Consider the following 57,671-nt stretch of genomic DNA (forward strand, 5'->3'; position numbering starts at 1 on the left):
GAACGAAGCAATCTATTATATCCAAAAACTTACCCTTCAAGATTTTCCCTTACAAGGGCTTCCAGTTCCTCTATGCTTTCATATTCGGTAAGGGATATTGTTTTTCCGGTGCTTTTTAGTTCTTCAATTATCTGTTGAATTAATAGTAAAGGCTCTGTTTCGGCGCCAAACATATTGCTGTCAAACTCGGTTCCCGCCAGTAGTTCGTCATTATGCATGCCTACGCACCAGTTTTCAATAAATTCAGCCAGTGGCATTTCGGCAACCTCAAAGCCGCCCCAGCCGTCTTTAGCGCAGGCGGCTGCAAACGCTTTTTCAGACCAGAAGCAAATCATTTCTATAGGCCCGCCTTCCTCATCTTCATATTGATTTGAAAGTGATGTAGCAAATCCTTCCTCGTTTTCAAGGCCATATACAATGCCGGTTTCACAAATCTTCTTAATAAATTTTTTGTGCTTAAGCTGAATGTCAGCAGTATCTTTCAACATATATTTTATTTTAATTGTTGTGCCTGTCTATTATCTTCCCGTCTTTCCTGAAAAATACCTCTCCAGCAATTGCTGCGCCGCTGCAAAAGGGGAGAGCAGGTTTTGTTGTACCAGCAGCTTATTTTCTTCAAGCAGCAATTTGATTTCAGGGCGGTTATAAAAGCCCGTTTTCAGTTGTTCGTTTATGGTTTCGGTAAGCCAGTAGGTATTTTGCTCCCGGCGGTGGGCTTCAAAATAGCCGTTGTTTTTTGTGAGGGTAAAGTATTCGGTAAGGGTATTACAAACTTCGGCTATACCTTCGTTTTGCAGCGCGCTGCAGGTACTCACCTTAGGCTGCCAGCCCGATGCCTTTGCCGGGAACAGGTGCAGCGCACGGTTATACTCGGTTTTGGCCAGGGCGGCACGCTTCAGGTTGTCGCCGTCGGCCTTGTTTATTACAATCAGGTCGGCCATTTCCATAATGCCACGTTTTATGCCCTGTAGTTCGTCGCCCCCGCCCGCAATTTGCAGCAGCAGGAAAAAGTCGACCATGCTGTGCACTGCGGTTTCACTCTGGCCCACGCCTACGGTTTCTATAATTATGGTATCAAAGCCGGCGGCTTCGCACAGTATGATTGCCTCACGGGTTTTGCGCGCCACACCGCCCAGCGTATCGCCGGAAGCCGAGGGGCGTATGTAGGCATTGGCATCCTTAACCAGCTCCTCCATACGGGTTTTGTCGCCCAGTATGCTGCCGTGCGACAGCGTACTGCTGGGGTCTACCGCCAGTACGGCTACCTTTTTACCCAACGCGGTGAGGTGTTTCCCAAAGGCCTCTATAAACGTGCTTTTGCCGACGCCCGGCACACCGGTTATGCCTATGCGCACTGATTTATTTGCGTGCGGCAGGCAGCCGTTTATAACTTCATTTGCCTTTTGCTGGTGCTGGGTATTGGTGCTTTCTACCAGTGTAATGGCGCGGCTCAGCGCGGTTTTATTTCCCGAAAGTATGCCCGATAACAGTTCGCCTGCAGTGGGCTGTGTGCGGCGCAGCCGTGCCCGGGCACCTGCCTGAGGGCTGATATTACCAGTCGGGCTATCGGCGCTCACGTCGTTTAAGTTGTTGTTATGGGGCAGTTGCAGTTCTTCCACAGTTTATTATTAATAGTGTAAAAATACAGGTTTGTTTGCGAATTACATATGGAAAGCCGTATCTTATTGTTGTAACCAAAAATTGTAAAAAAAATATAAAAGAAAATAATCTATTAAAATATTTTTTTCTTAAACTTGTGGTAAAATTAATAGTATGGAACATTTTATAACATTTTTAGAACCTGATCTTGGCACCGTAGAAATCACGCAGCCACACGGCTTTAATGCGCTCGACCTGATAAACGGGCGCACAACCTACCTTGAGATACGAAACGACGGGGGAGCCGGCTTTGGTAAACTTGTGGCGTCGTTAGCACGTAGTGGGACTATGGCAGATGCTTATTATATTTTCAGGGAGCCCTGCGGAAACTCAGTACTGTTAAACATTTGCTTCTCCCGTGCACACACCGACTGGCATACCTACTTTGGCATGTATGTAAACGACTACAGCCCTGCTGTGTTTGTAAAAGCGCACAACCTGAACTGCAAAGAACAGCAGTGGGTTACTTCATAAAGTTACCCCGTGCGATAGTTAGTCCATACCCTTTAAAACGCTTTTGAAAAAAAATATACAGATTGTGCAACTAAAATGTTTTAGTTTAAAAAATGAACCGATTGTATAATTATTGAAGCAATATTCTTACATTTTTAATTTTGTAAGTTGATTTTTTAAGCCGGCATAAATTAAGCATTTAAAATACTGCAATATATTTACGGTATTCAAATTTTGAATAACTATTCAAGGAAATAATTGTTAAATTGACGAGATTGATTGTGCGATATAATTAAATAACATTTTAATTTATATTTTTACGTCAAATCAACAAAAACTTTTATTTATGAAAAGAAAATTACATTGGCTTGCAGTCATGGCAAGCCTTATTCTACTTGGATTTACCCACAACCTTTCAGCCCAGATAACCTACACTGCCAATTTTAATAATGGCATGAACAACTGGAGCAACGATTATTTTCAGCAAACAGAGGCTTTTGCCTGTAACGGCGCGGGTTCGCTGATATTTAACATTTATGATTTTGAACCCGTTGCTGAAACAATTTCTCCTCCCATAGGCACCTCTAACGGAGGGCTTATTACGCTTACTTACAAATATATGCTGCTCAATTTTGCTGATGATTCAGCACTCGAAAATAGCCCGTCCTGGGGGGAGATAGGCATATTTTATGCTACATCGCCCGATGGTCCCTTTACACTTTTACAGAGCATTACACCTGCTAACCATATAGAAGCGGAAACCTGCGCCACAAAAACAGCCACGTTTTATACACTGGCAGGCACTACCGTTTACCTTGCAGTTGCAGCAGTGTTAGGCAATGAGGATGCAGACTTTAATTTTATATTTGATCAGGTATCCGTTACCCAGGCTGCTCCCGTAGCCTGTTCGGGCGCGCCGGATGCCGCTACAACACTGGCCAGTACCACTGCTTTATGCAACGGTGCCGATGCGGTATTGTCGTTATCGACCGGATATTTTGGTACGGGTTACACCGTTCAGTGGCAGCAGTCGGCAGATAACGTTACCTATGCTAACGTGCCGGCCGGAGGTACAGCCTATACCTATACTACAGACCAAACGGCATCTACATGGTACCGCGCGGCAATAACCTGTACAAACAGCAGCCAGACTACAAACAGTACCCCGGTTCATATAATAAATACCGGCTTGGAGTGCCCCTGCGATGTCGAATTTTTTGAAGAAAATGGTGTAGAGGCTATTACTTATGTAGAATTTGCAGGGATACAAAACACCAGCAGCCCTTTCAGTTTTGTGCCAGTAGAAAACTTTACCGGTGTTACTCCGGGTGAAGTTACCGTTGGCGAAACTTACGATATTACACTGAAAGGAAATACTGTAGGAGAGTGGGAAAACTACTTTACAGTATATTTTGACTGGAATCACAACGGCGATTTTTCTGATGATGGTGAATCATTTGACATAGGATCTATAGAAAATTCAACCGGTACAGACGACCAGGAGGCAACCGGTTCTATTACCATACCTGAAACTGCTTTAGCAGGGCTTACGGCAATGCGTGTATTTAAATTATTTGATGAGTTTCCTTCCGATCCCTGCTCGTCTGACGATAGTTTTGGGCAGGTAGAAGATTACCTTGTAAATGTTACCGTACCCCAGGTGCCTGAACTTACTTATGTAAACCTACAGTGGCCTGCAACACTTACCCTTAACGTAGGCGAAACGGGTACCATATATGCACAGGCGTATGGCGAGGGCATTACCGAAGCCGCAGGTGCAGCGGAAGATGTTACAGCATGGATAGGCGTTAGCACGGCAAATACTAACCCTAATACTTGGACTGAAACAGTATGGGTTCCTGCCACATTTAATGTACAGAGTGGCAATAACGACGAGTTTATGGCTACAGTAGGGCAGGGCCTTACACCGGGCACTTACTACTATGCAAGCCGTTTTCAACTTGATGGAGGCGATTTCCTTTATGGAGGCTATTCTGCTACGGGTGGCGGCTTTTGGAGTGCAGGCAGCAATGTAAGCGGTATACTTACCGTAAATTGCGACATAGATGCGCCTACAGGCGTTGGCCCGCTTGCCCTGTGCTTTGAGACTACAGGCGACGAACTTCCTACAGAGGGTGGCCTGGTATGGTATTTTGGCCCAATGGGCGATAATGCCATCCCGGCGGATGTTGTGCTTACCGACGGTACTTACTATGTTTCTCATGTAGACGGCGATTGCGAAAGCACCCGTACAGCTGTGGTTATTGATGTACTGGCTCCTGTGGTGGCCGACGCTCCTGAAGATGTGGATGTTTGCGACCTTTATATACTGCCTGCCCTTACAAACGGTAATTATTATACCGGCACTATGGGTACAGGTGTTTCGCTTATGGCGGGAGACCAGATATTGTTCACCAGGACAATATATGTATATGCTGAGGCAGAAGGCAATGCTGACTGTTTTGAAGAAAACTCATTTGTAGTAACTTTAAATACACTTGATGACATAACTGGTGAGCATAACCAGTCGTTTGAAGTGGGCGAAGGTGAAGACATCCCTACGCTAAATGACCTTGATATTGAAGTTGATGAAGATGCAACAGTAACCTGGTATGCGGATAGCGCGCTTACACAGCAGCTTGACCCGTTTAGCGAAGTGGAAGATGGTGTTACCTACTATGCCGTGGCTACCCTGGGTGCCTGTGAGACCGCGCCATTTGCTGTAACCACAGGGGTACTAGGCACTTCAGGCTTTAATAAAACAGCCTTTACCTATTATCCTAACCCGGTAACCGATGTGCTTAACCTGCAGTATAACAATAATATTGCTTCGGTAACGGTTATAAACCTGCTGGGCCAAACCGTATTAAGTAAAAATAATATCAATACGCCTGAAACACAGCTCAACCTAAGCGCGTTAACTGCGGGTACTTACCTTGTTAAAGTAACCGACAGTAACGATGCTACATCAACGGTTAAAGTTGTGAAGCAGTAATAGAAGGTTCTTAGTTGTTGAGGCGCTGAGTTGCTTAGCGTATTAGCTACAACATTTTATATTAAAGAGGTCGGTTTAAGCCGGCCTCTTTTTTTTTGCTGTAACCCAAAGTTTCCCAAAGAAACCCAAAGATTCTCAAAGATCGAAAAGTAGTAGAGGCGGCACTACGGATAAGTGCACAAGCTCTTTATGTATATTGTTTCCGTACAGCTCAGTGCTCTAACGCCGAAGGTGTTACATTCTTCTTCTCTGGGAATCTCTGTGTAATAGCTCACTAGCTGATTGGTAGCTATACCCAGTACGGGCTGAATATCTATAAAAATTTTTAATAGGGAGATTGGGATAGTTCCGCGGAGGAGTGGCTCACAACTATAGGATGAGTTCCCATATTAACCCCTCACCACCTTCTTTTTACTCGTTTTAAGCGAAGTAGCAAAGCCAATAAACGGGAATACTATGGACGCCATCATCAATAGCTGCGCCAGGTTGCGCTCGTGCGTAGTACATAATACATATAGTGTAAGAAACGCAAGCCCCTCTATATAATAGCTGGCCTGCCTTGCTTCACGGGGTGCGAGCCTCAATTTTTTCCAGTAAATAGTAATTGCCATAGCCGTTAACGACAGCCCGGTTACCAGCCCGGCAGGGAAGTACATACCCTCGCGAAAGAGCAGTATGCCCTTCCAGAGCACAAGGGCAATGATAACACTATGCAGTAATATTTCGGTTTTTCGTAAAATTCTCTTCATGGTCTTTTCGCTTTAATCTCCAAATTTATCCCATCAACTTTAAAAGTATGCCCATTTAATGTTAAGTTTCGGGTATAAAAAATCCCCGCCTTGCGGCAGGGACTTCTCAAATAATATAAAGCAAGATGAAATTTACATAATAAAGCGCACTACCTCGCGGTTGCGGGTAAGCATTTCTACTTTAACGCGGTCGTTAGGCCCCCTGCGCGAAAGTATCTCGGTAACGGTGTTAATGTCGGTGGCCTTTGTATTGTTTATAGTAAGGATAATACCGTCTTTAAGCTCATCATAATACGGCATAAATTGGCCGTCGCTAATATCTTTTATACGGATGCCGTAGTTTATCTTAAGCGCTTTTTTCTCGGCGGCACTCAGGTCTTCCAGCTCCAGTCCCTCATAGTTAAAGCTGTTTATTTCGTTTTTAGTAAGCTTTACGTTAAGTGTAACAGTATCCCCGCCGCGGTCTACTTCAACCTTTACCACGTCATTCGGCCTTTTGGTAATAATAGCGGCATTAAGGTCGCTAAAGCCGTTTACAACGGTATTGTCTATTTTCCTGATGATATCACCTTTTTTAATACCCGCTTTGTCAGCGCCGCTTTTTGCCACTACGCTGTTTACATAAAAGCCTTGTGTTTGGGTTACGCCCAGTTCTTTAGCGCTAACGCTGTTCAGCTCGCCTCCCTGTATACCAAGTACGCCGCGCTGCACGTTGCCATATTCCATAAGGTCTTCCACAATTTTGCGGGTAATGTTGCTGGGCACCGCAAACGAGTAGCCCACATAAGAACCCGTTTGGCTCGATATCATGGTGTTAATGCCTATCAGCTCGCCACGGGTGTTAACCAGCGCACCACCACTGTTGCCGGGATTTACGGCAGCATCCGTTTGAATGAACGACTGTATGCCGTCTTTACTCAGGTTCCTGGCTTTCGCCGAAACAATACCCGCCGTTACAGTGCTGGTAAGGTTATAGGGGTTACCCACGGCAAGTACCCACTCGCCTACTTTCATATCGTCGCTGTTGCCAAAGGTGGCATACGGCAGTTTTTCGCCTGCTTCTACTTTTAGTAGGGCAATGTCCATCTTACTGTCGGTGCCTACCAGTTTGGCTTTATAAGTTTTGTTGTTGTTCAGGGTAACTTCCAGTTCGCTGGCATCCTGAACCACGTGGTTATTGGTAACAATATAGCCGTCTTCGGTAATAATCACGCCGCTGCCGGTGCCTACCTGGGCCTGCTGCTGGCCACCGTTGTAGCCAAACATAAAGTCCATCATATTTGCGGGGCCGGTACGGTAAATGGTGTTTTTTACGTGAACAACAGTATGCACGGCCTTATCTGCGGCAGCGGTAAAGTCTACGCTCTCGGCACCCGGCGCACCATAATTCACATTTTTAGAAAAGGTATTTTGCGGAGCGGCAATTGATAAGGCAGAGCTTGCAGTGTCGTTATCAAATACCAGTTTATAAGCTCCAAGGGTAGTGGCACCACTAAGCAGGGACACCAGGAACAGGCTTGAAATTTTTTTCATAAACATTAAAGTATTTAATTTAATTACGGTTAAAACTATAGTTAAAGTGCTGCGAATGCAAATCACTACGTGTCGTTTATATTTGTACTTTTGCCTTACTAATTGTGCAGTATTACTATGATTAACACCTTTTACAAGTACCAGGGCACCGGAAACGATTTTGTAATGATTGACAACCGCGATGAAACCTTTCCCAAAAATGATACCAAACTCGTTGCGCAGCTGTGCGACCGAAGGTTTGGCATCGGGGCAGACGGCCTCATCCTGTTAGAGAACGCAAATGGTACCGATTTTCGTATGGTATATTTTAATTCTGACGGAAACCCCAGTACCATGTGCGGTAATGGCGGGCGCTGTATAGTGGCTTTTGCCAATATGCTGGGGCTGATAGAAAACGAAACCGAGTTTGAAGCCGTAGACGGCCGCCACCACGCCACAATTGCCGGAGATGGCACGGTATCGCTGCACATGAAAGATGTGAATACGGTTACCGTATATGAAAATTATGTGTTTCTTGATACCGGGTCGCCCCACCATGTAGAGCTGGTAGATGACCTTGAAACACTGGATGTAAAACATATAGGCGCCAGCATACGCAACAGCGGGCTGTATGGCAATGCCGGCGCCAACGTAAACTTTGTGTACCAGATTGACACTGACACTTTTTCAGTACGCACCTACGAACGCGGCGTAGAGGATGAAACCTACAGCTGCGGCACGGGTGTTACCGCGGTAGCCATTGCCATGAAAGTGCAGGGTAAGACCGATGCCGATAATGTAACGCTGCTTACCCCCGGCGGCGAACTTAGCGTATCGTTTACCCAGACGGGTAAGCAGTTTAAGGATGTATACCTTACCGGCCCCGCCCATTTTGTATTTAAAGGTGAAGCCGAATGGTAACCTTAACAGGAAATAAAATTTACCTGCGCGCGCTGGAACCCGAAGACCTTGAGTTTATTTATAAAATAGAAAATAACGAGGCGCTGTGGGAGGTAAGCTATACGCAAACCCCTTACAGCCGTTTCCTGATTCGGCAATACCTGGAAAACGCCCACCAGGACATTTATGAGGCAAAGCAGCTGCGTCTTGCCATTTGCCTTAACGGAAGTGCAGACGCGATAGGGCTAATCGACCTGTTTGACTTTGACCCCGCAAATGCTAGGGCAGGGGTAGGCATTATTATAGCCGATGATGAAAGCAGAGGCAAAGGCCTGGGCAGAGAGGCTTTGGAGCTCGTAATACGGTATGCCTTTAATACATTGCACCTGCACCAATTATACGCAAATATTGATGTAGGCAATGTTGCAAGTACCACCCTTTTTACTAATTTTGGTTTCAAAATTGTGGGCATAAAAAAAGCATGGAACAGGCGCCCCGATGGCATATTTTCTGATGAAGCCCTGTACCAGCTTATACATAACATTTAAAATCTCTTACTCTTGAACTTAAGAAAGATCATAGGCATTTTTTCGCTGGTATTTATAATCGGCGGTACCATAATCGGTTATACGTTTTACCAGAAAATATATTCGCCAAATACCAAATTTGAGCAGGATGAAGTAGCGGTTTACCTGCCGTCTAATTCAGATTTTGCCAAGGCAAAAGAGCTGCTGGCGCCTTATATAGCCGATATTGATAAATTTGAATGGGTAGCCGATAAAAAAGAATACCCTAACAATGTAAAGGCCGGTAAAATTATACTTACTAAAGGCATGAGCAACAACGATATCATTACCGCGCTGCGCAACCCGGTTCCCGTAGATGTATCATTCAATAACCAGGAAACGCTACAGCGGCTTGCAGGCAGGCTTGCACAACAAATAGAGCCGGACAGCCTGGCAATACTAAAGGCATTTACAGATAAAGCTTTTCTTGACGAGAACGGCTTTACCGAAGACAATGTGCTGGCTGTTTTTATACCCAATACCTATGAGTTTTACTGGAACACCACCGCAACCAAGGTACGCGATAAGATGGTTAAAGAATACCGTAAATTCTGGACGGCTAATCGTATATCTAAAGCCGAAGCGCTTAACCTTAGCCCACTTGAGGTATCGGCGCTGGCAAGTATAGTGCATAAAGAGACTGTAAAAAAAGACGAGCGCCCGCGCGTGGCGGGCGTATACCTTAACCGGCTTGCAAAAGGCATGAAGCTGGAGGCCGACCCCACTGTTATCTATGCTGTTAAAAAAGCTTCAGGAGATTTTGACCAGGTAATTAAACGCGTGCTGTATAAAGACCTTGAAACCGATTCGCCTTACAATACTTATAAATATGAAGGGCTGCCGCCGGGGCCTATCGCCATGCCCGACATCACGGCTATTGATGCTGTTTTAAGCCCGGAAAAGCACAACTATATTTATTTTTGCGCCAGCGTAACTAATTTTGGTTACCATGAATTTGCGGTTACTCCTGCCCAGCATGAGGTAAACCGCCAGAAGTATGTGGCCTGGGTAAACAAGATGGGTATTAAGCGATAATTCTTAAATATATCTTAAAATTATTGCCCTGAAAAATCTCAATTAGCAAGAATACATGCCTTAAGACGGCTTTTGTTGATAAAAATTTAATGCAGTCGCAAACCCCTGAATTTACAGGTGTTTGCGGCTTTTTTCTTATCGTTTTGTTGTCTTAAAGTAAAGTTAAAGTAAGGTTTTCTTGTAACTGGTTGTAAATCAAGTGTTGTTTTTAATTATATTTGCTGCTGTGAAATTCATAAGGGTGACAGGCTTATGAGAAATAAAAACAAATGATAAAACAAGGAGCATACTTTGCGGGCCTCGCCCTTTTCATCATAACCTTTAGTACAGGGTTTAAAACGAAAGAAGAAAAACAATTTGGCAGGATAGAAGGTTTTCATATTTCAGAAAACGAAATCAGTAACTATTCCGTCCCCACCATTGATGAAACCGCGAAGATTTCCTTTAATTTTCCCTTCACCGGAAAATCATATATTGGCTTTAAACAGGCCATCGGCGTCAAAGAAAGCCAGTGCCTTTATAAGCTGGTAAACCGCTACGGCTACATGGGCAAATACCAGTTTGGCAAATCAGCCCTGCGCTCAGTAGGCATTTTCAACCACAAAGAATTTTTGAACAGCCCTGTTTTGCAGGAAAAAGCCTTTAAGGCGTTGCTTGCAAAAAATAAATGGGAACTGCGCCATGAAATAGTTCGTTATGTGGGTAAAACCATTTCTGGTGTTAAAATTACCGAGTCAGGCATATTGGCCGCCGCGCATCTTTCCGGAGCCGGCAGTGTAAAGAAGTTTCTACATTCAAACGGTACTAATGGCTATAACGATGGTTTTGGTACCAGCCTTAAAAGTTATATACGCAAATTTGGGGGTTATGATACCTCCGCTATAGTGGCTAATCCTGCCCCGAGGGTAAAGGTGTAGCAGCATGGCGTTGCAGGCCAAGTTGATTTAACTTTTGTTCTACTTCATCAAGTTTAATTTCCTGATTTTTGAGTGTCGTTTTAGCGGCATTAAGTACCACCCTGTTGTTTGTGTTTTTTATTCGGCTATAGTTTTTATCAGACAGGTGTTTTATATGGTTTTTTTGCAGCTGCCTTAAAAAATCAGCATAGGTATACTCTTCCGTAAAGGGTTCGTTTTCAATGTGATTTTCCATTATGTAGCTGCTCATCTTATCCTGTAGGTTGTTAGAGCGCGCTCTTAGTTGCTTGTAGCGTTCAAGCATGGCCAGCTTACCTGATTTGTAAGCGGCATTGCTATTTGCAATTTTGCTTATAATATAATAAAGCAGGGCTATTACCACTACGGCGATAGCAATAAACTCCGGTAAAAATGGCATAGTAAGGTGAATTATTGGGGCTAATTTATGAAATTTATCTCCATATATTTTATAGTTCGGCAAGCATAGTGAAGATTAAACAATTTGTTAAAATTAGGGCCTGTATTTTAACAATTTTTGAATTTTACGTTTAATTTTTTTATATTTAAATTGTAGTGCAGATGTAAAAAATCAATCCTTTATTTGTACATAAATGTAAATGCTACCTAATGACAGATTTATCAAGGCTTTTTAATCTTCATGAAGGAGAAGATGATAAGGAAAAAATCATACAGGACGTATCTAAAAATATTACGTTTAAAGGTGCTAACCTCTGGATACTCGCCTGTGCTATAATTGTGGCATCAGTGGGGCTCAATGTAAACAGCACTGCCGTAATTATCGGCGCCATGCTTATATCGCCGTTAATGGGGCCTATAGTAGGGGCGGGTTTCGCACTGGGTTTGTATGATTTCGCACTCCTTAAAAAGTCATTGCGCAATTTGCTTATTGCCACTGCTGTCAGCCTCAGCGTATCTACGGTTTATTTTATGATAACCCCCTTTAAAGATGTGCAGAGCGAACTTCTTGCACGCACATCGCCAAACATTTATGATATTATTATAGCATTTTTTGGTGGTATAGTAGGTGCTATTGCTGTAACCCGCTCCGAAAAAGGCAACCCCATTCCCGGGGTAGCCATTGCAACAGCTTTAATGCCGCCGCTTTGTACCGCAGGGTATGGACTGGCTAATGGGCAATGGGCCTATTTTGCAGGCGCTTTTTATCTTTACTGTATTAACTGTGTGTTTATAGGCATCGCTACTTTTGCCATTGTAAAATACCTTAAATACCCGGCGAAAAAGCTTATTGACGGCAGGCGGCAAAAACAGGTGCGCGTTATTATAACCCTGCTTACCTTAGCCATGCTTGTGCCCGCAGGCTATCTGGCTTACTCACTTTACGGTGAACAGCAATTTAAAAAAAATACCGAAATCTTTCTTGAAAGCCAGTTTGCCGATAAGGGATATACGGTGGTATATAAAAAAACGGAATATAAACGGGGCAAAAAAAAGATTGAGCTGGCTACACTAAGCAAAAGGTTTAGCAAGGAAGAAATAGCAAACCTTAATAAAGAACTCGAGTTAAATGAATATCTTAAAGGCACCCGGCTAATCATTCGCCAGGATAGTACCGACAGGTTTAATGCCCTTAAAGGAGACATCCTTAAGCAGATACACAGCAGTGAAAACGAAGTAAATAAAAAAGACGTAAAGATATTGCAGCTTGAAAAAGAGCTGGCTAAAAACAATTTCGATAATAAACAGCTGTTAAGCGAGGCCCGTGCCTTTTTTCCTGATATTACCGGGCTTGCTGTTTCTAACAGTACGCTTGCCACACCAAAAGACAGTATAGTACATATAACCGGGGTTATTTTTACCAGTAAAAAAAACCTTAAAAAAGATGACTATACCAAGCTAAGGGCATGGCTTAACCAGCGGCTTTCAGTAAAAGACGTAGCGCTTTTTAGGGCCGAAGATGAATAGATGTAAGGAAAGCATTAGTAACACTTAAACAGATTCAATATCGGTATCACTTTCACTATCATCGTCATCCTTTATAGCCTTGTTTTTCTTGTTATATGCGCTAAGAAACCCATAGCCGGCCAGCCCTGAAAATACCGAGGCGATAAGCACTGCAAACTTTGCCTCAGCCTGAAGGTACGGGCGGTTTATAGAAAGGAGTGCTATAAATATTGACATTGTGAAACCGATACCGGCCAGCAGCCCAAGGCCGGCTACATGCATCCAGTCTACATTTTTTGGCAGTTTGGCAATCTTAAGCTTTACGGCCAGCCAGGACATGGTAAAAATTCCTATAGGCTTCCCTAAAAACAGCCCCAGTACTATACCCATCCCCAGCGGTTGCAATAACCCCTGAGACATACCACCCTCAAAAGTAATGTTTGTATTTGCAATAGCAAATATCGGCATGATGATAAAGTTAACCGGGTTACCTAGAAAATGCTCCAGTTTTTCAAGGGGCGATACAGTGTCATCAGGCGTGGTGGGCAGGGTAAGGGCAGTAAGCACGCCGGCTATGGTGGCGTGTATGCCGCTGTGGTGTATAAAGTACCACATCAAAATACCCGGTAAGATATAAAACCAGACATTCATAATACGCAGCCTGTTAAATATTATCAGTATAACAAGCACAATGCCGGCATATATAAGATAGTTGTAATGCAAATCTCCGGAGTAAAATATAGCTATAACCAATATGGCCATAAGGTCATCTACTATGGCAAGCGCGGCCAGGAATATCTTGAGGCGCGAGGGTACTTTTTTACCCAGTAACGAAAGTATACCCAATGCAAAGGCAATATCGGTAGCCATGGGGATACCCCACCCACCCGAGGTATATGTCTCGTTATGATTAAAGTAGCTGTAAATGCATGCCGGAACTATTACCCCGCCTACAGCCGCCAGCACAGGCAGTATGGCGTGGCTGAACGATGAAAGTTCGCCCTCAATAATTTCACGTTTTATCTCAAGGCCCACCAGCAGGAAAAAAATTGCCATAAGCCCATCGTTTATCCAAAGCTGTAGCGGATAGCGCAGCTGCACAGCGCTGTTTTCAAACCCTAACTGTGTAGCAAGCAGGTTTTCAAAATTGTCAGCAAGGTTGGTATTCGCTATCGTAAGGGATATAATTACGCAAATAAGCAGCAGTATGCCCCCGGCGGATGAGGAGGCGAAAAAGTTTTTAAATATAGTGAGGTTGATGTGTTTTGCCATAAACGCTAAGATACAATGTTAGGTATAAAAATCCCAATGAAATCGCTACAAACGGTCGGTGGGCAGCCTGTAAGTAGGGTCGGTGGCAATATTTACTTCTATTACACCGGCGGCATTTTTCAGCAGTTTGCGGCAGTCTTCACTAAGGTGTTTCAGGTACAGGGTTTTCCCGGCGTCGTGGTACTTCCTGGTAAGCATTCCTACCGCTTCAATGGCCGACATGTCTGCTATACGGCTGTTTTTAAAGTCTATAACTACAGTTTCAGGGTCTGCCGCTATATCAAAAATACGGTTAAAAGCGGTAACTGACCCAAAGAACAACGGCCCCTGAAGCATGTAGTTTGTAACACCATCATTACCGGTAATTTTTTCCGCACGGATTTGCCTGGCGCTTTCCCATGCAAAAACCAGCGCACTTATTATAACCCCTATTAGCACTGCGAGGGCCAGGTTGTGCAGCAGTATGGTTATTAGCGCCACCACTATCCCGGTAAAAATATCGCTCTTCGGCATCTTGTTGATAATACGGAAGCTGGCCCATTCAAAAGTGCCTATGGCTACCATCATCATCACGCCGGTAAGTGCCGCCATGGGCAGTTTGCCTATAACCGGCGCCCCAAATAGTATTATGCACAATATGGTAAGCGCGCCAATAATACCCGACAGCCGTGCCCGCGCGCCCGCGTTGAGGTTTACCATGGTTTGGGCTATCATAGGGCAGCCGCCCATACCGCCAAAAAAGCCGTTAGCTATATTAGCTGTGCCCTGCGCCATACATTCGCGGTTGCTATTGCCGCGTGTACCCGTTATTTCATCTACAAGGTTTAGGGTAAGCAGCCCCTCGGTAAGGCCCACCGCTGCCATAATTAAGGCATAGGGCAATATAATTTTAAGGGTATCAAAATTAAGCGGTAGTTGCGGAATGTGCACCGGCGGGAAGCCTCCCTGTACCGAAGCGATATCCTGCACGGTTTTGGTTTCAATGCCAAATATAAGCACCACGGCAAATACCACTATGATGGCAACCAGCGATGCGGGTACTGCCTTTGTAATTTTAGGAAATCCGATAACCACCGCTATGGTTAGCATTACAAGGCCGAGCATTATATACAAAGGCGGCCCCGTAAGCCAGGCGCTATGGCCATTAATAGTGGTTTTAAACTGTTCCAGCTGCGACATAAATATAACTACCGCAAGCCCGTTTACAAAACCATACATTACAGGCTGTGGCACTAATCGAATAAATTTCCCCAGCCTGAATACGCCTGTCAATATCTGGAACACACCTGCCAGCGCTACAGCGGCAAACACATATTCAATGCCGTTAGACTTCATCAGGGCAATGAGGGTGATAACGGTAGCGCCCGCACCCCCTGATACCATGCCCGGCCTGCCGCCAAGTACGGCAGTAGCAAGCCCCATAATAAAAGCTGAATACAACCCCACCAGCGGCGGGAACCCGGCCAATATGGCAAACGAAAGCGACTCCGGTATCATGGTCATGGCTACAGTAAGCCCGGCCAGTATCTCGTTTTTATAGTTTATTTTTTGGGAGAAGTCGAATAATTTCATGGCGGCAAAGGTAGTAAGTTTCTTCCAGAAGGTATCGGGGACTGGGGCTCTTAGGTGTTTAGATTTCAATTTCTTTTTCTATTTGTAAAAGTTATTATTATTTATCGTAATATTGCGATAAATAAAACTACCGTTATGGGGACTACAAAGTCAGGGGAATTTACAGAACGCCAAAACGAACTTTCTGCATTGGCAAAAGCCATGGGACATCCGGCGCGTATAGCCATTATCGAGCATTTATTAACTACCAATGCCTGTGTGTGTGGCGATATTGTGGGGGTGCTGCCCTTAGCGCAGGCCACAGTGTCGCAGCATTTAAAAGAGCTTAAAAATGCTGGCCTTATTAAAGGAAGCATAGAGGGTACCTCAGTTTGCTACTGTATTGATGAAACGGGCTTTGAAAAAATAAAATCTTTTTTTGAACATATAACTACAGCAATGGAAACAAGGAAAAACGAATGCTGTTAACCTAAAAACATATATTATGAAACTATCTGAAATTAAAAATTACCTAACTACCGCCCAGGCCGTAAACTTTAAGCTGCCAAATGGCACGTACGTACCCGAAAACTTCCACGTAACCGAGGTGGGCGTAGTTACTAAAAATTTTATCGACTGTGGCGGCGTAGTACGTAAAGAGGAGGTGGCTAACTTTCAGCTGTGGGATGCAAACGACTTTGAGCACCGGCTAAAGCCAAAAAAACTTCTCGACATTATAGCGCTTTCAGAAAAAGTACTGGGTATGGGCGACTTTGCAATTGAGGTGGAATACCAAAGTGATACCATAGGCAAATACAGCCTTGATTTTGATGGGGCTGATTTTTTACTGGTTGCAAAGCAAACAGCCTGCCTTGCCCAGGATGCCTGCGGCATACCTGCCAAGAGTAAGGTAAGCCTGCAAATGTTAGGTAGTAACCAATCATCATGCACACCGGGCGGCGGTTGCTGCTAAAAATAATATGGATAATTGTGCCCCCGCATACAAGCGTAAAAGGCTTGGCTTTTTAGACCGCTACCTTACCCTATGGATATTTTTAGCAATGGCAGGGGGTATAGCTATAGGGTATTTTATGCCTTCATCCTCCGGTTTTATCAATTCGTTTTCCAGTGGTACTACTAATATTCCACTGGCTGTGGGCCTCATTTTAATGATGTACCCACCGCTGGCAAAAGTGCAGTACAATAAAATAGGGGAGGTGTTTAAAAACATTAAAGTGCTGACGGCATCTTTAGCCCTAAACTGGATAGTGGGTCCCATCCTGATGTTTTTGCTCGCGATAGCATTTTTATATGATTACCCTGAGTATATGACGGGCCTTATACTGATAGGGCTGGCACGGTGTATTGCCATGGTAGTAGTATGGAATGACCTGGCCGACGGTAACCGCGAATATGCGGCCGGGCTTATTGCCCTTAACAGTATTTTCCAGGTACTGCTGTACAGCGTTTATGCTTATGTGTTCATCAGCCTGCTTCCGCCGTTGTTTGGTATAAAGGGTTTAGACATCCATATTACCATTGCAGAGATAGCTAAGAGTGTGGGCATTTACCTGGGTATCCCTTTTTTAGCAGGCATAGGTTCCCACTACGGGTTAACCCGGTTAAAAGGGAAGCAGTGGTTTACCGAAAAATTTATCCCGTTTATCTCGCCCATAACCTTAATAGCCCTTTTATTTACCATTGTGGTTATGTTTAGCCTTAAGGGAAATTTAATTGTAAAAATACCGGCAGATGTGCTACGCATTGCTGTTCCGCTGGTTATTTACTTCGCCATAATGTTTGTGGTAAGTTTCTTCATTGGTAAAAAAATGGGGGCAGACTATTCGCAAAACACTGCCATTGCCTTTACCGCCACCGGAAATAATTTTGAACTGGCTATTGCCGTAGCCATTGGGGTTTTTGGTATTAACAGCGTGCAGGCTTTTGTAGGCGTTATTGGCCCGTTAGTAGAGGTGCCTGCGCTTATAGCACTGGTTAACTTGGCGTTTTGGTTTAAAAAGAAATATTATCCAACTATTAATCAAATAATTAAATAAACACTACAATGAAAATAGCATTATTTAGCGATATACATGCTAACCTGCCCGCATTGGAGGCATTTTTTAAAGACCTTGACACGCAAAATGTTGACTCAGTGTACTGCCTGGGCGACCTGGTGGGCTATAACATCTGGCCAAACGAGGTGGTTAATGAAATCCGCAAAAGGCACATTCCTACCATTGCCGGTAATTACGATTTTGGCATTGGCCGGATGAGCAATGAGTGTGGCTGTGCTTATAAAACCGACCACGACAAATCTAACGGGAATGTTTCCATTTCGTTTACTAACGAATTAATGCATGATGATGAACGAAAGTACCTGCGGACCTTGCCCGCGCACATTAAGGTAGAATTTCAGCTGAACGAAGATAAATTAAACCTGTTACTGGTGCACGGCAGCCCGCGTAAAATTAACGAGTACCTGTTTGAAGACCGCGAAGAAAAAAGCCTGTTGCGCATTATGGAGCAGTCAGATGCCGATATTATGTGCTTTGGGCATACCCATAAGCCTTACCACAGGATATTAAATTCGGGTACAGATGTGCCACACTACCGCCATGCGGTTAATTTAGGCTCTGTAGGCAAACCTAAGGACGGCGATACCAAGGGCTGCTATGTGATACTAACGATAGATGAAACTTCGTCGGTACTTAATAAAGAATCTATAGGCGTGGAGTTTGTGCGCTTTGAATATGATATAGAAAAAGCAGCCAAAGCGGTTGAAGACAGCCCGCTACCGGATGAGTATGCAGACATGCTAAGAAAAGCGTATTAAAAAACGATAGATATGAATTTTCCTGAAGATGTAAAATACCATAGCGAACATACCTGGATTAAGGTTGACGGCGAAACAGGGATTATAGGCATTACTGATTTTGCCCAGAAAGAGTTGGGCGAAATTGTTTATGTTGATTTACCCAATGTAGGCAGCAGTTTTGAGAGTGATGAAGTGTTTGGCACGGTAGAGGCTGTAAAAACTGTAAGCGACCTTTTTATACCTGTTGCAGGAACGGTTATAGCGCTAAATGATGCCCTGCTTAAAGCACCCACTTTAGTAAACACCGACCCATTTGGCAAAGGCTGGATGCTAAAAATTGAGCTTAAAAATCCGGCAGAAATTGATGCACTTTTATCTTGCAATGATTATAAGGCAGGTGTAGGCAGCCGCTAAGTTGCTTAGTAGCTGAGTAGCTTTAAAACCTGTGTACTATAAAAATAGCCGGCCTGTTGTGCAGGTCAGGCTGTTCTTTTTTCCACTGGGCTACGGTGCGGGTTTTAATAAGCTCGGTAGGCAGGGTAATATCGGCGGCTATGCACAGATGTGTATTGGGTTGCAGCAATACTAAAAGATCGTCGAGCAGGCGGTTGTTACGAAAAGGCGTTTCTATAAAAATCTGGCTCTGGCTTTTTTCCTGGCTCAGTTTTTCAAAGTTTTTAAGGGCAGCTTTCTTATCGCCTTTGTCTATGGGCAGGTAGCCGTTAAAGGCAAAGCTCTGGCCGTTCATACCGCTTGCCATCATGGCGAGCAGTATAGAGGAAGGGCCAACCAATGGCACTACCTGAATCCCTTTTTCATGCGCCAGTTTTACAATCGCGGCACCCGGGTCGGCTACGCCGGGGCAGCCGGCTTCGCTCATCAGGCCCACATTTTTGCCCTCCATGCAGGGTTGTATAAAAGCGGTGTGTTCTGATGCCAGTGTATGCTTATTCAATACCGACAGCTTTAAATCAGGCTGTTTTTTGGTAGGGAGTATCGCCTTTATAAACCTGCGTGCGGTTTTTTCATTCTCTACTATATAGTAATCTATAAACTCAATGGAGCGTGCCACAGTTTCAGGCAAAACATCTTTTGGGTTGGCATCATCGCCCAGGGGAACAGGAAGGAGGTATAGTTTTCCGGCGGGCATTAGCGGTGTAGTTTTATCAGTTTTTCGGCAACCAGGGTACAGGCTTCGTCCAGCATATCATATACATTTTCAAAACCCTCCTGGCCGCCATAGTAGGGGTCGGGCACATCTACTTTCTGCCCGGGAAATATCTCGTCCATCATCAGTTTTACCTTTGCTTTGGCAGCGGCATCGGGTGCCAGCGCCGTAACGTCGCGCAGGTTACTGCTGTCCATCACATAAATATGGTTAAACTCGGTAAAGTCAGATTTTTTTATTTGTCGGGCACGCTGACGGCTTATATCGAGCCCGCGCCCTTTTGCGGTACTAACAGAGCGCCTGTCCGGCCCATCTCCGGCATGCCAGTTTCCGGTACCGGCGCTGTCTACTAAAAATTTATCAGCGGGGAGCTTAGACTGCAGTATACCTTCCGCCAATGGCGAACGGCAGATGTTGCCCAGGCAAACCATCAAAATCTTTACGGGCATTACACAGATAGTTTCTTGTTGATGTCGTCTACAAATTTGCGGAACTGCTTATCGGTGCTTACCAGGTTATCTACCGTTTTACAGGCATGGAGTACCGTGGCGTGGTCGCGGTCGCCTATTTGCGAACCGATGTTCGCCAATGACGCCTTAGTGAACTTTTTAGCAAAGAACATGGCAAGCTGCCTGGCCTGTACCACATGGCGTTTGCGGGTCTTTGACTTAAGCGTTTCAATATCAAGCTGGAAATAATCAGATACTACTTTTTGAATGTAATCGATTGAAATCTCGCGTTTGATGTTTTTTACAAACTTTTCTACCACCATTTTGGCAAGCTCAAGGGTTACCTCGCGGTGGTTGAATGACGACTGCGCTATAAGCGATATAATGGCGCCTTCAAGCTCACGCACGTTACTTTTAATATTGCGTGCTACATACTCTACAATTTCCGAAGGCATTTCTACGCCATCGCGGTATAGTATATTGTTAAGTATAGAGATGCGCGTTTCATAATCCGGCTGGTGCAACTCTGCTGATAAGCCCCATTTAAAGCGGGAAAGGAGGCGCTGCTCAATGTCCTGCATGTCTACCGGTGCTTTATCTGAAGTAAGGATAACCTGTTTGCCGTTTTGGTGCAGGTGGTTAAAGATGTGGAAAAACACATCCTGTGTGCCGGTTTTGCCGGAAAGGAACTGTACATCGTCTATAATAAGCACGTCTATCAATTGGTAGAAGTGTATAAAGTCGTTACGGGTATTGCGCTTAACTGAGTCGATATACTGCTGGGTAAAAATCTCGGCAGATATATACAGTACGGTCTTATCAGGGTACTTGTCTTTAATCTCAATGCCTATGGCATGTGCGAGGTGGGTTTTGCCCAAACCTACACCGCCAAAGATAAGCAGTGGGTTAAACGATGTACCCCCCGGTTTGTTAGCCACTGCCATACCTGCCGAACGGGCAAGGCGGTTAGCATCGCCCTCAAAAAAGTTATCGAAGCTGTAATTTGCGTTAAGCTGCGATTCTATTTTAAGGTTGCGTATGCCGGGTATAACAAACGGGTTTTTAAGCTCGGGGTTTTTGTTCTGAAGCGGAACGTCTACCTCCTGTGGTTTTACAGGGGCGCGCTGGGCACTGGGCAACTGCTCTGTAAAGGGCTGTTTGTTGCCATAAGTGTTCTCCATTTTAATTTTATAGAGTAACTTAGCACCCGTTCCAAGTTCTTTGGTAAGGGCCACTTTAAGCAGCTTTACATAATGCTCTTCAAGCCACTCATAAAAGAATTTGCTGGGCACCTGGATATACAGTGCGTTATCTGTTAACTCTACTGCCCTTATCGGCTCAAACCAGGTTTTGTAGGCCTGATCCTGAATATTGTCTTTTATAAATAGCAGACAGTTTTCCCATACCGATTGCGCAGTTTTTATCATATATCCTGACTATTAGGTGTTTACTCTTAGTTGTTATTATTGCCGGAATTAACAGGTAATCATTCCGTTTCGGGAGAACAAATATGGATACAATTTTCCTCAAAAAAAAACTTTGGGCATATTGATTATTATAAAAAAAAATTGTAAGTATCTATAACTTAAAATTAGTAAAAAATTAACATTAAAAAAATATGAATTTTCACGAATTTACTGTACGTGTCCGCTATGCTGAAACCGACCAAATGGGGGTGGTATACCACGGAAATTATGCAGCATACTTTGAGATGGGACGGGTGGAATGGCTTAGAAACCTGGGACTTAGCTACAAGGAGATGGAGCAGGCAGGCGTGATGCTCCCCGTAGTATCGTTAACTATGAATTATAAAAAACCGGCCCGTTATGACGATTTGCTAACCGTGCGTACCATACTGAAAAAGCAGCATGGCGTTAAGATAGAATTTGACTACGAAATATACAGCGAAACAGCAGAGTTATTAACAACGGGCTACTCTATGCTGGTGTTTGTAGACATGAAAACGGGCCGCCCGGTAAGCCCCCCGGACTATGTGAAAGAGAAGCTTAATTTTTAGTTTCACGTTTCAAGTTTCACGTTGTTTTTAAAGTTGTTTATGTACCCAGAACGGTCAAAAAAAACCTGAAACCTGAAACTATTCGACAGAAACAGTATAAAGACTCTCAAACGCCTCAAGTACCATTGGGGCGTTTTTTTTGCGGGTGGCGACTACAATTTCGCAATCCATTTCCATTTTTTGGGAGATAATTTCCAGATTTTTTTCCTTAATTATCCGCATCACTTTGTTCATGTCCACATACCCGAATTTTAGCGTGTAGTGCACATCAATCGTCTTCTCAATAATTTCAGATGCCTCTAAAGCCATTTGTGCCGAAAGCCGGTAGGCTGCTATTAATCCGCCTACGCCCAGCTTTACCCCACCAAAGTAACGTACAGAAATAACCAGCACATTAGTTACCCCAAAGCTTTGTATCTGCCCGTAGATGGGTGCGCCTGCGGTATTGCTGGGTTCGCCGTCATCATTAGCGCGGTAGTAGACATTTGGTTCGGTACCCAGCTGAAAGGCATAGCACCAGTGGCGCGCCTGCGGATGCTGCTTTTTTATATCAATGAGCAGTGCTTTTACTTCGTCTTCGCTTGCAACAGGGTAGGCATAACCAAAGAACTTACTGCCCTTTTCTTTAAAAAGCGTCTCTTCTCCGGGTGCTGAAAGTGTTTTGTAGGTGTCGTTTTGCATGCAGCGGCAAAGGTAGGGTAAGTATTTTTAATGGAAAAATCCTTATCTTTATCCTTCAAACAAACGATATACCAATTTATGAAAACAATTTTTAAATCTGCCATTATAACCTTCTTCGCTGCCATCTTACTTACCTCGTGTGGGCAGGAAAAGCCTAAAGAACTCTACTGCGGCATAAGCATGGGTGCCTTTGAGGTACTTGATGCCAAAAAAGCCGCCGAAAATTTCAGCTATACCGATGCAGATAAAACGCTACTGGCCGATGTTACCGCTATGGTTAAGGCCTTTGCCGGAGAAAATCCCGCCGAGGTATATTTCTTCCAGAAGGATGATACCTCGATAGGGATATATATTGTAGCCCCGGATGATAAGGCACTTGTTGAAAAGATAAGCTGTGGCATATTAAACAGTACCCTTGCAAACCTGCCTGATGCGCGTAAAGTGGTGTTTTATACTAATGACCATAACAACCTCGTGGCTGCGATAAAGAGTAAGCCTAAGGAATAATTGAAATATACAACTGTTATGTTATGAGGTCATTCATTTAAAGACTGCCCGAATCCGGCCAGTTTTTCCAATGGGTATTGGGTTTTAAGGTAGGTTTATAAAGAGCTGGGTTATTTTGCGAAATTACTTTTGCAATGAGCTGCCAGGTTTCATAAGAAGAGGGGCGATTGTTCGCATAATTCTCGTCATTCAATTTTTCTGATTCCTTATTTTGTTCTTCCATCAATTTCAGGAAATCGTCCAGGCTCATTCCATTTTGCTCCATTAAAGCCTTGTTGAACTCATAAGTTTTTTTAAGGTTGTCTTCCGGAAAAATTATTACAGGCCAGTTATGGTCCTTGTGGTACCACTCATCGAGCACCAGTATTTTTTTAAGGTCACCATGTATGCATTTATATAATTCGGCATCTGTTGCCCTGAAAAAATCACTGTATTGTAACATTGCAAGTCGCGCTGCCTCTCCAATACTAATTTCTCCGGGTTCGAGTTCACCTAATTCAATACCTGCATTTTTGTAAGCAGCTCTATCATGCGTAAGTGGTACCTTTTGGTCGCGCACCAGCCAGAATTTCGCATCGGGCTTTAATACCTCGCCGTCTGTAGTTGCTTCATGATTTTCAATATCTATCGGATAAACAATTTGAACGTTAGTCACATTTCCGTTTTCCTCTTCAAGGTTTTTGAGGCAGTTGCCGTAGTAGTAAATTTCAAGTTCTACATAACCGCCTCTGGGGTTATAGCCCAATTTTTCTGCTGCTATTGCCCATTCGGCATTGTCAGACCTAAACACGTTTAGCCTGCAATCTATAAGATAGGAGTAGGGATGCCCTAACGGAATGAACCATGAGTAAGTTCCGCTGTTGCTATGGTCTAAAACATCTAATATTTCTTTTTCGGGAATTGTATTTTGTGCCTGCATAAAAACAGAAAAAAATAAAAAGTATAAAATTGGTTTCATAGTTGTTATTACTATCCCAAATATAAAAACAAAAAACCGGAACATTGATGCCCCGGTTTTAGATATATCAAAATGAAATAGTTGTTACTCTACTTTCAGCCCAAGGCCTTCAATATAGCCTTTGTTCTGGAAACAGTTTTTGTACAGGCTGTTTTCTAAAAAGCCGTTTAGTGCTTGCTGTACCCTTACACGGTCGGGCATATTAGCGCGAATCTTTTCAAAATTACTGCGGTCGCTGGCGGCATAGTCGGTAATCAGCTTGTAATTTTCGGCTGGCTAAAGTTCATGATGCCACGGGTGTTGTCCATCTTTTTGTATGGCCAGTAGGCCCAGTTAATTTGGTTCTTGTTGAGAAGTAGCGTAAAATCCTTAACCCATTCATCGGTATTTTCACCGGTTTCGCCTATATATATGGGCACGTTGTGGGTGTCGCGAAAGTCAACATACTTTTGTATGGCCTCCTGGTTAACATCAAACCAGTATTTGTGGAACTCATATACTACATTATCATCCAGTATTTCTTCAAATACCCCAAAGTCGCCCGCCCATACCGAGCCGTTCAGGTAAATTGAGTGCTTGTTATCTACCTTCCTTATATCGGCCACCATGCGTTTGTACAGTAAAAACAGGCGGTGGTTATAATCGGGAATTTCCTTAAGGAAATAGTGTGCAAACGGTTCGTTTACCACATCATAGCCTAAGACTATTGGGTCGTTCTTGTAACGTTCGGCTATTTTAGTCCATATGCTGCTCATTTCGTCCTGGCTCGTTTTGCTAAAGTACAGCCACGGATAGCCGGCGCTGTCGTCTATGTTATCGCCTGTTTGCCCGCCGGGTGCGCAGTGCATATCCAGCAATACATACAGGTTTTCCTGGCGGCACCAGCCTAACACGCGGTCAAAATATTTAAAGCCTGCGTTGCGCTCGCCCATATAAAGTTCGTCGGTAAAAAGTTTGTAGTGAAACGGCAGCCTTATGTGGTTGCAGCCTATACTCTTAAGGTACTTAATATCGTCGTGCGTAATGTAGTTATCCAGGTATTTGTGCCAAAATGCGGCGGTGCTGTCCGGGCCTATCATTTCTGTCAACAGTTCGTTTATTTTGGTGGGCGAACTCACCTGGCCGGTTTTAAACATATAGCCTTCAGGCACCAGCCAGTTGCCCAGGTTGGTACCCTGTAACGTTATGGGTTTACCCTGCGCATTTAAAATTGCGGTGCCGTTTGTTTTAGGCACCCGTGTGGTGTTATTTAAATTGCTGGTTTTAGTTGATACAGGGTCATTATACCCGGCACATGAAAACAACAGGGCGGCACATGCCGTTGCCAGCCCCGCAATAAATTTTGTAGACATAGATGTTTGAATTTTTGGAGGTGCTAAGATAGACAATAAACCCCATAAACGTAAAAATCCCCTACAGTGTTAATGCTGTAGGGGATTTACTGTAAATATTTGGGGTATTTTCTTTAGAAAACTATCTTCTTAGTAACAGTACCTTTATCAGTAGCTACTTCTACAATAAGCACCTGCTGTGCTGCGGTAAGGTTGTTTATAGCAGCTTCTGTAGCATTTATTTTATCGGCGGCATACAGTTTCCTGCCGCGGATGTCAAATACGTTGATGCTACTTATTAGCGCTACGCCACTGTTGATGTTTATAGTGCCGGCATTTTGGTACACAATAACGGTGTTGGCATCAAGTATCGGGGTATCTGTACCTAACGCGGATGTAGTATACACCACCTCAAAGCGGCCTTCAAACGTGCCCGCCTCGCTGGTAAAGGTATAATTACCCAGTTCCATATCGCGGATAATGCCTTCGGTGTTATCTTTAAGGTATATTTTCTGTCCGTTTGCAAATACACCATCGGTATGTGATATTGCTATGGTAAAGCTGCCTGCTGTAGCAGCAGTAAACCCTACAGGTACAACATCGGTAACATCAAACTCCGGCCTTGCCTGTATAGCAAGCGGGGTGCTTTCGGCAAGTGTGTATAACGAAAGCCCCGGTTGCCCCAGTTTTTTACCGTCATAGCCATAGTCAAGGCCTAAGGTGCCCTGGGGTGTATATACAACCGACATCTGGCTTGCGCCGCCTGCCGGTGTAGTTACCCTCATCCTGTAGCGCGAGGCCTGGCTGATGCCGGTACGGAAGAACGCCTGCCCGCCCGTTGCCGGTGCTGCCTGCCTCATATCGTTGTTAAAGGTAATCACGGGGTTTTCCGGTGCGGTAGCGGCTGTTTGTACTATAAAGCCCTGTGCAGGTGCAATGGCCCAGTTGTTTTCGTTGCCTGCAGCATAATATTGCCCGTTGTTCTGGCCTCCGGTATTGTTGGTGTCGTTATCGCCGGTATCATTGGCATTAAAATCGGCCAGTGTCAGGGTGGCATACGAACCCGTATCCCCGGCGGCATTGTTTCTTTTCCTCCAGAAGTACAGCGCGCTGCCCTGGTCTATCACACCGCTGTTTGTAGAATAGAAATCGGCCAAATTAATAGGCGAGGGGTAAGGGTTGCCTATCGCGGTATAGCGGGGGCCCACGTTGTATAGCGGGAAGGTAATATTGCCTGTATTAGGCGTACCTTTAAATACACCTTCAAATATATAGTCGCCTGTACCTTCAACATATTGGGCCGGTGTTGTAGTGCCGTTGCTTCCTGTAACGTCAGAAGTTATAGTGTTGGGCATACGGATAAGGAAACTCTTACCACGGTTTTCGGTAGTAAATGATGTTGTAAGCGGGTCTACCGGGTAGTAGCCTGTAATTTCGGTAGCGGATGATATGTATTCATAAAAGCGGTTGTTAGACGTGCCCATAGAGAACACACGCAGTGTTTGCCCGGTTGTAGGGGCGCTCCATAGCGTATAGTCAAGCCTGTATAATGGGTTGCTTTTCTTAGTAACAGTTATAGCTCCGGTGTTGGTGGCAGTGCCTGCGGCAGTTTGTACCAGGGCGCCGTTGTCTTCAACATGAAAATTATCAACACCTGCATTGTTTACCAGGCTGCGCGCTACTGTAAGGGTGCGGTTAGATGGTACGGTTACACTGGCATTGGCCTGTACTGTAAGGTCGCCTATGGTAAGGCCGGCAGCCGGGGTAATGTAAGGTGCGGCTACGGTACCGTTATCAGCAGCGGTAGGGGTAACGCCTCCTGTCCACTGTGTGCCATTCCAGGTAAGGTTTTTACCCGTGGTAACAGTAATAGGGTTACTATTAGAGCTGGTTACCGTTGTAGTATAGGCATCGTTAACCGCTTTTACACGGTATTTATATTCAGTACCCGGTGTAAGTGTTGCAAGCGGCAGGCCTACAATTTGCGATGTACCTGTTATGTCGGTATAGTTGGCTATGCTGGTTTCTGAACCTACTGTATGGTCTATCCTCACTTCATCATAAGCTACGGCTCCGGTAATTTGGGCAGTTACTTTTATTTTAACATCATTGCTGGTTTCATTTACTGTAACTTCAAATGTAGCAGGATTACCCGAGGAAACTGATAAATTTTGTACCAGTACTGGCGCCCCTCCATTTACAATTTTCTCCACTTTCAGGCCTATTGGACTTGCTGAAACTGTTTTAGCCTTGAAGCTTAAAAAAGTTATTTTGTCGTATGAAGGTGTAATAAAATAACTTGCAGACCTTGTTTGAAGCGATTTATTGCCTTCAATTAGGTAAGTAGTGCTTGCGTTGTCTCTTCCTTCGCTTATTACCCATGTACCTGTGGCAAGTGTATATTCATAGGGTCCAGCTGTAGTAGGATAGGCTGATGCAAGTCCAGTCTCAAAATACTCAGTTGTAGTAGTAGCTGTTTCTGTTCCCTGGTATACCTCTAAATTATAGCTTGTAGCGTTTGCCACAGCATCCCAATTTGCCACAAAACTGGTTGGCGCAATTGCAGTAGCATTAGTGGCTACAGGTGCAGCAAGCGTTAATGCAGGTGTTGCAATGCTTGCTGCGTTGGTAGTACTGTATCTGGTACCGGTAGCATTAGTAGCGAACGCCTTATAATAATAGGTAGTACTTGGGTTAAGCCCGGTAACGGTTACCGAGAACGCGCCGCTGCCGTTACTATTATTTCCGGCAACTATTGTACCGGTATTGGCGTTTACGCTAGCCTGGCTGGTGCCGTATATAATGCCATAGGCTGTTATAGCACTGCTGCAATTGTTTACTGTGGCAGTTGCGTTTACTGTAAAAGTATTAAAAGTAGCAGTGGCGCCCGTTACCGAAACCGCAGGTGCTACAATAGCCGTACCCGTGCCGCTAAGGCTGCGTGTAGCGCTGTTGCTGCCCGATGTACTGCTGGTGGCCGTTACAACAGCCGACCTTGACCCACCTGCAGATGGGGTAAAGGTTACTAAAAATGTTGCGGTACCGCCGTTAGCAGCTATAGTTGTTGATGATAACGCGCTTACCGCAAATTCTGTTGCACTTCCTGTAGTTACCGCTACGTTAACGCCACTGGCATCGGCGGTTCCTGAGTTTGTAATAGTATATTCTATTGCCGTACCCGCAGTTCCTACACATTGTGTGCCGTGTGCCTGGGTGCCGGTTATAGCAAGTAGTGGCGCCACAACAGGGCCATACCATGGGCTAAAGGTTTCTACGCCTGTGGTGGTACCTGTAGCAGCTACGGGTACTACGCTAAAGCGTATGTATTTGCCAAGCTGTACGCTGGTAGGTGTAAATGCGCCTGCCGAGGCTCCCGGGATAACAGTCGCGCCTGTACCCTGGTCATCAGTTGCGGTATACCATTTATATATTGATGCACCTTGTGGGTCGCCTTCATAATCTTCATAATCATAATCACCTACTATTTCGGTTCCTAACGCAATCGGCGAGCCGTTAGAAATTATTACCAGTGAGGCAACCGGCGCCTGGTTAGTAACGTTTCCGCTAACGGTAACCGATGCTGTGGCACCGCCGCCGCTAATATTTATTGTCTCGTTGTTATAGCTGGCATCAGCTAAACCTGCCTTAAGCCTTACATATACTGGTGTAGATGTCAAGGTTGCGCTGGTATAAGGTATGGTAACACTTGCACTAAAATCAGTACTCGTTGTAGTTAACGATACTTGATAATTAGCCGGGGCAGTAACGGTAATATCGCCTGGAGCACCGGTAAGCACACTGCCGCTTACGTTAAACGACTGGTAGGCAGAGGGGCCGTTACCGTTAATGTAAGTAAAGCCTGTAAGTGATGTAGGAGTCGCAGCAAGAAATGGCGTATCCTGGGTAACACTGATGTTACCATTGGCAGGTGTAAAAGAGTAATTTGTTGCAGATAAACCCGATGTTACCGGTGTAATGGTAGCAACGTTTGTACCGGCATTGGTAGTAGTAGTATAGGTAGTGGTATACGTAGCTGAGCCGCTTATAACCGACTCATCCTCACCGTTTACAAAACCGGTAGGCACATAGCTTCCCGCGCCTGTAACGGTAGCTACAGGCGTGCCGTAAGATACAGTCTGGTCATTGGCGGTAATGGTTAGTGCTTTTTTAGCTACTGCGTTGCTCGTAGAAGATGTAGTGCTTACATTTACGTTTGACGAAGCACCGCCGCCCGAAAGCACCGCTACTACAGCGTTGTTATAAGTACCGGCAGCTTTAGTAGCTGCAAAACGGAAATATACAATAGTGCCGCTTGCTACAGAAATAGCAGATGATGAAAAGTTGGTTGTTGAACTGGTGGAAGCCTCATAGCCAAGTTGTGGCGTTACAGTAATATTGCCTGTTAAGTTTGTTCCCGATATGGTAGCTTGTCGTATAGTTGTAGAAGCCGTGCCGTATGTGGCTGTTAACGTGCTGTTAAGGGTAGCGGCTGTAAGGGTAGGGGAGTTGGCAGCCCATTGCGCATAAAGCGTTAGGGCATTGTTAGGCATTGCAAATGTGCTTGAAGCAGCATAACTGGTTCCGGTTCCATTTGCTGCAGTATTCCATCCGGTAAAGCTATAGCCCGATTTAACTAATGTTCCGTTAGTTGCCGCTGTAACTGTAGCTCCGCTAAAATAGTTGTTTGCATCTGTAGGTACGCTTCCTCCTGTACTTGAATTACCATTATAGGTTACTCTAAATGTTTCCCTGTATAAATAAATAGGATTCTGTCCACCACTGTAGCAGCTAAACAACGAACTAGCACTGTTATACCTCATTATTTTATTTGTAGTGCTACCTGTTGCAGTAATTACTGCCGCATTACTGGAAAAGGTGATGGTCCATAATCCATTAGCATTGTTGGTAGTTTGTGTTCTAAGGTAATTACTGCTACTGCTCGCGGCATAAAGATACCCGGCATATAATGGGTCAAATAAACTCCATGCTCCTGATGAACCTCCAAGTGTAAATTCGTACCCTTTAGCGGTGTCACCTGTTGCTGTTGCTACTGTTGTATTAACTAAAGATGAACTCACACTTACTGTTGCGGATGCTTCTGGCCGGTTATTCGTGTTCTGATAACTCAAAATATACGCAGTAGCGCCAGTACCACTAAGGATAACATACTTTGATCCACTGGAAAGTTCAGCAGTTGAGGTGACTAATTTGTAAGTCTTCTGCCCCCATGTGACATTCACGCCCAGCAGCATCACCGCCAGTGCGAAAATCTTGATTAAATACGGTAATAATTTTTGCATAAAATAAGCAATTTTTTCTTTTTTTGAGATTCAAATACATTTTAGGATGCAAATGTAAATCAAAAACTATCACAAAATGTGCATTTTAACGTCAAAATATTACATTTAAACGTTATTAAATTGTTATGCCAAAAAATTATCGTATAAACAAAAAAACCTCCCTTTTTTAGTAAAAAGGGAGGGAGCCGCTAAACCACACCTTACCTTAATTTAAGCGGCTAATTAGTTTTTGGGGACGGTGCGTCAACACCTAACTTGCAGTAAGTTTTGTATATATACGTAGCAGGAAAAGTTTTGGTTTTATAAAGTGAAAATTTCCCTTACAAAATAATATTTATAAGGGAAATTTAACTTGTTTTATATTATAAATCAGAAGATTATTTTTTTGTAAACTTTTCCTTTATCAGTAGCTACTTCAACAATAAGCACCTGCTGTGCTGCGGTAAGGTTATTTATAACAGCTTCTGTAGCATTTATTTTATCGGCGGCATACAGTTTCCTGCCGCGGATGTCAAATACGTTGATGCTGCTTATAAGCGCTGCGCCACTGTTGATGTTTATGGTGCCGGCATTTTGGTACACAATAACGGTGTTTGCATCAAGTACCGGTGTGTCTGTACCTAACGCGGATGTAGTATACACCACCTCAAAGCGGCCTTCAAACGTGCCCGCCTCGCTGGTGAAGGTATAGTTACCCAGTTCCATATCGCGGATAATGCCTTCGGTGTTATCTTTAAGGTATATTTTCTGTCCGTTTGCAAATACACCATCGGTATGTGATATTGCTATGGTAAAGCTGCCTGCTGTAGCAGCAGTAAACCCCACAGGTACAACATCGGTAACATCAAACTCCGGCCTTGCCTGTATAGCAAGCGGGGTGCTTTCGGCAAGTGTGTATAACGAAAGCCCCGGTTGCCCCAGTTTTTTACCGTCATAGCCATAGTCAAGGCCTAAGGTGCCCTGGGGTGTATATACAACCGACATCTGGCTTGCGCCGCCTGCCGGGGTAGTTACCCTCATCCTGTAGCGCGACACCTGGCTGGTGCCGGTGCGGAAGAATGCCTGGCCGCCCGTTGCCGGTGCTGCCTGCCTCATATCGTTGTTAAAGGTAACTACGGGGTTTGCCGGTGCGGTAGCGGCTGTTTGTACTATAAAGCCCTGTGCAGGTGCAATGGCCCAGTTGTTTTCGTTGCCTGTAGCATAATATTGCCCGTTGTTCTGGCCTCCGGTATTGTTGGTGTCGTTATCGCCGGTATCGTTGGCATTAAAGTCGGCCAGTGTCAGTGTAGCATACGACCCTGTATCCCCGGCGGCATTGTTTCTTTTCCTCCAGAAGTACAGCGCGCTGCCCTGGTCTATCACGCCGCTGTTTGTAGAATAGAAATCGGCCAAATTAATAGGCGAGGGGTAAGGGTTGCCTATCGCGGTATAGCGGGGGCCCACGTTGTATAGCGGGAAGGTAATATTGCCTGTATTAGGCGTACCTTTAAATACACCTTCAAATATATAGTCTCCTGTGCCTTCAACGTATTGTGCCGGGGTTGTGGTGCCGTTGCTTCCTGTAACGTCAGAAGTTATAGTGTTGGGCATACGGATAAGGAAACTCTTACCACGGTTTTCGGTAGTAAATGATGTTGTAAGCGGGTCTACCGGGTAGTAGCCTGTAATTTCGGTAGCTGATGATATGTATTCATAAAAGCGGTTGTTAGACGTGCCCATAGAGAACACACGCAGTGTTTGCCCAGTTGTAGGGGCGCTCCATAGCGTATAGTCAAGCCTGTACAGCGGGTTGCTGTTTTTAATAACGGTGATGGCTCCGATGTTAGTGCAGCCATCGCTTTGAAGCAGCGCGCCGTTATTGTAAATTACAAAGCTGTTTGCAGCGGCATCATTTATAAGCGCTGTTTGTGTGGTGAGTGTACCACTGCATAAAATCGTTCCGCTGTTAGTAAGCGTACCGGTAACGGTAAGTGATGCCCCTACATCTATAACCAGTTGTGCCCCGCTGTTTATGGTAAGTGATGCTATTGTCTGGTTACCTGATATTTTTAAGGTGCCGTACTCTGCCACTACAATGCCGGTAAGGGTGGTAGTGTTAGTAAGTTTAAGTATAGTGTTGTCTTTTATATGGATGCTGCCCGAACCTTCAAAATTACCACCCAGGGTTAGGGTTTTGCCGTTATTGCCATAAATGTTTACGTTACGGCCAAAGCTGTTGACCTGCCCGTTAATGGTAAGGTCGCCGTTAATGGGGTTAAATTCTGTATCCGCATTAAGGCTTATTTGCACATTAATGGTATGGTTTACTGCTGAATAATTCTCCATCTTCGCAATGGCGTTAAATGGGTTTGGCTCAAAAAATATTTTTCTGCCTGTAGATGTATTTATGGTGCGTGATACGGTACCGGGGTCAAAAAATATTTTGTTCATGCTAAAATCATCCGAGGAGTTTAGGTTCATTACGGGCTGGTTTGCATTGTCAAAATGTATGTAATGCTTAGCAAAACAGTCGGGCCTTTTGCGGAAACCGCCCCATGACGAGTAATACCAGTTACCATCGCCGCTGGGTTCGCAGGTACTGCCTGATTCCCAGTTGTTATTAGGAGCCTCGTTTCGCCAGTATATATTTACCTGCGCTGTTACATTATGTAGTGTTGTAAGTAATAAAAAAAGTAGTAGTTTTTTCATAATGGATAGTTGTAAGTTAATATTTGATTAACATAAGACGGCATAAAACTACAGGTTATTTGGCTAATTGCAAGCACTATAGCGTTTTCGTAATTACCTACAACGTTTGCGTGTTGATAAGTTATTAATTATATAATAATTTTTAGCTATAAATTTTATCGAATTGATATTTTATAAACGTAAAAATCCCCTACAGTGTTAATGCTGTAGGGGATTTACTGTAAATATTTGGGGTATTTTCTTTAGAAAACTATCTTCTTAGTAACAGTACCTTTATCAGTAGCTACTTCTACAATAAGCACCTGCTGTGCTGCGGTAAGGTTGTTTATAGCAGCTTCTGTAGCATTTATTTTATCGGCGGCATATAGTTTCCTGCCGCGTATGTCAAATACGTTGATGCTGCTTATAAGTGCCGTACCACTGTTGATGTTTATTGTGCCGGCATTTTGGTACACAATAACGGTGTTGGCATCAAGTACCGGGGTATCTGTACCTAAAGCTGATGTAGTATATACTACATCAAAGCGGCCTTCAAACGTGCCCGCCTCGCTGGTAAAGGTATAGTTGCCCAGTTCCATATCGCGGATAATGCCTTCGGTGTTATCTTTAAGGTATATTTTCTGTCCGTTTGCAAATACACCGTCGGTATGTGATATTGCTATGGTAAAGCTGCCCGCTGTAGCAGCAGTAAACCCTACAGGTACAACATCGGTCGCGTCAAACTCCGGCCTTGCCTGTATAGCAAGCGGGGTGCTTTCGGCAAGTGTATATAATGAAAGCCCCGGTTGCCCCAGTTTTTTACCGTCATAGCCGTAGTCAAGGCCTAAGGTGCCCTGTGGTGTATATACAACCGACATCTGGCTTGCGCCGCCTGCCGGTGTAGTTACCCTCATCCTGTAGCGCGACACCTGGCTGATGCCGGTGCGGAAAAATGCCTGGCCGCCCGTTGCCGGTGCTGCCTGCCTCATATCGTTGTTAAAGGTAACCACGGGGTTTGACGGTGCGGTAGCTGCTGTTTGTACTATAAAGCCCTGTGCAGGTGCAATGGCCCAGTTGCTTTCGCTGCCTGCAGCATAATATTGCCCGTTGTTCTGGCCTCCGGTATTGTTGGTGTCGTTATCGCCTGTATCGTTGGCATTAAAGTCGGCCAGTGTCAGTGTAGCATACGACCCTGTATCCCCGGCGGCATTGTTTCTTTTCCTCCAGAAGTACAGCGCGCTGCCCTGGTCTATCACACCGCTGTTTGCAGTATAGAAACCGGCCAGGTTTATAGGCGAGGGGTAAGGGTTGCCTATCGCGGTATAGCGGGGGCCCACGTTGTATAGCGGGAAGGTAATATCGCCTGTATTAGGAGTACCTTTAAATACACCTTCAAATATATAGTCGCCTGTACCTTCAACATATTGAGCCGGTGTTGTGGTGCCGTTGCTTCCTGTAACATCTGTAGTTATAGTGTTTGGCATACGGATAAGGAAACTCTTACCACGGTTTTCGGTAGTAAAGGATGTTGTAAGCGGGTCTACCGGGTAGTAGCCTGTAACTTCGGTAGCTGATGATATGTATTCATAAAAACGGTTGTTAGACGTGCCCATAGAGAACACACGCAGTGTTTGCCCGGTTGTAGGGGCGCTCCATAATGTATAGTCAAGCCTGTATAATGGGTTGCTGTTTTTAATAATGGTTATAGGAGTGTCATTAACGCCTGTTCCCCTTTGTATAATGGCGCCGTTGTCTTCAACAACAACATTATCAACACCTGCATTGTTTGTTACCGCGCCAAACAGGGTAAGCGTGGTATTAGGGTTAACTGTAAGGGCAGATCCGGCATTTATGGTAAGGTTATTGGCTATAAAACTGCCATTTGTTGCAGTATCATAATCAGCGTCAATTATTACGCTTATGGTATTATCCGGTGTTACGTTTGGTACCCAGGCGGCGGGGGTTCCGGTCCAGGTTACTGTGTCAGGCCTTGTAGTAGCAGTTATGGTATTAGAGTTTTCAGAAGTATTTGTACTGCTGTATGCCCTCACCCTGTAGTAGTAGTTAGTACCCGGTGTTAAGCCTCCCGGTATGCTAACCGCCTGCGTGGTGCCTGTTACTGCAAGGTCATTATAACCCGTTATATAGTTTGGTACAAAGTTGCCCGTGTGGCTGCCTAAAGATGTTGTTGTGTTGGTAAAAACATCCCATTCAGTAGCAAGTGTAGGAAATCCGGTTCCGGTAGGATCTACAGTTACACCACTGTAGACAGTAGATTTACGCACTAGTGTTTTGTCTGCAGTTGAATAGCCACCGGCAGCGGTCCATGCTGTGCCGGGGTCTTCACCAATGTTACCGAAAATATCAACATTACTATCAGTAGAGATTTTATATAGTACGATGGTATCATCTCCGTTAAAATTTACAGGGCTAAGCGATGCAGCGGCGGGATATCCGGTAGCGCTTCCGTTTCTGTAAACTGCAGTTTGGCCATTTTGAAGTGTTCCGCTAAGCTGTACATCGTTTGAACCTGGTGAGGCTATTGTCGAAGCACCATTTACATATAACCTTAACCTATAGTCAGACAGGTTTATAGTATGTCCTGTTCCATTATATATTTCAACATATTTTTCGGAGCCCGTAGCGCCCTCTGTATACTCAGAGAAAAACAAATCGGTAGCAAGGTTACCTGTGCCAAATGCAGCTAATGTGCTAACATCAAGGCGGTACCCGGTAGCGCCGGTAACAGCCTGCCAGTTTGCGGTAAATGATGTTTGTGTAACATCTGTTTCTTCAGTTGCAACCGGTGCTACAAGCGCCTCAGTAGTAAACGACAGCTGGCTGCCGTAGTGGGTGCCTGCACCATCCGTTATAAATGCTTTGTAGTAGTAGGTTGTGTTAGGCGTAAGCGAACTGATAGCCGCGCTAAAGGTACCTGTAGTAAAATTGCCGGCAGTAACCGGGGTTCCGGCGCCGTTTGCAAATCCGGAAGTGGTGCTGTACTCAAAACCGTATGCGCTGAATAACGAACAGGCTGTTGCAGCACTGCCGTTTAGGGTAGCAGCTACAGAGGTTGTTCCGGTAGCGGCAATCGTTGTTACAGTACCGGGTGTATTAATACCTTCTCCCGTAGTGGCAAGGTCCAGCACGGCAGTGCTGTTTGCATCCTGTCCGGCTACCTGTATGGTACCGTTATGTGATTGTACCGCTGTAGGCGTAAGGCGTGCCCACACGGTTACTTCGCTGCCGGTAAAGCCAGGAATGGTGAGTGTGCTTGTGTAGCTACCCGTTTCGGTAAGCGAGTACGAGTAACCTTCCAGCGCGGCAACATCTAATGTGGCAGTACCGCTAATGTTAGTACCGGTAAAGCTAAACGAACCCGTAGTATAACTGTAAAGGCATATACTGCCAAAGTCAAGCGAAGCCGATGTAAGTATCAGCGACGGCACTGTAGATTCGGCTGTGGTACCTGCCGCTGTGGCGCTGTAATCCGTAAGGTCGCCTAGCGTGTTTTGCGCACGCACATCAAATGTATAGGTAGTTTCAGGCGCCAGGCCGGTTACGGTTACGGTAGTACTGCCCCATTCTGCAACCGTCTGGAAAACTTCGGTATTGTTAACACTGCCGTTTGCCTGTACAAAATAATTGGTATATATGCCTCCGTTTATCCTTATGGCATATTTGGTAGCCGCGTTGTTACCGTTTTCAGCAAGGGTAACATCCAGTGTGCTGCTTTGCGGGTTGCTTACCGTGGGGGTACCAGGTGCGTAAGCGCGTGTTGTAAAGCTGTATTCGGTACCATAAGCGGTGCCGTTTTCATTTTCGGCGTAGGCCCTGTAGTAGTAAAGCGTATTTGATAAAAGCGGGCTAAGCGTGCTGGTAAATGCGCTGCTGCCCGTGCCATCGTCAGTTTTTGTGGTAAGGGCGGTAGTAGGGTTTGCTGCTGTATCCCATACCACGCCTTTGTGCGACACAGTGCCGTTAGCGTATGGAATGCTACCACCGGAGGTCGCCGAAGTAATGGTGCCTGTAGTGGTAACTACCTGTGTAGTGGTAACTGATGGCGCAGATAAGGCCGCGGTAAAGTTTTTTACATAAAAAGAAGAATACCCCCCGCTACTCGTGCCGGTATATTTTAACCCGATATGCACATTTTCAGTTGCCGGTACAATAAGGCTGCCGGTATTTACAAATGATGGTGATACAGTGGCTGTTATAGAAGTTGCCGGAAGCCATGTAGCTGTAGAAGGCGGGCTATAACCGTCATAATTTGTAGAATAAAGAACCTGGAGGGCATCACCTGTAAAAGGTACCTGGTAGTCAAAAGATATGGCCATACCATTTGTAACGCCCGTAAGTTTAGGTGATATAAGCCACGATTCTACCGATGGGCTTACATTATAACCGTTAGCAGAGGCGCCGTTTGCATTGGCCAGCCAGGGTCTATTGCCGGTAACGGCTTTATTAGTCCATGAACCCAGGGTATTTGTAAACGCCTCGCTGTAGGGCAGGGCGGCAGTGGGTGGCGTAGTTATGGTAATGGTTTTGCTGGCCACCGCGCTATCGGTAAGGCCGCTGGCCACCGCTATTGCTTTAATAGTGCTGGTAGCGTTTATGGCGAATGGCACGGTGTAGGGTGTTGAACCTGTTGTAGGGGTTGAGCCATCGGTGGTATAGTATATACTGGCGCCGGGTGTAGTGGTAGAAAGCGTAATGCTGGCCGTACTCCAAAAAGTATCGGTACCGTTAGCGGTGCCAGAGGCTGTTATTTCGGGGGTTATAACCTGGCCGGGGGCGGAAGCAAGAGATACTGATCCATTAAAAGTAAAGTCGTTGATGCTGAAAGTGTTTCCGGCGGCTCCAGCTCCCCATGCATAAAAACGAAACGTTATTGCACTTGTAAGATTTTGATAATTCGTACCGCTTAAACTTATTGTAGCTCCGGATACGGTAGGAGTGCCTATATTCGATGTATATCCGTCCAGGCTTGATCGAAACGCAAATGAATTTATACTTGTATTACTTGCTTGTGCTGTATATACAAAGCTGGTTAAGTCAATTTCATATCCGCTGCCGGGCGTGAGTGTAAATTCAAAGTACGCTGTTAAATCAATCGAAGCAGTATTCCAGCTATTAGCATTGTAACGATCATTCGCACCAGATCCGGTAATTCCGGTTCCCCTGCTTATACCGCTTACCGTAATGTTGGTATCTTTTACATCACCAGTAGTAAAGGGGTTTGCCGTATTAGGATTTGTGCCTGTAATAGGATTTGTCCATATTGATTGCCCCCAGGATGCTATGGAGAAGAAAAGCATCAGGACAAGCAACAGTGTGTTAAAATTTTTAAATTGTAAGTTTTTTACCATTTTTTGCAGTGTTTAGTTTTTAATCTTCTTCAAAAAAATGCATAATGTGCGTTTTTTACAAAAATAGAGGATATGTAAATAGGTTTTGTAAAATGTTTATTATCTTTATGTTAACTGATAATTTGCTATTTTTTAACATTTGAAATTATGTATTTAATAATTTAATAATCGAAAATGACGAAATTTGTGTTAATGTTTTATTAAACTGCTTAAAAGTAATTCAGTCATAGGCATTTATCTACCTCTCTTCTTGGGTTATAATTAATAAGAAATTACATTTTTTTCTATTTAAATTCTTTTGTACTTAACAGACAGATACTCCGTTATTACAAATATTACTTACATTTCGCTTTGTAGTACTCCATTGTAAGCTTCTGCATTCCCAACTTTTTAAACATAGCTGTGTGGGATTAACATACTTTTAACAACTCTTTTTTTACTTTTGGTGTCGTGGGGAACAATTATAGAAAAAATAGATATTTTACCGCTCAAGCCATTACCTGTACAAACCGATTTTTTAATAAAAATCGATGTATGGCAAATATTGTCATTAACCTTACCTTATCCTGCCCTGAGCCATGATTTTAATAGTTGACGACCAAAAGGAAAATATACTCCCCTTAAAAAAAATATTGCAGCTGCACGGCCTGGAGGCAGATTTTGCCGAATCCGGCGAAGAGGCCCTTATAAAGATACTTAAGGCTACCTATTCGCTTATAATACTCGACGTGCAAATGCCCGGTATGGACGGCTTTGAGGTTATGGAAATAATGGCAGGCAGCCTGCGCACTAAAGAAATTCCCGTTATATTCCTTTCAGCCATCAGTAAAGAAAAAAAATACATATTTAAAGGCTATGAAACCGGCGCGGTAGATTATATAACCAAGCCCGTAGACCCTGACCTTTTGATACTTAAGGTGAAAACCTTCCTGAAGCTGTATGAGCAAAAGCTGGAGCTGCGCAACATCCGCGATATACTGAGCAAAGAAGTAGAAATTCGTAAAGAGGCGCAGGACAACCTGGAGGCAAAAGTAGAGGAACGCACGCGCGAGCTTGTAGCCAAGAACGAGGAGCTGGAGCTGCGCAACCATGAGCTGCAGCAATTTAGCTGGGTGGTATCGCACGACCTTAAGGAGCCGCTGCGCAAAATAGAAATGTTTACCAAGATACTTAAGGACCGGTATATAGAAAGCGCCGAGGCCGAAGACTATATAAACCGGACGATACGCTCGGCAAACCGCATGGGCAAGCTCATTACTGATTTGCTCGATTATTCGCGCCTCTCCAGCAATGTGGTGCCCGAGGCCACCGACCTTAACAGGATAGTAGATGAGGTAATAGCCGATTACGACCATATTATTGAAGAAAAGCAGGCTACCGTAACCCGGCAAAGCCTGCCTGTAGTAAATGCAGTGCCCAGCCAGATAAGGCAGCTCTTTCAGAACCTGATAGGCAACTCGCTTAAATTTTCGAGAGATGGGGTGCCGCCGGTAATTACAATAAGCAGCGAATACAGTATGGAAAAGAGCTTTACCAGCCCGGCCGTGGGTGCTGGCAACTATTGCCGTGTAACCGTAAAAGACAACGGCATAGGCTTTGACGAAAAGTACCTTGACCGTATTTTTATAATTTTCCAGAGCCTTAACGACAGGCAGGCCTATGAGGGCACCGGCATAGGCCTGGCTATTGCTAAAAAAATACTCGAAAAGCACGGCGGTATAATTACCGCCAGCAGCACATTAGGCGAAGGGTCGGGCTTTACATTTGTACTTCCCGCTTAAAAATAAAAACCAAAAACACCTGTATATCTAAATGAACACAAATTTTAGAAGAAATTTATTAGTAGGTTTCAGTATCTCGTTCCTGATACTTATTGTAACTTCTGTAATGTCTTTTATTAGTATAAGAAACCTGCTCGACAGTAATAAGTGGGTAGACCATACCCAAAGGGTTATTTACAATCTTAATAACGGACACCGGGTAATTATAGAGGCGCAAACCAGTATGAGGGGCTACCTGCTTACCGGGCGCGAAGAATACCTGGGGCAGTACAGCAGCGCAGAGCAAAAGGCCGACTCATTTTTTAATGAGGTGGAAAACCTTACGCTTGATAACACCGTGCAGCAGCGCAACCTTGCAAAGCTGAGTACCCTGCGCGCGGCATTTTTTACCTACCTAAGAGACCGTATAGAACAAAAAAAGCGGGGCAGGGAAATATTTGCAGACGACCTTAACCGCGGGAGCGAACTTATGGCAGACATGCGTAACATTCTTTTGCGTACTGAAACCGAAGAAACAGCCCTTTTAAAACAGCGCACCGAAACCAGCAGTACTTATGGCAGTTACAGTATGATACTTATTGTGGGTGCCGCATTAATATCTTTACTAATAAGCGGTTTTTATTTTACCCGCATCATGAACGATTACCGCCAGCGTGCACTCCTGTTAGAAGAACTTCGTAAAAAAGATAAGGAAACTGCAGACCGCATTAGCGCCATAAGCAGCATAGCAGAGCAAATTTCGGCGGGTGAGTATGATATCCGCGTAAACGAAAACGAGAATGATGCCCTGGGCAGCGTTAGCTTTTCCCTTAATAATATGGCAAAAGCATTAAAAAAGTCATTTACTGTACTTTCAGACAACGAGTGGGAGCAAACAGGCATTGCAGAACTTAATAATGTAATGATAGGCGAAAAATCGTTAGAACAACTATGCAGGGACGTTGTAGATTATGTGGCAGGCTATACCGCCGCAGACGCTGCCGCTGTATATGTAAATGAAAACGACCTGCTGCAATTTGTGGGGGGCTATAGCTTTGTACCTGCAGATGACGCCCGTGTTATAAGGCTGGGCGACGGCATTATAGGACAGGCGGCATTGTCTGGCAAAATGCTGCAGATAAAAGATGTAGACATAGAAAATGTGTTTGTGTCTTATACCCTTGGCCAGCTAAAGCCCACTCATATTATAGCGCTGCCGCTTACAGATAGTGTTGTAGAAGGTACCATGGGTCTTATAAGCGTTAAAGGTTTTAGCCCCCGCGAGGTAGAATTTATAGAGGCCATAGCCGGCAATATAGGTATAGCGCTAAGGGCGGCACAAAACCGCAAGCGTGTACAGGAGCTGCTTGAGGAAACGCAGGCACAGGGCGAAGAGCTGAGGGCGCAGCATAGTGAACTTGAAGGTATGAATGCCGAACTTGAAACCCAGACCGAAAAACTACAGGCAAGTGAAGAAGAACTTCGGGTACAGCAGGAAGAGTTACAACAAATTAATGAGGAGCTTGCAGAGCGCAGCACCCTGCTGGAAGAGCGCAACCTTGAGATACAAAAAAAATCGGAAGACCTGGAAATCAGCACAAGGTATAAGAGTGAGTTCCTTGCAAACATGTCGCACGAACTGCGTACCCCATTAAATTCTATACTGTTATTAAGCAGGTTATTAAGCGAGAATACCGAAGACAACATGAGTAACGAGCAGATAGAGTTTGCACGTGTTATAAACAGTTCGGGTAACGGGCTGCTGGGCCTTATTGACGAGATACTTGACCTTAGTAAAATTGAGGCCGGTAAGATGGACCTTGAGTTTGCTGATGTAGCGGTTAATGAAATTACCGATAACTTAAAAGGTATGTTCTCGTTGCTCGCCAGGGAAAAAGATATAGCATTTAACATAGACGATAAAAATGCGCCGCTGGTACTAAAAACCGATAAAATGCGCCTGGAGCAGATATTAAAGAACCTTATATCAAACGCCATTAAATTTACGGCAGAAGGCAGTGTAACGGTAGAAATAAAGAAAGACCCGGAGAATGCCAAGCGGGTATCTTTTACGGTAAGAGATACCGGCATAGGCATCCCACGTGAAAAACAGCCGCTTATTTTTGAGGCCTTCCAGCAAGCGGACGGCTCTACCAAACGGAAATATGGAGGCACCGGGCTGGGCCTTAGCATAAGCCGCGAACTTGCAAAATTGCTTAACGGTACTATAACACTGCAAAGCGAACCTGATAAAGGTAGCGCATTTACGCTAACCATACCCATATACAGCAGTGTAGCTACCCAGCCGGTAACAGTTTCCCAGGTTTACCTTAGCGGTGAGCAAACTGCCGCGCCGGCGGTGCAGGACGAAGAAGAAAGGCATCCGGCATATAGCTACCTTAGTAGCGCCATACCCGATGATATTGATGATGACCGCGACACACTTGCAGAAGGCGACAAGACGATACTGATTGTAGAAGACGACGTAAATTTTGCTAAAACCTTATTAGACTTTGCCCGCAAGCGTGGTTATAAAGCCATAGCTACAGTGCGCGGCGACCAGGCGCTTAACCTTGCCCTGGCCTACAAGCCGGTCGGCGTACTGCTTGATATAGAGCTGCCCGTTAAGAGCGGCTGGGAAGTAATGGAAGAGCTTAAGGGTAATAGCAACACCAAGCACATTCCGGTACACATTATGTCTTCGCACAAACTTAAAAAGGAGAGCATGCTTAAAGGCGCGGTAAACTTTCTGGATAAACCTGTGGCATACGAGCAGATACCCGACGTGTTTAAGCGTATAGAGCATTTTGTAAACCGCGAGGCGCAAAAGGTGCTTATTATAGAAGATAACCCCAAGCACGCGCAGGCACTTGCCTTCTTTTTAGAGTCTTATAACATCAATTCAGAAATTAAGAGCGAAATAAACGATGGGGTTGATGCCCTGCAACGCACCGGTGTAGACTGCGTTATACTTGATATGGGCGTGCCCGACAGGCAGGCCTATGACATACTGGAAAGCGTAAAGCAAACCCCGGGGCTGGAAAACCTTCCCGTAATAGTATTTACCGGCAAAAGCCTCTCGATGAAAGAGGAATTGAAAATCAAAAAATATGCAGACAGCATTATTGTAAAAACAGCCCATTCTTACCAGCGTATGCTTGATGAGGTATCGCTGTTCCTGCACCTTGTTGAAGAAAACAAAAACAAGGAGGCTAAGGGCATTAATATTAAAAAGCAGGGCCCGCTAAACAATATCCTTAGCGGTAAAACGGTATTGGTGGTTGATGACGATGTAAGGAATATTTTTTCGCTTACCAAGTCGCTTGAAGCCCATAAAATGAACGTTATTACGGCCATTGACGGCAAAGAAGCCCTGGGGATGCTGGAGCAGCACCCCGAAGTTAACGTGGTTTTGCTGGATATGATGATGCCCAATATGGATGGCTATGAAACCGCCACCCGCATAAGGCAGAATGAAAAATTAAAAGGCCTTCCGGTTATTGCCGTTACCGCTAAAGCAATGACGGGCGACCGCGAAAAATGCATTAACGCGGGGGCGAGCGACTACATTACAAAACCGGTAGATATAGACCAGCTATTGTCGTTATTACGTGTATGGCTTTATGATAACCAATAATCGGCAAGAAAAGAAATGGACAAGAAGACAGTTTTGATTATTGATGATGACTCTCGCAACATATTCGCGTTATCGGCAACGCTCAGGGTAAAAGGCTTTAACTGCCTCTCCTGCCTGGGCGCCCAGGAAGCCATAGATTTGCTTAAAAGCGACAGTCCCGTAGACGTAGTGCTTATAGATATGATGATGCCTGACATGGATGGCTATGAGGCCATTCCGCTTATAAAGGCATTAAGCAATCGTCAGGATGTACCGGTAATTTCAGTTACGGCACAGGCCATGGTGGGCGACCGCGAAAAGTGCATTGCCGCCGGGGCAGACGGTTACATATCTAAGCCTATAGATGTAGATAAATTAATGACGGTACTGAACGCCCTTTAAAAACAGCACCATGACGATTGAAGACAGGCAGCTTGAGTTGCTTATTAATGATATATACGATACCTACGGATACGATTTCAGCGGCTATTCGCGGGCATCTTTTAAGCGCCGTGTAGACAGGTTGTATAACCTCGACGGTTTTACAAATTTCTCTGCCTTTCTTATAAAAGTACGTACGGACGAGGTTTATTTTAAACGTATGGTTGAAGAAATTACGGTAAACGTTACCGAGATGTTTCGCGACCCTGCATTTTATAACGTCCTTCGCACGGAGATAATCCCCACGCTGGCCACAAAGCCCTTTATACGCTGCTGGCATGCGGGCTGCTCTACAGGCGAGGAAGTATATTCTGTGGCTATATTACTTCAGGAAGCAAACCTGCTGCACAAATCATTGCTGTATGCCACAGACCTTAATCCGCTGGTATTGAATGCCGCCAAAAAAGGTGTATTCAACCTGCGTATGATGAAACAATACAGCGAAAACTATATGGCGGCGGGCGGGAAGGAAGATTTTAGCAAATACTATAGTGCTAACCACGGCTTTGCCAAGTTTAATGAAGAACTTTCGCAAAAAATGGTATTCTCGCAGCACAACCTGGTTTCAGACCGGTCTTTTAACGAGTTTGACCTCATATTGTGCCGCAATGTACTTATTTATTTTGATAAGGATTTGCAGGACAGGGCCATTACGCTGTTTGATGAAAGCCTGTCACTGTTAGGCTACCTAGCCCTTGGTACAAAAGAAACTGTAAAATTTTCTCCGGTACAGCGTAATTATGAACAGCTTAGAAAGGAAAAAATATGGAAGAAAATACGATAGATAGCTGTAAGGTACTGCTTATCGGCGGCTCTGCCGGTAGCCTCGAAGTGCTTATCCGGGTATTGCCCGGGCTGCATAAATTTACTTTCTCAGTGGTTATTGTATTACACCGAAAAAGTACCGACGATAACCTGCTCGAAGAGCTTTTATCGCTTAAAACCAGCCTTCCTGTAAAAGAAATTGAAGATAAAACACCACTCGAAAAGGGGAGCATTTATATAGCTCCTGCCGATTACCACCTGCTTCTTGAAAAAGACGGGCTCTTTGGCCTTGATGTTTCAGATAAGGTAAACTACAGCAGGCCCAGTATAGACGTGGTGTTTCAGAGTGCAGCCGATGCCTATGGTAAGGGTGTTGTGGCCATATTGCTTAGCGGGGCAAATGCGGATGGTACCGAGGGCTTAAAGGCCATTATGGCGGCGGGCGGCAGGGTAGTGGTGCAGGACCCTGCAACAGCCGAAATGCCTTATATGCCGCAGTATGCCATAAGCCAGCTTATTCCTGATCTGGTGTTCGGCCCCGAGGAAATTACAGATTTTATAAATAAATTAAACTGATTTGCTTTCCGCTCAATTGCGACCTGGCGGCATAGCCTGAACCGGCGAAGCAAATAAAAGAATTCATACTGCTTTAACAACCCACTAACTGTACAGCAAACCGTTCTGTATGCTAGCCATTTCCGCTAAAAGCAATTTGGCATTTTGAAGGGTAAAATATATAAGGTTTCATTAAAATGCTTGTTTTTTGATACTTAAAACAATATTTTAGCTGAAAATAGGCGCTTTATGAATACATATCAGGAAAAGTTGAGCCTGCTCTCTGAGATGATTGCCTTTGCACAGGTAGACGGGCAGGTACACGAACGTGAATACCGGTTTCTGTCTATTGTGGCATCGCAGCTAAAGGTTGAAACCAATGCGTTTAAAACATTATTTAAAGAGCCGGTACCGCATGTGGCTATTAAATCTGAACACCAGCGCATACTTCAGTTTTACCGCCTGGCACTGCTTATGCACGCCGACGGCGTTTTGCATGAAAATGAACATATCGCCATACACGAACTGGGTATTAATATGGGCCTTAGCCCCTATGCCATGCGCAGTGTACTTAATGAGATGAAGCGTTCTCCCACCGGGCTAATAGATCCTGAATTTTTGCTGGCACTGTTCAGGGCACAACAAAATTAACGTAACAACAAGGGCCGCAAATTGCGGCCCTCATTCTCATTATTAAACAAACTAAACAAAAAATTTTCTAATTGCTGTACACCCTTATGTAATCTACAACATATTCCTGCGGGAAGATGCTGTCATCTACTTCCGGGCCGCCAAAATTACCGCCTACGGCCATATTTACTATAAAGTAAAAAGGCTGGTTAAACGGCCAGGTCCCGGCATTTTTAATTTCAGGCGCATACGTATATACTTCTTTATCATCTACATAAAACGTTATGGCATCCTTAGTCCAGTTAATGGCGTAGGTGTGGAAACCTTCTTCAATTTTATCAAACGGCGTTTTCTTGCTAAGGGCATCACCCGCATGGTTAGATGGCGTGTGGAGTGTGGTATAAACCATACCGGGGTCTTTGCCCACATATTCCAGTATATCAATTTCTCCGGCGGCAGGCCAGCTAACTTTGCCTATGTTGCCGCCCAGCATCCAGAACGCCGGCCAAATGCCCTGTCCTGTAGCTATTTTAGCACGGGCTTCCATATAGCCATATTTAAATTCTTTTTTCCCGGCGGTAGTTATACGCGTGCTTGTATATAGCTCGCCTTCTTTTTTTGCGGTTATTACCAGGTGGCCATTCTCAACGCGGTGGTTATTTTTAGTATAGGTTTCGCGCTCGCTGTTTCCCCATCCGCAAATGTTAGGGCAGCCATTGCCAAGTTCGAAATTCCATACCTTCTCGTCGAGTGTTTTGCCGTTAAAGTTTTCCTCCCAAACCAGTTTCCCTTTTTTAACCTGTGCAGTGCATGCCATGCCAAGCAACAACAGCGGTAGTGCTATTTTTTTCATGATCTAATTGTACGTAAAAGGTGCGTGCAGCACAGCATCAGAACTTCCGCCTATGTACAGGTTGAAGTCGCCCGGCTCTGCCTCAAATTTTTTGTTTGCCGTGTAAAATTCTATCAGTTTTTCATCTATGGTAAAAGTAACGGTTTTTACCTGTCCTGCTTTTAGTGCTATAAGTTCAAAGCCCTTTAGCTCCCTTACCGGTCTTGTTACTGAAGCAAAAAGGTCTTGCAGGTACAGCTGTACCACTTCTTTACCGTCTGTTTTTCCTGTATTTTTTACATCAACAGTTACCGTTATCTTTCCACCCTTTACAAAACTACTTTTATCGAGTTTCAGGTTACTGTACTCAAATGTAGTGTAGCTAAGGCCGTAGCCAAAAGGGTATTGCGGCGTGTTAGGCGCATCAATATAATGCGACCAGAAAACACTTTCGGTAGGTTGTCCATTACCGGGGCGGCCGGTACTTTTATGGTTATAATACAACGGCACTTGCCCAATGCTCCTTGGAAAGCTCATAGGCAGCTTACCGCTTGGGTTATAATCGCCATATAGTATTTGTGCTATGGCATTACCGGCCTGTGTTCCCAAGTGCCAGGCTTCAACAATAGCAGGCACATTATCTGCTGCCCACGGAATGGTAAGCGGACGTCCGTTATTAAGTACCAGTACAATATTGGGGTTAGCTTTGTAAACCGTTTCTAAAAGTTCCTGTTGCACCCCCGGCAGGCCAAGCTCGGCACGGCTACGCCCTTCACCGGTTTGCAGGCCGTGTTCACCCAGTACCATTATTACAACGTCGGCAGCCTTAGCAGCTTTAACAGCTTCGGCAAAACCGCTTTTATCGTTCATGTTTATACGGGTTTCGTTGCCAAAGAGCACCGGGCCTACCGCTACATCTGCACCTTTTGCATAGGTAATGCTATTTCCTGTATATTGCTTAAGCCCTTCAAGCACCGATATGGCCGATTCATCATCGGCTCCGATGCGCCAGCTGCCCAGCGGGCTGGTTTTGTCATTAGCCAACGCACCTATTACGGCAATTTTTTGACCTTGTTTTTTTAAGGGAAGGATATTTTTTTCATTTTTTAATAACACAACCGATTTCTTAGCCACATCCAGCACCCCATCGTGGAATTCTTTTTTCCCGACGGTTGCTTTTTCGCGCGCTTCGTTGCAATATTTATAAGGGTCGTCAAACAGGCCAAGTAAAAACTTAACACGCAGTACACGCCCGGCAGCTTCGGTAACCACAGCCTCGCTCACCTTGCCTTCGCGCACCAGTTCGGCAAGATGTTCTACATAGCCATGAGATTCCATATCCATGTCAGAACCTGCGTTTGCGGCGCTCATTGCGGCTGCCTTAAGGTCTTTAGAGTAGCCGTGGGCTACCATTTCGCCCATGCTGCCCCAGTCGCTCACCACAAAGCCCTTAAAGCCCCAGTCGCCTTTTAAAATGTCGCGCTGCAGGTGGGCGTTGCCGGTAGCGGGTATACCCTCAAGTTCGTTAAATGAGTTCATAAAGGTAAGAGCCCCGGCATCGCTTGCTGCTTTAAATGGAGGCAGTATAATATTATGAAGCGTATTATTGCTAACGTCTACTGTATTATAATCCCTGCCTGCTTCGGCGAAGGAATAACCTGCAAAGTGTTTTACACAGGCCGCAACGTTAAACTCGCCCAGGTTACCCTGAAAGCCCTTTACGCGGGATTCGGCAATGCGGCTGTTAAGGTAAGGGTCTTCGCCTGCACCCTCCATCACGCGGCCCCACCGGGCATCGCGGCTTACATCTACCATAGGGGCAAAAGTCCAGTTAAGGCCGCTTGCGGCAGCTTCTGCTGCTGCTATTTCGGCAGATCGCTGTATGGCGGCAAGGTCCCAGCTTGCAGCTTCGGCAAGCGGAATGGGGCTAATGGTCTTGTAGCCGTGTATAACATCATACCCAAATATAAGGGGTATGTGCAGGCGGGTCTCCTCTACAGCTATTTTTTGTAATGCCTTTACATCCTTAACGCCTTTTACATTAAGCATAGAGCCTACCCACCCTTTCTTAAGGTGCTCATATTTTTGGGCGGCCGCACCTTCGGCAGGTACTGGGCCTGTAACCTCCCAAAAGCCGTTATACTGGTTCATTTGCCCTATTTTTTCTTCAAGGGTCATCAGCGCAAGCAGCGAATCTACTTTTCGGTCTATGGGCAGTTGCTTATTAACACTGGCCGCTACCGGGGCTGCAGGAGTTTGTTTAACACCGCCGCAGCTTAGCGAAAGGGCAAGCGGGGCGATTATAAGGCAGTAGGGTAATTTGTATTTCATTTATCTTTTTACTTCTTCAGTGTGTGTGGTATACCAATGAGCATGGGGACCAGCAAATGCTGACCCCCATTGCTTACTGGTTAGTATTGGATTTTGGATAGATGTTTTTGAAAAGGCATTGTATTATTGATATACGCGTACATAGTCAACTTCCATAGCACTTTGCGTAAATGCAGGGTCTACATTACCACCAAAGGTGCCACCCATTGCAACGTTAAAAATAAGGAAGAAATTCCAGTTGAAATAAGGGTGTTCAGTAACTGAGTTGTTAAATTGCTTAATTAATACGGGTGTAGCCGTTTCGGTATCCCTTACATAAAACAGCATTACATCAGCAGTCCATATCAGTTCATATATTTTAAAGTTTTCTGATACGCCGGGTACCACTTTCGTACTTCCGTTAGCATTTCCGCCTGAGTGTCCGGGATAGTGCAGTGTACTGTGTACCACGTTCTGGTCGTTTCCTACATGTTCCATAATGTCTATTTCGCCACATGCCGGCCAGTTTACCGTCTGGTAGTTGCTTCCCAGCATCCATAGTGCCGGCCAGGTGCCGCCGCCGGTAGGCAGTTTAGCACGTATTACCACCCTACCATAGGTAAAATCATATTTGTTGCGGGTAGTCATACGGGCAGAAGTGTACTGGTAGCCCTGGTAGCTTTCTTTTTTAGCAATTATTTTCAGCGTACCGTTTGATACTACCGATGCCGAACCGTCGTTCTTATAATACTGTACCTCCTCATTACCCCAGCCGTTATTGTTGCCTACTTCTAAGTTCCATTTTGAGGTATCCGGTGCACCGGTATAATCAAACTCGTCAGACCACATAAGGTTTGTAAATTGTGGTATCTCTACCTCGTCAGGATTTTCGGTTGTAAAAATCTGGTACCAGGCAAGTGCCGGGTTACCGCCATCTACAGCACGAACTACCATACGGTTATCTGTTAGCTCAATTATTTCGTAAATTGTAGTGCCTATATAGTAGCCCATAAAGCCGCCATCAGAAAAACTCATTTGTGTACCGGTTGTAAATTCAGGTGATACAATAGATTCTGATGGAGAAAGCAGTACTGTTTTTTGCCCTGATACATCCCAGGCTGCACAAGCGTCAGGCCCGGACTGGCCCACAAGAGGCAGGTATGCTCCGTTAAAGAAGGTTCCTTCATTTTCAAGTGTATACTTTAAGAGGTTACCTTCTTTAGTAAAAGTAAGCTTATTAGTATACAGGCATGAAGAACCCTCCACATCTTTTTCATTTGGCTGTGCCATATACCAGGCTGCCCAGTAGTTTTGTGTAGGTGCCGCAGGGTCATTTGGGCCTACACCCAGGTGGCCTGCCTCATTTTGTGCCACGTACCATACTTTAGTGCTGCCTCCTGTAAGTTTATCTACCGTAATAGGGTCATCGAACGTACTAAGCAGGTCAACTATTGTCATTGTACCTGTAGTAGATACGCCGGCCTTACCGTAAGCAATTACAGTAACTTCATAAGAGTGTATACCCGGGGTGGTAAAACGCTTGGTTACCTGTCCGCTTGCAGTAGTGACACTGGTTCCGTCAGGGTAAATAAACTTATAGGTTATGGCATTGTCTGCATCGGCCATAAGCTTCACGTTTCCGCTGCCGTCGCCATTTACATTTTCTGGTGTCTGGCCTACTATTTCGTAGCTCAGTTCAAGGTTTACAGGGGCGTTAATGGAGCCAAAACTGTTGTCGTCGTCCTGGCAGGCGCCTGCAAGCAACAGCAATATCATTGCCGCTGCTACTTTTACTAAATTTTTTATCATCTCTTTCATAGTTTTTTAATTTGATTGCCTAACGTCGTCAAAATAGTACGTTTCGCCTGTTCCTGCCACATTAAAGTTAAAGAACAGTACTATTTGCTGATAGTTTTTAGCATTGTTAATACCGGTAAAATCAAAGGTTACCTCTTCCCACTGGTTAGCTAACGTAGTAGTGGTTGTCCTCTCAATATCATCCCCAAGTACGTGCGGATTCATATTCTCAAATTTCATAAGTAAGGTAATTCCGGCGGCTGGAGACCATACCTTCATTTTTATTTTTTTCATTACAGAGAAGTCAATGGGTGCGTCAAACGGTATGGCTACGCCGGCCCATGTTTGAGACCCGGCCGTTTTAAGGACCCTGCCCACCTGTGCACTGGTGTTTATGCCTCCCACGTTCGGGTTAGCCACTTTAGTGCCCACGGCACCGCCAAAGTTATTCCAAGTGATGGCTGCGCTCGACTCAAAGTTAAGAGGCAAACCTAATGCCACACCTGCTGATGCCTGTACGATATCATCAAAATAATAGGTATCACCATTACCATTAGCACCCGCGTTAAAGAACAGTACCACTTTAGAATAACTTGCATTAGCACCGGTAAAGTCATATACAAGTTCTTCCCATTGGTTTGCAACAGTTGTTACAGCAGGGCGCTCTGCGCTGATGCCTCCATCGTTAAGGTTTTCTAACTTCAGAAGTACCGTTACACCTGCAGCCGGCGACCATACTTTAATTTTAAAGAAATGCTGTGCCATATTTATAGGCGCATCAAGGGTAAGGTAAGCGCCTGTCCACATCTGGCCGTTAGCAGGCGTGCTGCTACCCACTTTGGCGCTCGTATTGATACCGCCCGAAGCCGGATTGTTTACTACCGATGCAGTAGCACCGCCAAAGGTGGTAAAGGCATAGTTAAGGTTTGCGCTTTCAAAATCTATAGGCAGGTTAAGCGGGTTAGATATAATAACCTCCTGCGTATAGGTAGCGCTTGCCGCGCCGCCGCTAAATGCGGTTACGGTTACAGTATAAGTACCTACATTACTATAGGTATAAGGTACTACATCGCCTTCGTTAAAGGTAACGGGCTCTGCCGAAGGATCTTCGCCAAACCATACCTGAAAATAGGTTTCCAGGTCAGCCGTAGCCGATACATTTACCTGTAGCGGGCTGCCCACCACGGTTGCTATGTTTACCGCAAGGTTTTCCGGCGCTACAAAAGACACTGTAAGCGGAAACTCCGCATCGGTACGCTTGCCATTTATGCCTATCCCTGTTACTATTACGGTAAAGGTGCCCTCAGGATATACGTGGTTAATTTTTTCGCCTGCAAGGAGGCTTCCCGGCTCTGCGGTTCCATCACCATAGTTAATTTCAAAAGAAGTGACACCTTCGCCGTGCGGGGCTATAGTTACTGTACCGGAGTTGTCTCCCGCTATGGTAAACAGGGCGGTAATATTTGTGGGCGCAGCCGCATTATCTGCAAAGCTTACATCGCCGCTGCTGTCATCACTGCAGCCTGCAATAAGGGCTACAAACAATATGCTTATTATGTACTTAAAGTTTTTCATAGTCTTATATTTTAGTTATAACCCGGGTTTTGCTCCCAGTTTCCATTGCTAAATTGCATTTCTTCGTAAGGGATAGGGAATACCTCATTTTTATTTGGGGTAAAATTAGGTATCTGCGTGCCACGGCCAGTGCGCACAAGGTCAAAAAAGCGGTGGCCTTCGCCCACCAGCTCCCTGCGGCGCTCGTCGAATATAAGGTCGCCCAACGCTGCCCCGCCTGCGGTAAAGTTGTGGTTATTATCGCCAAAGGCACGCGCCCTTACAAGGTTTACATAAGTGCGCGCTTTATCGTCGTTACCTACTTTGTTATACGCCTCAGCAGCCATAAGAAGCACATCAGCATAGCGTATTGCCCTGTAGTTATTAGGGTTGGTAAGTTTACTATCACCCAGGTTAAGGTCGCCCTGCCTTGGTATGTATTTTTTATTGAAAAAGCCCGTATGCTCATAGCCTATACCAAAGGTAGTACCCGGGTTAGCAGCGGCAAACGCATCAATATTAAGTATTGCAACATCGCGGCGCCCATCACCCGGCTCAAACATATCATAGGCTTCCTGTGTAGGGATATTAAAGCTGTAGCCAGAATCATATAGTGGGCCTACAAAGTTCCTGGGGCCGTTAAAGCCTACGGCAACGTTACCCTCGCTACACTGGAGGCAGCCAAAACCGGCACCTTCTGCATCGGTATACTGTACTTCAAAAACCGACTCAGTGCCGTTTTCTCCGGCGTTTTCAAAAATCGTATTATAGTTTGTTACAAGGCTGTAAGAACCACTTTGTATAAGCTGCTCCAGCACATCGGCAGCCTGCTGGTACTTGCCCTGGTACAGGTAAGCCTTGCCCAGCAGTGCCTGTGCTGCACCTTTAGTTACACGGCCTTGTTCCTGTGGGCCGGTTTCCATATTTTCTATCGCGTATAACAGGTCTGCCTCTATAGCGGCATATACCTCAGTAGTACTGCTGCGGGGGATGCTGGTTTCATCACCCACTATAAAGCGGGAATCACCTTTAAGCGGGATACCGCCAAACCATTTAACCAGTTCAAACTGAAAGTACGCCCTAAGGAAGCGTGTTTGCGCTATTATTTTTTCTTTGCCTTCAAAATCGATTTTGTTTTGGTTTTCGATGATGTAATTCGCACGGTTTACCCCTGAAAACATCCAGTCCCAAACGTTTTTTACATTGGGGTTTACCGGTGTGTGGCTCATTTGGTCTACCTGTTGGAAGCCCGGAACGTCTGTAGCGCTTTCGCCGCCTGCATAAGTGTTGTCAGATGCTATTTCGCCAAGCAATACGTTTACATAGGTTGACTGTAATATATCGTATACCCCTATAAGTGCACTTTCATAGTTTTCCTTTGTATTAAAATAATTGCCTGAATCCTGAGAGTAGGGCACGCCTGCGTCTACAAAGTCATCACCGCAGGATATGGTTATTGTGAATATACTGAACGCCGCTATGGCTGTTACTATTTTCCTTTTCATTATGTAACTAATTAAAAATTAATGTTAGCCCCTATCATATATGTTCTTGACACAGGATAAAACCCGTAGTCAATACCGCTGCCTATAGGCGCCCCGCTAGAAGCGCCGGGGTCGTAACCCATATATTTTGTAAATGTATAAAGGTTGTTTACACCTACATATATCCTGGTTTTACTTACTACATTGTTCAGCCACTGCGGATTAATGGAGTAACCTAACTGAAGGTTTTGTATCCTGCAATATGAAGCATCTTCAACATAGTAAGACGAGAATACCGTATTGTTAGTAGCCCCGGTTGTTACTCTTGGCACACTATTGCTTGTGCCTTCGCCGGTCCAGCGGTTAAGTACGTAATTAAGGCGGTTACCATTTGGCACATTCCTTTCGTAGTTCCTTATCATGTCGTTGCCAAGTGATGCAAACGCATATGCGCTAAAGTCAAACCCTTTGTAATTAAAGGTTAGGTTAAAGCCCATTGTAGCATCAGGTATTGGGTCTCCAAGATTTGTTTTATCTGCTGTGGTTATAACGCCGTCTCCATTTACATCCCTAAACTTTATATCGCCAGGAGAGGTTACGGGAGAGCCTAAACCTGCTTGAGACGGTGACGCGTCAATTTCGGCTTGGTTCTGGAAAAGGCCATCGGTTTGGTACCCATAGAAATAGCCTATAGGTTTGCCAACCTCCATGCGTGTGGGCTGCTCGCTAAGGCCAAAGTTACCCGTCTGTATAAAGCCCGTACCGTTATTAACACCGGTTACCTCATTTTTAAGGAACGTAACATTGTAATTAACATCTATAGAAAAATCGTCAGACAACTTGTTTTTATAGCCCAGCGCAAGTTCAAGTCCCGAATTGCGTATATCGCCTACGTTAAGCGTAGGGGAACTTGCTCCCGGTGCACCTATACCCACAATACCCGATACAGGGGTACCCTGTACTAAAAGGTCTTTACGGGTGTCTATAAAATAATCTGCAACAAGCGAAACCTTGTCACTGAAGAAATTAAGGTCGGCACCTACGTCAAATTTTTTCGCAGCTTCCCACTTGCCAAAAGGATTAGATATCTGGCCGGTGGCAACACCGTTTGTAAGGTTGTTGTTAAACACATAGGTTGCTTCACCATCAAGATTAGAAACGTATACGATGGGCACCTGATCGTTGCCGAGCGCGCCGTAGCTAGCACGTAGTTTTGCAAAGCTCATAATACTTTCCTTATTGTAAAAAGGCTCTTCAGAAATCAGCCAGCCCGCGGTTCCTGAAGGGAACCAGGCTACTTTATTGCCCGGCCCAAATACGGTAGACATATCGCGGCGTATCATACCCGATAATAGGTAGCGGCCTTTGTAATCATATTGCAGCCTGCCAAAATAAGACAGCCTGCGGGAATCATAATTATAAGTGCTGTTTGTGCGGGCGTTCATTACGCCTGTAGTAGCGCTTATTTCGGCAAATTCCCATGAGTTGTTTGGTACATCATATCCAGTGGCGCTTAGGCCGCCTCCGTATGATTTATAAATGGTGGTACCGCCGGTAAGCGTAAGGTTGTGCGCCTCTGCAAATGTGGTTTTATACGTTGCAAAAAGGTCGAATGTATAATTGTTGTACCTGCCTGTGCTCTGTGTAACACTGCTGCGTGTAACGTCATATATCTTTCCGCCATAGCTTACCTGTTTTGCAAATGTTTTTCCTGCATCGTTAGCGGTCATAAAGCCTATACGGCTTGTTACCGTCAAGCCTTTAAAAGCTTCATAGTCCAGGTTAACCGTACCATTAAGCCTTTTATAGTTGTATGAGTTATAGGTATTATCTATCTGTGCCAGGGGGTTTATAATCTCCGATCCGAAGCCGGTGTTGCTGGGCACTAATGTATATTCGCCATTTTCGTCACGCGGCGTAAGCGTTGCCGGCACGTTCAACGCGTTAAAAAGTATCGAACCCAGCGCATTTTCGCTCAGCGACCTGCGAGTAAATTGTGTGTACACAAGATTAGTAGACAGCTTGAATTTGGCGCCAAGGTCGGCAGTCATACCTGTACGGGCGGTATTCCTGATGAAGTTTGACTTAGGTCCGCCTACTATACCTTCCTGATCAAGATGAGAAGCACCAATAGAATAGGTAATTTTATCTGAGCCACCGCTTAAGGTCATGTCATGGTTGGTGATAGGAGCGCTTTTTTCAAAAACTTCATTCTGCCAGTCTGTGCCTTTGCCCAGACCGCTTATATTAGGGTAAGGCAACGCCTGCCCTCCTGCCGCATAGCTTTCGTTAAGGAGCGCTGCATATTCTGTAGCGTTTAACGTAGGGAGTTTACGGCTTGTTTCCTGAAAGCCAGTGTAAAAGTTATACGATAACTGCGCTTTTTGGTTTTTGCGTCCTTTTTTAGTGGTGATAAGGATAATGCCATTAGCGCCAATAGTACCGTAAATGGCTGCCTGCGCGTCTTTAAGTACCGTTATGGTCTCAATATCAGCGGGATTTATTAGTCCTATATCTTGTGGGTTTGGTAAAAGGTTACCATCGACAATAACATTGGGGTCTGCGGTACCGTTAGTGCCTATACCCCTGATGCGAATGGACAGGTTAGCTCCTGGGGCACCTGATGTGGTAGTAACGTTTACACCAGATACAGTGCCCTGTAGCGCCTGCTCTACCTTGACAGGCCTTAGCTTATCAAGAGTTTCTGCGTTAACGGTGCTTACGGCACCTGTTACTTCTTTCTTTTTCTGGGTGCCGTACCCGATAACTACAAGTTCGTCGAGGGTTTTAACGGTTTCGGCCAGTGTGATGTTAAGGGTTTGGGTTTGGGTTACGGTTTTTTCTACAGTTTCAAAACCGATAAAACTAAATACAATGGTAGATCCTGATGGTACTTTAATACTGTAGTTACCATCCATATCCGAAGAATAGCCCGTGGTAGAATTTTTTAAAGCGATACTCGCACCGGGAATGGGCAATCCGGTACCCGCTTCTGTTACCGTTCCGCTTATTTCTACATCCTGTGCAAAACAGAGCGTTGAAATAAAAGTTAAGGCAAGCATTAATAATTTTGACTTCATAGAGTTATAAAAAGTTTTTTGTGATAGTATAAAAGTAAGGGTGTTATTAT

42 protein-coding genes are annotated in these 57,671 nt (G+C 44.9%); 20 read left to right on the forward strand and 22 right to left on the reverse strand.

Going from position 1 to position 57,671, the window contains the following annotated elements; all coding sequences use genetic code 11:
• Positions 1-29: 29 nt before the first annotated feature.
• Positions 30-488: a DUF2750 domain-containing protein gene (locus ACLI09_RS11735; RefSeq protein WP_411419817.1), complete on the reverse strand. Its 459-nt coding sequence runs from the start codon at positions 486-488 to the stop codon at positions 30-32.
• Between the two features lie 30 nt (positions 489-518).
• Complete coding sequence (gene meaB, locus ACLI09_RS11740) at positions 519-1,577, reverse strand: methylmalonyl Co-A mutase-associated GTPase MeaB (RefSeq protein WP_411419927.1); 1,059 nt, start codon at positions 1,575-1,577, stop codon at positions 519-521.
• A gap of 196 nt (positions 1,578-1,773) precedes the next feature.
• Here meaB and ACLI09_RS11745 point away from each other — a divergent pair, with 196 nt between their 5' ends.
• Positions 1,774-2,133 (forward strand): hypothetical protein, encoded by a 360-nt coding sequence (locus ACLI09_RS11745; RefSeq protein WP_411419818.1) that lies wholly within the window; start codon positions 1,774-1,776, stop codon positions 2,131-2,133.
• A gap of 325 nt (positions 2,134-2,458) precedes the next feature.
• Positions 2,459-5,107, forward strand: coding sequence for a T9SS type A sorting domain-containing protein (locus ACLI09_RS11750; RefSeq protein WP_411419819.1), 2,649 nt, complete (start codon positions 2,459-2,461; stop codon positions 5,105-5,107).
• 389 nt (positions 5,108-5,496) lie between these two features.
• On the opposite strand, the gene ACLI09_RS11755 is transcribed toward ACLI09_RS11750, so the two are convergent.
• Positions 5,497-5,856: a hypothetical protein gene (locus ACLI09_RS11755; protein WP_411419820.1), complete on the reverse strand. Its 360-nt coding sequence runs from the start codon at positions 5,854-5,856 to the stop codon at positions 5,497-5,499.
• A gap of 132 nt (positions 5,857-5,988) precedes the next feature.
• On the reverse strand, positions 5,989-7,389 hold the full coding sequence (locus ACLI09_RS11760) for a trypsin-like peptidase domain-containing protein (RefSeq protein ID WP_411419821.1): 1,401 nt from the start codon (positions 7,387-7,389) through the stop codon (positions 5,989-5,991).
• Between the two features lie 117 nt (positions 7,390-7,506).
• On the opposite strand from ACLI09_RS11760, the gene dapF reads away from it, so the two are divergent.
• The 4 genes from dapF (at position 7,507) to ACLI09_RS11780 (ending at position 10,786) form a co-directional block, all read left to right on the forward strand.
• Positions 7,507-8,289 (forward strand): diaminopimelate epimerase, encoded by a 783-nt coding sequence (dapF, locus tag ACLI09_RS11765; protein ID WP_411419822.1) that lies wholly within the window; start codon positions 7,507-7,509, stop codon positions 8,287-8,289.
• Positions 8,283-8,816 (forward strand): GNAT family N-acetyltransferase, encoded by a 534-nt coding sequence (locus tag ACLI09_RS11770; RefSeq protein WP_411419823.1) that lies wholly within the window; start codon positions 8,283-8,285, stop codon positions 8,814-8,816. The genes dapF and ACLI09_RS11770 overlap by 7 nt, the downstream gene beginning before the upstream one ends.
• Positions 8,817-8,828: 12 nt before the next feature.
• Complete coding sequence (mltG, locus tag ACLI09_RS11775; protein ID WP_411419824.1) at positions 8,829-9,869, forward strand: endolytic transglycosylase MltG; 1,041 nt, start codon at positions 8,829-8,831, stop codon at positions 9,867-9,869.
• Between the two features lie 269 nt (positions 9,870-10,138).
• The gene (locus tag ACLI09_RS11780) at positions 10,139-10,786 is read left to right on the forward strand and encodes a peptidoglycan-binding protein LysM (protein ID WP_411419825.1); all 648 of its coding nucleotides are present in this window, start codon (positions 10,139-10,141) and stop codon (positions 10,784-10,786) included.
• Here ACLI09_RS11780 and ACLI09_RS11785 read toward each other — a convergent pair.
• On the reverse strand, positions 10,758-11,204 hold the full coding sequence (locus tag ACLI09_RS11785; protein WP_411419826.1) for a hypothetical protein: 447 nt from the start codon (positions 11,202-11,204) through the stop codon (positions 10,758-10,760). The two genes, ACLI09_RS11780 and ACLI09_RS11785, sit on opposite strands and share 29 nt — an antisense overlap.
• Before the next feature lie 209 nt (positions 11,205-11,413).
• Between ACLI09_RS11785 and ACLI09_RS11790 the strand changes: the two genes are divergently transcribed.
• Positions 11,414-12,730 (forward strand): DUF389 domain-containing protein, encoded by a 1,317-nt coding sequence (locus tag ACLI09_RS11790; protein ID WP_411419827.1) that lies wholly within the window; start codon positions 11,414-11,416, stop codon positions 12,728-12,730.
• Between the two features lie 24 nt (positions 12,731-12,754).
• On the opposite strand, the gene nhaA is transcribed toward ACLI09_RS11790, so the two are convergent.
• Positions 12,755-13,981, reverse strand: a complete 1,227-nt coding sequence (gene nhaA / locus ACLI09_RS11795) for a Na+/H+ antiporter NhaA (RefSeq protein WP_411419828.1) — start codon at positions 13,979-13,981, stop codon at positions 12,755-12,757.
• 45 nt (positions 13,982-14,026) lie between these two features.
• Positions 14,027-15,553, reverse strand: a complete 1,527-nt coding sequence (locus ACLI09_RS11800) for a SulP family inorganic anion transporter (protein ID WP_411419928.1) — start codon at positions 15,551-15,553, stop codon at positions 14,027-14,029.
• A 135-nt stretch (positions 15,554-15,688) separates the two neighbouring features.
• Between ACLI09_RS11800 and ACLI09_RS11805 the strand changes: the two genes are divergently transcribed.
• From ACLI09_RS11805 to gcvH, 5 genes are read left to right on the forward strand one after another with little or no spacing between them, the layout of a single operon-like run.
• Positions 15,689-16,021 (forward strand): ArsR/SmtB family transcription factor, encoded by a 333-nt coding sequence (locus tag ACLI09_RS11805; RefSeq protein ID WP_411419829.1) that lies wholly within the window; start codon positions 15,689-15,691, stop codon positions 16,019-16,021.
• A gap of 16 nt (positions 16,022-16,037) precedes the next feature.
• The gene (locus ACLI09_RS11810) at positions 16,038-16,505 is read left to right on the forward strand and encodes a DUF6428 family protein (RefSeq protein WP_411419830.1); all 468 of its coding nucleotides are present in this window, start codon (positions 16,038-16,040) and stop codon (positions 16,503-16,505) included.
• A 7-nt stretch (positions 16,506-16,512) separates the two neighbouring features.
• Entirely contained in the window at positions 16,513-17,589 is a 1,077-nt protein-coding gene (gene arsB / locus ACLI09_RS11815; protein ID WP_411419831.1) for an ACR3 family arsenite efflux transporter, read from the forward strand.
• An 8-nt stretch (positions 17,590-17,597) separates the two neighbouring features.
• Positions 17,598-18,368, forward strand: a complete 771-nt coding sequence (locus ACLI09_RS11820; protein ID WP_411419832.1) for a metallophosphoesterase family protein — start codon at positions 17,598-17,600, stop codon at positions 18,366-18,368.
• A gap of 12 nt (positions 18,369-18,380) precedes the next feature.
• The gene (gcvH, locus tag ACLI09_RS11825) at positions 18,381-18,764 is read left to right on the forward strand and encodes a glycine cleavage system protein GcvH (RefSeq protein WP_411419833.1); all 384 of its coding nucleotides are present in this window, start codon (positions 18,381-18,383) and stop codon (positions 18,762-18,764) included.
• A 22-nt stretch (positions 18,765-18,786) separates the two neighbouring features.
• Here the strand turns inward: gcvH and ACLI09_RS11830 are convergent, their stop codons facing one another.
• From ACLI09_RS11830 to dnaA, 3 genes are read right to left on the reverse strand one after another with little or no spacing between them, the layout of a single operon-like run.
• A complete protein-coding gene (locus ACLI09_RS11830; RefSeq protein ID WP_411419834.1) occupies positions 18,787-19,500 on the reverse strand; it encodes an SAM-dependent methyltransferase in 714 nt (237 codons plus the stop codon).
• Entirely contained in the window at positions 19,500-19,967 is a 468-nt protein-coding gene (locus ACLI09_RS11835) for a low molecular weight protein-tyrosine-phosphatase (RefSeq protein ID WP_411419835.1), read from the reverse strand. Before ACLI09_RS11835 ends, ACLI09_RS11830 begins: the two co-directional genes overlap by 1 nt.
• Positions 19,967-21,394 (reverse strand): chromosomal replication initiator protein DnaA, encoded by a 1,428-nt coding sequence (gene dnaA / locus ACLI09_RS11840; protein ID WP_411419836.1) that lies wholly within the window; start codon positions 21,392-21,394, stop codon positions 19,967-19,969. Before dnaA ends, ACLI09_RS11835 begins: the two co-directional genes overlap by 1 nt.
• Before the next feature lie 191 nt (positions 21,395-21,585).
• Between dnaA and ACLI09_RS11845 the strand changes: the two genes are divergently transcribed.
• A complete protein-coding gene (locus ACLI09_RS11845; protein ID WP_411419837.1) occupies positions 21,586-21,984 on the forward strand; it encodes an acyl-CoA thioesterase in 399 nt (132 codons plus the stop codon).
• Positions 21,985-22,062: 78 nt separating this feature from the next.
• Here ACLI09_RS11845 and ACLI09_RS11850 read toward each other — a convergent pair whose 3' ends face one another.
• On the reverse strand, positions 22,063-22,665 hold the full coding sequence (locus ACLI09_RS11850) for an IMPACT family protein (RefSeq protein WP_411419838.1): 603 nt from the start codon (positions 22,663-22,665) through the stop codon (positions 22,063-22,065).
• A 78-nt stretch (positions 22,666-22,743) separates the two neighbouring features.
• On the opposite strand from ACLI09_RS11850, the gene ACLI09_RS11855 reads away from it, so the two are divergent.
• Positions 22,744-23,172 carry a hypothetical protein gene (locus ACLI09_RS11855; RefSeq protein WP_411419839.1) on the forward strand — a complete coding sequence of 143 codons (429 nt, stop codon included), beginning with the start codon at positions 22,744-22,746 and terminating at the stop codon, positions 23,170-23,172.
• A 37-nt stretch (positions 23,173-23,209) separates the two neighbouring features.
• On the opposite strand, the gene ACLI09_RS11860 is transcribed toward ACLI09_RS11855, so the two are convergent.
• The 5 genes from ACLI09_RS11860 to ACLI09_RS11880 all read right to left on the reverse strand — a co-directional run bounded on the left by ACLI09_RS11860 (position 23,210) and on the right by ACLI09_RS11880 (position 38,797).
• Positions 23,210-24,130, reverse strand: coding sequence for a DUF7003 family protein (locus ACLI09_RS11860; RefSeq protein ID WP_411419840.1), 921 nt, complete (start codon positions 24,128-24,130; stop codon positions 23,210-23,212).
• 254 nt (positions 24,131-24,384) lie between these two features.
• Positions 24,385-25,482 (reverse strand): glycoside hydrolase family 5 protein, encoded by a 1,098-nt coding sequence (locus tag ACLI09_RS11865; protein ID WP_411419841.1) that lies wholly within the window; start codon positions 25,480-25,482, stop codon positions 24,385-24,387.
• Between the two features lie 113 nt (positions 25,483-25,595).
• Positions 25,596-30,761 (reverse strand): beta strand repeat-containing protein, encoded by a 5,166-nt coding sequence (locus tag ACLI09_RS11870; RefSeq protein WP_411419842.1) that lies wholly within the window; start codon positions 30,759-30,761, stop codon positions 25,596-25,598.
• A gap of 369 nt (positions 30,762-31,130) precedes the next feature.
• Positions 31,131-33,449 carry a T9SS sorting signal type C domain-containing protein gene (locus ACLI09_RS11875; RefSeq protein WP_411419843.1) on the reverse strand — a complete coding sequence of 773 codons (2,319 nt, stop codon included), beginning with the start codon at positions 33,447-33,449 and terminating at the stop codon, positions 31,131-31,133.
• Between the two features lie 242 nt (positions 33,450-33,691).
• A complete protein-coding gene (locus tag ACLI09_RS11880; protein ID WP_411419844.1) occupies positions 33,692-38,797 on the reverse strand; it encodes a beta strand repeat-containing protein in 5,106 nt (1,701 codons plus the stop codon).
• 578 nt (positions 38,798-39,375) lie between these two features.
• Here ACLI09_RS11880 and ACLI09_RS11885 point away from each other — a divergent pair.
• The 6 genes from ACLI09_RS11885 (at position 39,376) to ACLI09_RS11910 (ending at position 46,585) form a co-directional block, all read left to right on the forward strand.
• Positions 39,376-40,578 (forward strand): sensor histidine kinase, encoded by a 1,203-nt coding sequence (locus ACLI09_RS11885; RefSeq protein ID WP_411419845.1) that lies wholly within the window; start codon positions 39,376-39,378, stop codon positions 40,576-40,578.
• 31 nt (positions 40,579-40,609) lie between these two features.
• A complete protein-coding gene (locus ACLI09_RS11890) occupies positions 40,610-44,194 on the forward strand; it encodes a response regulator (protein WP_411419846.1) in 3,585 nt (1,194 codons plus the stop codon).
• 15 nt (positions 44,195-44,209) lie between these two features.
• Complete coding sequence (locus ACLI09_RS11895; protein WP_411419847.1) at positions 44,210-44,575, forward strand: response regulator; 366 nt, start codon at positions 44,210-44,212, stop codon at positions 44,573-44,575.
• A gap of 10 nt (positions 44,576-44,585) precedes the next feature.
• The gene (locus ACLI09_RS11900) at positions 44,586-45,398 is read left to right on the forward strand and encodes a CheR family methyltransferase (protein WP_411419848.1); all 813 of its coding nucleotides are present in this window, start codon (positions 44,586-44,588) and stop codon (positions 45,396-45,398) included.
• On the forward strand, positions 45,380-45,955 hold the full coding sequence (locus tag ACLI09_RS11905; protein ID WP_411419849.1) for a chemotaxis protein CheB: 576 nt from the start codon (positions 45,380-45,382) through the stop codon (positions 45,953-45,955). Before ACLI09_RS11900 ends, ACLI09_RS11905 begins: the two co-directional genes overlap by 19 nt.
• 228 nt (positions 45,956-46,183) lie before the next feature.
• A complete protein-coding gene (locus tag ACLI09_RS11910; protein ID WP_411419850.1) occupies positions 46,184-46,585 on the forward strand; it encodes an excinuclease ABC subunit B in 402 nt (133 codons plus the stop codon).
• A gap of 67 nt (positions 46,586-46,652) precedes the next feature.
• Here ACLI09_RS11910 and ACLI09_RS11915 read toward each other — a convergent pair whose 3' ends face one another.
• The 6 genes from ACLI09_RS11915 to ACLI09_RS11940 form a co-directional block, all read right to left on the reverse strand.
• A complete protein-coding gene (locus tag ACLI09_RS11915) occupies positions 46,653-47,417 on the reverse strand; it encodes a family 16 glycosylhydrolase (protein ID WP_411419851.1) in 765 nt (254 codons plus the stop codon).
• 3 nt (positions 47,418-47,420) lie between these two features.
• On the reverse strand, positions 47,421-49,727 hold the full coding sequence (bglX, locus tag ACLI09_RS11920) for a beta-glucosidase BglX (RefSeq protein WP_411419852.1): 2,307 nt from the start codon (positions 49,725-49,727) through the stop codon (positions 47,421-47,423).
• Between the two features lie 123 nt (positions 49,728-49,850).
• Complete coding sequence (locus ACLI09_RS11925; RefSeq protein ID WP_411419853.1) at positions 49,851-51,524, reverse strand: glycoside hydrolase family 16 protein; 1,674 nt, start codon at positions 51,522-51,524, stop codon at positions 49,851-49,853.
• A gap of 6 nt (positions 51,525-51,530) precedes the next feature.
• Entirely contained in the window at positions 51,531-53,078 is a 1,548-nt protein-coding gene (locus ACLI09_RS11930) for a hypothetical protein (RefSeq protein ID WP_411419854.1), read from the reverse strand.
• A gap of 11 nt (positions 53,079-53,089) precedes the next feature.
• Positions 53,090-54,562, reverse strand: a complete 1,473-nt coding sequence (locus ACLI09_RS11935; RefSeq protein WP_411419855.1) for a RagB/SusD family nutrient uptake outer membrane protein — start codon at positions 54,560-54,562, stop codon at positions 53,090-53,092.
• 11 nt (positions 54,563-54,573) lie between these two features.
• Complete coding sequence (locus tag ACLI09_RS11940; RefSeq protein ID WP_411419856.1) at positions 54,574-57,621, reverse strand: SusC/RagA family TonB-linked outer membrane protein; 3,048 nt, start codon at positions 57,619-57,621, stop codon at positions 54,574-54,576.
• Positions 57,622-57,671: the final 50 nt, after the last annotated feature.

Source organism: Flavobacterium sp. RHBU_24, from assembly GCF_046613695.1.
Taxonomy (GTDB): Bacteria; Bacteroidota; Bacteroidia; order Flavobacteriales; family Flavobacteriaceae; genus Flavobacterium.

Coding starts and splice junctions, on each gene's coding strand:
- ACLI09_RS11735 (WP_411419817.1), bottom strand. CDS start 488: ATGTTGAAAGATACTGCTGACATTCAGCTTAAGCACAAAAAATTTATT.
- ACLI09_RS11745 (WP_411419818.1), top strand. CDS start 1,774: ATGGAACATTTTATAACATTTTTAGAACCTGATCTTGGCACCGTAGAA.
- ACLI09_RS11750 (WP_411419819.1), top strand. CDS start 2,459: ATGAAAAGAAAATTACATTGGCTTGCAGTCATGGCAAGCCTTATTCTA.
- ACLI09_RS11755 (WP_411419820.1), bottom strand. CDS start 5,856: ATGAAGAGAATTTTACGAAAAACCGAAATATTACTGCATAGTGTTATC.
- ACLI09_RS11760 (WP_411419821.1), bottom strand. CDS start 7,389: ATGAAAAAAATTTCAAGCCTGTTCCTGGTGTCCCTGCTTAGTGGTGCC.
- dapF (WP_411419822.1), top strand. CDS start 7,507: ATGATTAACACCTTTTACAAGTACCAGGGCACCGGAAACGATTTTGTA.
- ACLI09_RS11770 (WP_411419823.1), top strand. CDS start 8,283: ATGGTAACCTTAACAGGAAATAAAATTTACCTGCGCGCGCTGGAACCC.
- ACLI09_RS11780 (WP_411419825.1), top strand. CDS start 10,139: ATGATAAAACAAGGAGCATACTTTGCGGGCCTCGCCCTTTTCATCATA.
- ACLI09_RS11785 (WP_411419826.1), bottom strand. CDS start 11,204: ATGCCATTTTTACCGGAGTTTATTGCTATCGCCGTAGTGGTAATAGCC.
- ACLI09_RS11790 (WP_411419827.1), top strand. CDS start 11,414: ATGACAGATTTATCAAGGCTTTTTAATCTTCATGAAGGAGAAGATGAT.
- nhaA (WP_411419828.1), bottom strand. CDS start 13,981: ATGGCAAAACACATCAACCTCACTATATTTAAAAACTTTTTCGCCTCC.
- ACLI09_RS11800 (WP_411419928.1), bottom strand. CDS start 15,553: ATGAAATTATTCGACTTCTCCCAAAAAATAAACTATAAAAACGAGATA.
- ACLI09_RS11805 (WP_411419829.1), top strand. CDS start 15,689: ATGGGGACTACAAAGTCAGGGGAATTTACAGAACGCCAAAACGAACTT.
- ACLI09_RS11810 (WP_411419830.1), top strand. CDS start 16,038: ATGAAACTATCTGAAATTAAAAATTACCTAACTACCGCCCAGGCCGTA.
- arsB (WP_411419831.1), top strand. CDS start 16,513: ATGGATAATTGTGCCCCCGCATACAAGCGTAAAAGGCTTGGCTTTTTA.
- ACLI09_RS11820 (WP_411419832.1), top strand. CDS start 17,598: ATGAAAATAGCATTATTTAGCGATATACATGCTAACCTGCCCGCATTG.
- gcvH (WP_411419833.1), top strand. CDS start 18,381: ATGAATTTTCCTGAAGATGTAAAATACCATAGCGAACATACCTGGATT.
- ACLI09_RS11830 (WP_411419834.1), bottom strand. CDS start 19,500: ATGCCCGCCGGAAAACTATACCTCCTTCCTGTTCCCCTGGGCGATGAT.
- ACLI09_RS11835 (WP_411419835.1), bottom strand. CDS start 19,967: ATGCCCGTAAAGATTTTGATGGTTTGCCTGGGCAACATCTGCCGTTCG.
- dnaA (WP_411419836.1), bottom strand. CDS start 21,394: ATGATAAAAACTGCGCAATCGGTATGGGAAAACTGTCTGCTATTTATA.
- ACLI09_RS11845 (WP_411419837.1), top strand. CDS start 21,586: ATGAATTTTCACGAATTTACTGTACGTGTCCGCTATGCTGAAACCGAC.
- ACLI09_RS11850 (WP_411419838.1), bottom strand. CDS start 22,665: ATGCAAAACGACACCTACAAAACACTTTCAGCACCCGGAGAAGAGACG.
- ACLI09_RS11855 (WP_411419839.1), top strand. CDS start 22,744: ATGAAAACAATTTTTAAATCTGCCATTATAACCTTCTTCGCTGCCATC.
- ACLI09_RS11860 (WP_411419840.1), bottom strand. CDS start 24,130: ATGAAACCAATTTTATACTTTTTATTTTTTTCTGTTTTTATGCAGGCA.
- ACLI09_RS11865 (WP_411419841.1), bottom strand. CDS start 25,482: ATGTCTACAAAATTTATTGCGGGGCTGGCAACGGCATGTGCCGCCCTG.
- ACLI09_RS11870 (WP_411419842.1), bottom strand. CDS start 30,761: ATGCAAAAATTATTACCGTATTTAATCAAGATTTTCGCACTGGCGGTG.
- ACLI09_RS11875 (WP_411419843.1), bottom strand. CDS start 33,449: ATGAAAAAACTACTACTTTTTTTATTACTTACAACACTACATAATGTA.
- ACLI09_RS11880 (WP_411419844.1), bottom strand. CDS start 38,797: ATGGTAAAAAACTTACAATTTAAAAATTTTAACACACTGTTGCTTGTC.
- ACLI09_RS11885 (WP_411419845.1), top strand. CDS start 39,376: ATGATTTTAATAGTTGACGACCAAAAGGAAAATATACTCCCCTTAAAA.
- ACLI09_RS11890 (WP_411419846.1), top strand. CDS start 40,610: ATGAACACAAATTTTAGAAGAAATTTATTAGTAGGTTTCAGTATCTCG.
- ACLI09_RS11895 (WP_411419847.1), top strand. CDS start 44,210: ATGGACAAGAAGACAGTTTTGATTATTGATGATGACTCTCGCAACATA.
- ACLI09_RS11900 (WP_411419848.1), top strand. CDS start 44,586: ATGACGATTGAAGACAGGCAGCTTGAGTTGCTTATTAATGATATATAC.
- ACLI09_RS11905 (WP_411419849.1), top strand. CDS start 45,380: ATGGAAGAAAATACGATAGATAGCTGTAAGGTACTGCTTATCGGCGGC.
- ACLI09_RS11910 (WP_411419850.1), top strand. CDS start 46,184: ATGAATACATATCAGGAAAAGTTGAGCCTGCTCTCTGAGATGATTGCC.
- ACLI09_RS11915 (WP_411419851.1), bottom strand. CDS start 47,417: ATGAAAAAAATAGCACTACCGCTGTTGTTGCTTGGCATGGCATGCACT.
- bglX (WP_411419852.1), bottom strand. CDS start 49,727: ATGAAATACAAATTACCCTACTGCCTTATAATCGCCCCGCTTGCCCTT.
- ACLI09_RS11925 (WP_411419853.1), bottom strand. CDS start 51,524: ATGAAAGAGATGATAAAAAATTTAGTAAAAGTAGCAGCGGCAATGATA.
- ACLI09_RS11930 (WP_411419854.1), bottom strand. CDS start 53,078: ATGAAAAACTTTAAGTACATAATAAGCATATTGTTTGTAGCCCTTATT.
- ACLI09_RS11935 (WP_411419855.1), bottom strand. CDS start 54,562: ATGAAAAGGAAAATAGTAACAGCCATAGCGGCGTTCAGTATATTCACA.
- ACLI09_RS11940 (WP_411419856.1), bottom strand. CDS start 57,621: ATGAAGTCAAAATTATTAATGCTTGCCTTAACTTTTATTTCAACGCTC.